The sequence below is a fragment of the Dactylosporangium sp. NBC_01737 genome, from assembly GCF_035963215.1.
GTDB lineage: Bacteria > Actinomycetota > Actinomycetes > Mycobacteriales > Micromonosporaceae > Dactylosporangium.
The window spans coordinates 8997868-9053964 of record NZ_CP109153.1; the positions used below are offsets into that span (position 1 = coordinate 8997868).

General features: G+C 72.0%; 57 protein-coding genes and 1 pseudogene (2 of these 58 cut by a window edge). 28 read left to right on the plus strand and 30 right to left on the minus strand.

The genetic code is table 11. The annotated features are described in order from the left end of the window. On the minus strand, positions 1-138 hold the start of the coding sequence (locus tag OHA72_RS40975) for a M15 family metallopeptidase (protein WP_327001464.1). 606 nt of this gene lie to the left of the window's left edge; only the first 138 of its 744 coding nucleotides appear in the window; its start codon is at positions 136-138; its stop codon lies off the left edge, out of view. A 19-nt stretch (positions 139-157) separates the two neighbouring features. Between OHA72_RS40975 and OHA72_RS40980 the strand changes: the two genes are divergently transcribed. Beyond that, complete coding sequence (locus OHA72_RS40980) at positions 158-1018, plus strand: L,D-transpeptidase family protein (RefSeq protein WP_327001465.1); 861 nt, start codon at positions 158-160, stop codon at positions 1016-1018. Positions 1019-1031: 13 nt separating this feature from the next. Here OHA72_RS40980 and OHA72_RS40985 read toward each other — a convergent pair whose 3' ends face one another. Further along, positions 1032-1844 (minus strand): hypothetical protein, encoded by an 813-nt coding sequence (locus OHA72_RS40985; RefSeq protein WP_327001466.1) that lies wholly within the window; start codon positions 1842-1844, stop codon positions 1032-1034. A gap of 316 nt (positions 1845-2160) precedes the next feature. Here OHA72_RS40985 and OHA72_RS40990 point away from each other — a divergent pair, with 316 nt between their 5' ends. From OHA72_RS40990 to OHA72_RS41020, 8 genes and pseudogenes are all read left to right on the plus strand, one after another. Beyond that, positions 2161-3261, plus strand: coding sequence for a sugar ABC transporter substrate-binding protein (locus tag OHA72_RS40990; RefSeq protein ID WP_327001467.1), 1101 nt, complete (start codon positions 2161-2163; stop codon positions 3259-3261). A 102-nt stretch (positions 3262-3363) separates the two neighbouring features. Continuing rightward, positions 3364-4137: an ATP-binding cassette domain-containing protein gene (locus tag OHA72_RS40995; protein WP_327001468.1), complete on the plus strand. Its 774-nt coding sequence runs from the start codon at positions 3364-3366 to the stop codon at positions 4135-4137. Further along, complete coding sequence (locus OHA72_RS41000; protein ID WP_327001469.1) at positions 4134-5393, plus strand: sugar ABC transporter permease; 1260 nt, start codon at positions 4134-4136, stop codon at positions 5391-5393. The genes OHA72_RS40995 and OHA72_RS41000 overlap by 4 nt, the downstream gene beginning before the upstream one ends. Positions 5394-5496: 103 nt before the next feature. Then, positions 5497-5691, plus strand: a pseudogene (locus tag OHA72_RS65105) (sugar kinase); the annotation flags it as partial. A 207-nt stretch (positions 5692-5898) separates the two neighbouring features. Continuing rightward, a complete protein-coding gene (locus OHA72_RS41005; RefSeq protein ID WP_442788765.1) occupies positions 5899-6972 on the plus strand; it encodes an ROK family protein in 1074 nt (357 codons plus the stop codon). Between the two features lie 110 nt (positions 6973-7082). Beyond that, the gene (locus OHA72_RS41010; RefSeq protein WP_327001471.1) at positions 7083-9806 is read left to right on the plus strand and encodes a putative bifunctional diguanylate cyclase/phosphodiesterase; all 2724 of its coding nucleotides are present in this window, start codon (positions 7083-7085) and stop codon (positions 9804-9806) included. A 143-nt stretch (positions 9807-9949) separates the two neighbouring features. Continuing rightward, complete coding sequence (locus OHA72_RS41015; protein WP_327001472.1) at positions 9950-11197, plus strand: type III PLP-dependent enzyme; 1248 nt, start codon at positions 9950-9952, stop codon at positions 11195-11197. Between the two features lie 107 nt (positions 11198-11304). Further along, the gene (locus tag OHA72_RS41020; protein ID WP_327001473.1) at positions 11305-12504 is read left to right on the plus strand and encodes a hypothetical protein; all 1200 of its coding nucleotides are present in this window, start codon (positions 11305-11307) and stop codon (positions 12502-12504) included. On the opposite strand, the gene OHA72_RS41025 is transcribed toward OHA72_RS41020, so the two are convergent. Both OHA72_RS41025 and OHA72_RS41030 read right to left on the minus strand, forming a co-directional pair. After that, positions 12476-13054: a hypothetical protein gene (locus OHA72_RS41025; RefSeq protein WP_327001474.1), complete on the minus strand. Its 579-nt coding sequence runs from the start codon at positions 13052-13054 to the stop codon at positions 12476-12478. The two genes, OHA72_RS41020 and OHA72_RS41025, sit on opposite strands and share 29 nt — an antisense overlap. A gap of 59 nt (positions 13055-13113) precedes the next feature. Next, positions 13114-13530 carry an SHOCT domain-containing protein gene (locus tag OHA72_RS41030; RefSeq protein WP_327001475.1) on the minus strand — a complete coding sequence of 139 codons (417 nt, stop codon included), beginning with the start codon at positions 13528-13530 and terminating at the stop codon, positions 13114-13116. 166 nt (positions 13531-13696) lie between these two features. On the opposite strand from OHA72_RS41030, the gene OHA72_RS41035 reads away from it, so the two are divergent. Genes OHA72_RS41035 through OHA72_RS41045 form a run of 3 tightly spaced genes read left to right on the plus strand, consistent with a single transcriptional unit; the run spans position 13697 to position 16164 of the window. After that, a complete protein-coding gene (locus OHA72_RS41035) occupies positions 13697-14821 on the plus strand; it encodes an ABC transporter permease (RefSeq protein ID WP_327001476.1) in 1125 nt (374 codons plus the stop codon). Beyond that, positions 14818-15549, plus strand: coding sequence for an ABC transporter ATP-binding protein (locus OHA72_RS41040; protein ID WP_327001477.1), 732 nt, complete (start codon positions 14818-14820; stop codon positions 15547-15549). Before OHA72_RS41035 ends, OHA72_RS41040 begins: the two co-directional genes overlap by 4 nt. 15 nt (positions 15550-15564) lie before the next feature. Next, complete coding sequence (locus OHA72_RS41045) at positions 15565-16164, plus strand: TetR/AcrR family transcriptional regulator (RefSeq protein ID WP_327001478.1); 600 nt, start codon at positions 15565-15567, stop codon at positions 16162-16164. A gap of 127 nt (positions 16165-16291) precedes the next feature. On the opposite strand, the gene OHA72_RS41050 is transcribed toward OHA72_RS41045, so the two are convergent. The 3 genes from OHA72_RS41050 to OHA72_RS41060 all read right to left on the minus strand — a co-directional run bounded on the left by OHA72_RS41050 (position 16292) and on the right by OHA72_RS41060 (position 18504). After that, positions 16292-16657, minus strand: a complete 366-nt coding sequence (locus OHA72_RS41050; protein ID WP_327001479.1) for a histone-like nucleoid-structuring protein Lsr2 — start codon at positions 16655-16657, stop codon at positions 16292-16294. 132 nt (positions 16658-16789) lie between these two features. Then, the gene (locus OHA72_RS41055) at positions 16790-17734 is read right to left on the minus strand and encodes an acyl-ACP desaturase (RefSeq protein ID WP_327001480.1); all 945 of its coding nucleotides are present in this window, start codon (positions 17732-17734) and stop codon (positions 16790-16792) included. A 56-nt stretch (positions 17735-17790) separates the two neighbouring features. Beyond that, positions 17791-18504 (minus strand): lysophospholipid acyltransferase family protein, encoded by a 714-nt coding sequence (locus OHA72_RS41060; protein ID WP_327001481.1) that lies wholly within the window; start codon positions 18502-18504, stop codon positions 17791-17793. A gap of 141 nt (positions 18505-18645) precedes the next feature. Here OHA72_RS41060 and OHA72_RS41065 point away from each other — a divergent pair, with 141 nt between their 5' ends. Further along, positions 18646-19710 carry an AI-2E family transporter gene (locus OHA72_RS41065; RefSeq protein ID WP_327011765.1) on the plus strand — a complete coding sequence of 355 codons (1065 nt, stop codon included), beginning with the start codon at positions 18646-18648 and terminating at the stop codon, positions 19708-19710. Here OHA72_RS41065 and OHA72_RS41070 read toward each other — a convergent pair. Next, positions 19707-21599: a hypothetical protein gene (locus OHA72_RS41070; protein ID WP_327001482.1), complete on the minus strand. Its 1893-nt coding sequence runs from the start codon at positions 21597-21599 to the stop codon at positions 19707-19709. The two genes, OHA72_RS41065 and OHA72_RS41070, sit on opposite strands and share 4 nt — an antisense overlap. 22 nt (positions 21600-21621) lie before the next feature. Beyond that, on the minus strand, positions 21622-22140 hold the full coding sequence (locus tag OHA72_RS41075) for a YflT domain-containing protein (protein WP_327001483.1): 519 nt from the start codon (positions 22138-22140) through the stop codon (positions 21622-21624). Between the two features lie 119 nt (positions 22141-22259). Here OHA72_RS41075 and OHA72_RS41080 point away from each other — a divergent pair, with 119 nt between their 5' ends. The 3 genes from OHA72_RS41080 to OHA72_RS41090 are packed head-to-tail and all read left to right on the plus strand — an operon-like array spanning position 22260 to position 24375. Next, positions 22260-22532 carry a PspC domain-containing protein gene (locus tag OHA72_RS41080; protein WP_327001484.1) on the plus strand — a complete coding sequence of 91 codons (273 nt, stop codon included), beginning with the start codon at positions 22260-22262 and terminating at the stop codon, positions 22530-22532. After that, the gene (locus tag OHA72_RS41085; protein WP_327001485.1) at positions 22533-23243 is read left to right on the plus strand and encodes an alpha/beta hydrolase; all 711 of its coding nucleotides are present in this window, start codon (positions 22533-22535) and stop codon (positions 23241-23243) included. Beyond that, the gene (locus OHA72_RS41090; RefSeq protein ID WP_327001486.1) at positions 23146-24375 is read left to right on the plus strand and encodes an ATP-grasp domain-containing protein; all 1230 of its coding nucleotides are present in this window, start codon (positions 23146-23148) and stop codon (positions 24373-24375) included. Before OHA72_RS41085 ends, OHA72_RS41090 begins: the two co-directional genes overlap by 98 nt. Here the strand turns inward: OHA72_RS41090 and OHA72_RS41095 are convergent. Next, positions 24368-26497, minus strand: coding sequence for an acyltransferase family protein (locus tag OHA72_RS41095; protein WP_327001487.1), 2130 nt, complete (start codon positions 26495-26497; stop codon positions 24368-24370). The two genes, OHA72_RS41090 and OHA72_RS41095, sit on opposite strands and share 8 nt — an antisense overlap. Positions 26498-26695: 198 nt before the next feature. On the opposite strand from OHA72_RS41095, the gene OHA72_RS41100 reads away from it, so the two are divergent. Beyond that, the gene (locus tag OHA72_RS41100) at positions 26696-26998 is read left to right on the plus strand and encodes a hypothetical protein (protein ID WP_327001488.1); all 303 of its coding nucleotides are present in this window, start codon (positions 26696-26698) and stop codon (positions 26996-26998) included. Here the strand turns inward: OHA72_RS41100 and OHA72_RS41105 are convergent. Beyond that, positions 26958-27632: a nucleotidyl transferase AbiEii/AbiGii toxin family protein gene (locus tag OHA72_RS41105; protein ID WP_327001489.1), complete on the minus strand. Its 675-nt coding sequence runs from the start codon at positions 27630-27632 to the stop codon at positions 26958-26960. The genes OHA72_RS41100 and OHA72_RS41105 overlap by 41 nt on opposite strands. After that, positions 27629-27967, minus strand: a complete 339-nt coding sequence (locus tag OHA72_RS41110; RefSeq protein ID WP_327001490.1) for a hypothetical protein — start codon at positions 27965-27967, stop codon at positions 27629-27631. The genes OHA72_RS41105 and OHA72_RS41110 overlap by 4 nt, the downstream gene beginning before the upstream one ends. 180 nt (positions 27968-28147) lie before the next feature. Between OHA72_RS41110 and OHA72_RS41115 the strand changes: the two genes are divergently transcribed. Next, complete coding sequence (locus OHA72_RS41115; RefSeq protein ID WP_327001491.1) at positions 28148-28588, plus strand: hypothetical protein; 441 nt, start codon at positions 28148-28150, stop codon at positions 28586-28588. A 77-nt stretch (positions 28589-28665) separates the two neighbouring features. Here OHA72_RS41115 and OHA72_RS41120 read toward each other — a convergent pair whose 3' ends face one another. From OHA72_RS41120 to OHA72_RS41130, 3 genes are all read right to left on the minus strand, one after another. Continuing rightward, entirely contained in the window at positions 28666-29577 is a 912-nt protein-coding gene (locus tag OHA72_RS41120) for a class I SAM-dependent methyltransferase (protein ID WP_327001492.1), read from the minus strand. Positions 29578-29597: 20 nt separating this feature from the next. After that, on the minus strand, positions 29598-29852 hold the full coding sequence (locus OHA72_RS41125; RefSeq protein ID WP_327001493.1) for a hypothetical protein: 255 nt from the start codon (positions 29850-29852) through the stop codon (positions 29598-29600). A 440-nt stretch (positions 29853-30292) separates the two neighbouring features. After that, positions 30293-32353, minus strand: coding sequence for an MDR family MFS transporter (locus tag OHA72_RS41130; protein ID WP_327001494.1), 2061 nt, complete (start codon positions 32351-32353; stop codon positions 30293-30295). Between the two features lie 117 nt (positions 32354-32470). On the opposite strand from OHA72_RS41130, the gene OHA72_RS41135 reads away from it, so the two are divergent. The 4 genes from OHA72_RS41135 to OHA72_RS41150 all read left to right on the plus strand — a co-directional run bounded on the left by OHA72_RS41135 (position 32471) and on the right by OHA72_RS41150 (position 38334). Next, positions 32471-34096, plus strand: a complete 1626-nt coding sequence (locus OHA72_RS41135; protein WP_327001495.1) for an ABC-F family ATP-binding cassette domain-containing protein — start codon at positions 32471-32473, stop codon at positions 34094-34096. Next, positions 34093-34491, plus strand: coding sequence for a PPOX class F420-dependent oxidoreductase (locus tag OHA72_RS41140; protein ID WP_327001496.1), 399 nt, complete (start codon positions 34093-34095; stop codon positions 34489-34491). Before OHA72_RS41135 ends, OHA72_RS41140 begins: the two co-directional genes overlap by 4 nt. Before the next feature lie 13 nt (positions 34492-34504). Then, positions 34505-34984: an NUDIX hydrolase gene (locus tag OHA72_RS41145; protein WP_327001497.1), complete on the plus strand. Its 480-nt coding sequence runs from the start codon at positions 34505-34507 to the stop codon at positions 34982-34984. Between the two features lie 1526 nt (positions 34985-36510). Further along, positions 36511-38334 (plus strand): tetratricopeptide repeat protein, encoded by a 1824-nt coding sequence (locus OHA72_RS41150; RefSeq protein ID WP_327001498.1) that lies wholly within the window; start codon positions 36511-36513, stop codon positions 38332-38334. On the opposite strand, the gene OHA72_RS41155 is transcribed toward OHA72_RS41150, so the two are convergent. The 7 genes from OHA72_RS41155 to OHA72_RS41185 form a co-directional block, all read right to left on the minus strand. Then, positions 38325-38798, minus strand: a complete 474-nt coding sequence (locus OHA72_RS41155; RefSeq protein ID WP_327001499.1) for a peptidase inhibitor family I36 protein — start codon at positions 38796-38798, stop codon at positions 38325-38327. The genes OHA72_RS41150 and OHA72_RS41155 overlap by 10 nt on opposite strands. 308 nt (positions 38799-39106) lie before the next feature. Continuing rightward, on the minus strand, positions 39107-40750 hold the full coding sequence (locus OHA72_RS41160) for a hypothetical protein (protein WP_327001500.1): 1644 nt from the start codon (positions 40748-40750) through the stop codon (positions 39107-39109). Positions 40751-41015: 265 nt separating this feature from the next. Continuing rightward, on the minus strand, positions 41016-41570 hold the full coding sequence (locus OHA72_RS41165) for a hypothetical protein (protein ID WP_327001501.1): 555 nt from the start codon (positions 41568-41570) through the stop codon (positions 41016-41018). Positions 41571-41779: 209 nt separating this feature from the next. Continuing rightward, positions 41780-41935 (minus strand): DUF6131 family protein, encoded by a 156-nt coding sequence (locus OHA72_RS41170; protein WP_203853177.1) that lies wholly within the window; start codon positions 41933-41935, stop codon positions 41780-41782. A gap of 76 nt (positions 41936-42011) precedes the next feature. Next, a complete protein-coding gene (locus OHA72_RS41175) occupies positions 42012-43964 on the minus strand; it encodes a vWA domain-containing protein (protein ID WP_327001502.1) in 1953 nt (650 codons plus the stop codon). A 4-nt stretch (positions 43965-43968) separates the two neighbouring features. Further along, positions 43969-45366, minus strand: coding sequence for a sigma 54-interacting transcriptional regulator (locus OHA72_RS41180; RefSeq protein ID WP_327001503.1), 1398 nt, complete (start codon positions 45364-45366; stop codon positions 43969-43971). Between the two features lie 18 nt (positions 45367-45384). Then, positions 45385-46248: a LysR family transcriptional regulator gene (locus OHA72_RS41185; protein ID WP_327001504.1), complete on the minus strand. Its 864-nt coding sequence runs from the start codon at positions 46246-46248 to the stop codon at positions 45385-45387. Between the two features lie 70 nt (positions 46249-46318). Between OHA72_RS41185 and OHA72_RS41190 the strand changes: the two genes are divergently transcribed. Further along, positions 46319-46969: a type 1 glutamine amidotransferase domain-containing protein gene (locus OHA72_RS41190; protein ID WP_327001505.1), complete on the plus strand. Its 651-nt coding sequence runs from the start codon at positions 46319-46321 to the stop codon at positions 46967-46969. A 4-nt stretch (positions 46970-46973) separates the two neighbouring features. On the opposite strand, the gene OHA72_RS41195 is transcribed toward OHA72_RS41190, so the two are convergent. Both OHA72_RS41195 and OHA72_RS41200 read right to left on the minus strand, forming a co-directional pair. After that, positions 46974-47549, minus strand: a complete 576-nt coding sequence (locus OHA72_RS41195; RefSeq protein ID WP_327001506.1) for a hypothetical protein — start codon at positions 47547-47549, stop codon at positions 46974-46976. A gap of 10 nt (positions 47550-47559) precedes the next feature. Then, positions 47560-48135 (minus strand): hypothetical protein, encoded by a 576-nt coding sequence (locus tag OHA72_RS41200; protein ID WP_327001507.1) that lies wholly within the window; start codon positions 48133-48135, stop codon positions 47560-47562. Between the two features lie 148 nt (positions 48136-48283). Here OHA72_RS41200 and OHA72_RS41205 point away from each other — a divergent pair, with 148 nt between their 5' ends. Together OHA72_RS41205 and OHA72_RS41210 are read left to right on the plus strand one after the other, a co-directional pair. After that, positions 48284-48661 (plus strand): FKBP-type peptidyl-prolyl cis-trans isomerase, encoded by a 378-nt coding sequence (locus tag OHA72_RS41205; RefSeq protein WP_327001508.1) that lies wholly within the window; start codon positions 48284-48286, stop codon positions 48659-48661. A gap of 171 nt (positions 48662-48832) precedes the next feature. Further along, positions 48833-49477, plus strand: a complete 645-nt coding sequence (locus OHA72_RS41210; RefSeq protein WP_327001509.1) for an adenylate kinase — start codon at positions 48833-48835, stop codon at positions 49475-49477. Positions 49478-49529: 52 nt separating this feature from the next. On the opposite strand, the gene pgm is transcribed toward OHA72_RS41210, so the two are convergent. Beyond that, positions 49530-51161, minus strand: a complete 1632-nt coding sequence (gene pgm / locus OHA72_RS41215) for a phosphoglucomutase (alpha-D-glucose-1,6-bisphosphate-dependent) (RefSeq protein ID WP_327001510.1) — start codon at positions 51159-51161, stop codon at positions 49530-49532. A gap of 115 nt (positions 51162-51276) precedes the next feature. Here pgm and OHA72_RS41220 point away from each other — a divergent pair, with 115 nt between their 5' ends. Both OHA72_RS41220 and OHA72_RS41225 read left to right on the plus strand, forming a co-directional pair. Further along, positions 51277-51645: a group I truncated hemoglobin gene (locus tag OHA72_RS41220; RefSeq protein ID WP_327001511.1), complete on the plus strand. Its 369-nt coding sequence runs from the start codon at positions 51277-51279 to the stop codon at positions 51643-51645. Positions 51646-51672: 27 nt separating this feature from the next. Then, positions 51673-52188: a DinB family protein gene (locus OHA72_RS41225; protein WP_327001512.1), complete on the plus strand. Its 516-nt coding sequence runs from the start codon at positions 51673-51675 to the stop codon at positions 52186-52188. Between the two features lie 21 nt (positions 52189-52209). On the opposite strand, the gene OHA72_RS41230 is transcribed toward OHA72_RS41225, so the two are convergent. The 5 genes from OHA72_RS41230 to OHA72_RS41250 form a co-directional block, all read right to left on the minus strand. Further along, positions 52210-52833 (minus strand): dihydrofolate reductase family protein, encoded by a 624-nt coding sequence (locus OHA72_RS41230; RefSeq protein ID WP_327001513.1) that lies wholly within the window; start codon positions 52831-52833, stop codon positions 52210-52212. Continuing rightward, entirely contained in the window at positions 52830-53306 is a 477-nt protein-coding gene (locus OHA72_RS41235; RefSeq protein WP_327001514.1) for an SRPBCC domain-containing protein, read from the minus strand. The genes OHA72_RS41230 and OHA72_RS41235 overlap by 4 nt, the downstream gene beginning before the upstream one ends. After that, positions 53303-53641 carry an ArsR/SmtB family transcription factor gene (locus OHA72_RS41240; RefSeq protein WP_327001515.1) on the minus strand — a complete coding sequence of 113 codons (339 nt, stop codon included), beginning with the start codon at positions 53639-53641 and terminating at the stop codon, positions 53303-53305. The genes OHA72_RS41235 and OHA72_RS41240 overlap by 4 nt, the downstream gene beginning before the upstream one ends. Positions 53642-53696: 55 nt before the next feature. Further along, a complete protein-coding gene (locus tag OHA72_RS41245) occupies positions 53697-54809 on the minus strand; it encodes an acyltransferase family protein (RefSeq protein WP_327001516.1) in 1113 nt (370 codons plus the stop codon). A gap of 94 nt (positions 54810-54903) precedes the next feature. After that, entirely contained in the window at positions 54904-55371 is a 468-nt protein-coding gene (locus tag OHA72_RS41250; RefSeq protein WP_327001517.1) for an SPW repeat protein, read from the minus strand. Positions 55372-55719: 348 nt separating this feature from the next. On the opposite strand from OHA72_RS41250, the gene OHA72_RS41255 reads away from it, so the two are divergent. Then, positions 55720-56097: the start of a glycoside hydrolase family 48 protein gene (locus OHA72_RS41255; RefSeq protein ID WP_327001518.1), read on the plus strand. Its footprint extends 2547 nt past the window's final position; 378 of the gene's 2925 nt are visible here — the first part of the coding sequence; the start codon lies at positions 55720-55722; its stop codon lies beyond the right edge, outside the window.

A 56097-nucleotide genomic window follows, 5' to 3' on the forward strand; every position in this document is an offset into this window, starting at 1 on the left:
GGCCGACGAGGCGATGACCGTCGGTGACGGGGGTGCGCCGCTGGCCGGGGTGCCGCCGGTCCCGCCGCCGCAGCCCGCGAGCACGAGCACGAGCAGCACGAATGCGGGTATCGGGCGGGTCCGGGTGCGGATCGACATAGGATCGATACTATGGGTCGTGCCGGTTGACCAGCGCAGACGACGCGCCCCGCAGGTCCTGCCCGCGATCGCCGCTCTTCTGGCCGTGCTGACGGCGTGCGGCGGGAAGCCTTCCGCCTCGGCGCAGCCGGTCGCGTCCGCCTCGCCGGAGGTGTCCGCCGAGGCGTCACCATCGGTTGATGCGTCACCGTCAGTCTCGCCGTCAGCGTCCAAGGCGTCCCCGTCGCCGTCCGCGTCGAAGAAGTCGGCCGCCGCCGCCGGGACCACGGCCGCGGCGAACGACGCCTCCCGGCTCAAGACCTTGCCCGGCAACACCACGCAGGTCGTCATCGTGCAGGCGGCGAGCGCGTCTGCGACGACCGCGAGCCTGCGGGCGTATGCGAAGACCGGCGGGGTCTGGCAGCCGGCCCTGTCGGCGATGACCGCCCGGATCGGTGGCAACGGCTTCAGCGGCGACAAGCACGAGGGCGACAAGACGACCCCGACCGGCGTGTACTCCTTCGACGGCACCATGTACGGCATCGCCGCCAATCCCGGCGTGAGGTACAGCTACCACAAGCTGGTCCAGGACGACTGGTGGGACGAGAACAGCTCGTCGCCGGGGTACAACACGTTCCACCACGGCGCGAACCCGGGCGGGCCGAGCGAGCCACTGTGGCAGATCAGCCCGCAGTACACGTACTTCGCGGTGATCCGCTACAACATACCGGCGACGCCGGGGCGCGGGTCCGGCATCTTCCTGCACCAGGCCACCGCCGGAGCCACGCTCGGCTGCGTGAGCCTGCCGCAGGCGGACCTGGTGGCGTTGCTGCGGTGGCTGAACCCGGCGGCGAACCCGCGCATCGTGCTGTCGCCGACCTCGCAGCTGTCGCGCTACTGACGCGGCGGCAGCGTCACGCGACGTGCACGGTGCCGCAGTCGGGGCAGGCGAAGACGTGCAGGTCGCCGTCGAGGCGCAGGCCGGTCGGGCGCTCGTAGGCGTCGCCGTGCGGCGCGGACCAGTCCAGGTCCTGTTCCTCGACGGGGATCCAGTGGTACGTCTCGGCGTCGTACTCGCGGTCGGCGACGACCAGCAGCAGCTCGGCCCGTGTGCCGCACTGCGGGCACGGCATCGCGCCGGGGCGGCGCGGGTGGCCGCCGACCTTCCAGCCGGGGGCGACGAACCCGGCCGCCACGCCGGGCGGCATGCGGTCGCGCAAGGCCGCCGGAAGCGCGTCGGCGCACGGGTGGTCCATGATCTGCTCCGGGTGCAGCACGCACGGCGTGGGGATCCACTCGGCGCGCTCGATGTCGCCCTGCGGCGGGTCGGTGAGCAGGTCGGGCGGGAGGTCCGCGGAGCGGCGCCGGTGCACCTGCACGGCGGGTCCGTGCGGCTCGCGCAGGTGCTCGACCGGGCACCACAGCACCTGCAGCAGGTCGGGTTCGGAGCCGCCGGGGACGGCGCGTGGCAGGTCGGGGATGTCCGAGGCCCACAGCTGCGCCAGCGGCACGAGCGGGTTGGGGCGGGCGTGGCGGCGGCCGTCGCGCAGTTCGCGGGTGCACACCGGCCACGGCTCGTCGGCGGGCCACGCGAGCGGGCCGCCGACGTGGCTGTCGCCGACGCCCGGCGTCCCGCCCCGCGGGTGCAGGCGGGTCGCGGTCCTGCCGAGGGCGGTGAGCTCCGGGAACTCGGCGAGGATCTCCGGCGCGAACGGCGGAGTGATCATGACGTGAGGATAGCCACCACGAAAGTCGCGAAGCGGAAAGATCGCGCAGGTTTCTCCGTTCTACGCAACCGTCTGGCAACCGAACCGCGAGATGATCATGGCGGGACCCACCGGCGGGCGTGGTTGCGGGCGCGTTGCGCAATTGTTACCGCCAACAACAATTTCGAAATCGTGTCGGCCTTGTGCCCACGGGCCGTTGGGGAATACGTTGCCGGACACAACAATCACCGTCGTCCCGAAGACACACCCTGACGGTGGACTCCCGCCCCGAACCCCCTAGCGCCCGCAAGGCGCATATTTGAAAGGACCCGTGCAAATGCGCAAAGGGATCCTCTCCCTGTTGGCGGTAGGCGTCCTCGCCACCGGCGGGCTCACCGCCTGTGGCGACGACGACAAGGCCTCCGACCCCGGCACCGGCAGCAACACCAAGAAGGCGAAGATCGGCGTCATCCTGCCTGACAGCAAGTCTTCCGCCCGCTGGGAGACCGCGGACCGCAAATACCTCGAGCAGGCGTTCAAGACCGCCGGCGTCGACTACGACATCCAGAACGCGCAGAACGACAAGGCCGCGTTCCAGACCATCGCCGAGCAGATGATCACGGGCGGCGTCAACGTCCTCATGATCGTCAACCTGGACTCCGGCACCGGCAAGGCCGTGCTCGACAAGGCCAAGTCCGCCGGCGTCGCGACCATCGACTACGACCGGCTGACCCTCGGCGGCTCCGCCGCCTACTACGTCAGCTTCGACAACGTCGCGGTGGGCAAGCTGCAGGGTGAGGGCCTGGTCAAGTGCCTCACCGACGCGAAGGCCACCAAGCCGGTCATCGCCGAGCTCAACGGCTCGCAGACCGACAACAACGCCACGCTGTTCAAGCAGGGCTACGACGGCGTGCTCAAGGCCAAGTACGACAGCGGCGAATACGTCAAGGGCCCGGACCAGTGGGTCGCCGAGTGGGACAACACCACGGCCGGCACCACCTTCGAGCAGATGCTGACCTCGACCCCGAACATCGCGGGCGTCCTGGCCGCCAACGACGGTCTCGGCAACGCCGCGATCAACATCCTCAAGAAGCAGAAGCTCAACGGCAAGGTCCCGGTCACCGGCCAGGACGCGACCGTCCAGGGCCTGCAGAACATCCTCAACGGTGACCAGTGCATGACCGTCTACAAGGCCGTCAAGCAGGAGGCCGACGCGGCCGCCAAGCTCGCCATCGGCCTGGCCAAGGGTGAGAAGGGCGCCACCTCCCAGAAGGTGACCGACCCGGAGGGCAAGCGTGAGGTCGACGCCGTCCTGCTGACCCCGAAGTCGATCACCAAGGACAACGTGAAGGACGTCATCGACGACGGCTACGTCACGGTCGCCGAACTGTGCACCGGCGACTTCGCCGCCAAGTGCGCCACGGCGGGCATCAAGTAAGGAACGACCCATAGCGCGCCCGGTGTCCGCAGTCCCTGCTGCGGGCACCGGGTGCGTGGGTGTGATCGGACAACCCCCGTCGGACATGCAAGAAGGAGCATCGTGACCGACACACCTCTGCTGGAGGTCCGTGGGCTCAACAAGAGCTTCGGACCCGTCCAGGTCCTGCGCGACGTGGACTTCTCCGCGCACGCCGGCCAGGTCACCGCCCTCGTCGGCGACAATGGCGCCGGCAAGTCCACCCTGGTCAAGTGCCTCGGCGGGATCTACTCCATCGACTCGGGCGAGTACCTGTTCGACGGCAAGCCGGTCAGCGTCCATGGGCCGCGCGACGCCGCCGCGCTCGGGGTCGAGATCGTCTACCAGGACCTCGCGCTCTGCGACAACCTTGACATCGTCCAGAACATGTTCCTCGGCCGCGAGATCAAGAGCGGCATCGTCCTGGACGACATCACGATGGAGCAGAAGGCCGCGGAGACCCTCGCGGGGCTGTCGGTGCGCACCGTCAGATCGGTCCGTCAGCACGTGTCGAGCCTGTCCGGCGGGCAGCGGCAGACGGTCGCGATCGCGAAGGCCGTGCTGTGGAACAACCGCCTGGTCGTGCTCGACGAGCCCACCGCCGCGCTCGGCGTCGCGCAGACCGCCCAGGTGCTGGAGCTGGTGCGCCGCCTCGCCGACAACGGCCTCGCCGTCGTGCTGATCTCGCACAACATGAACGACGTGTTCGCGGTCGCAGACCGGATCGCCGCGCTGTTCCTCGGCCAGATGTGTGCCCAGGTCAGCGCCACGGACGTGACCCATTCGCAGATCGTGGAGCTCATCACCTCCGGTCGCAGCGGCGACCTCGGGCTTCGCCAGAACGGAGCGACGGTATGACTATCTCCACCGTGCCGCCGGAGGAGAAGGCGCCCGCCGGCCAGCCGGTGACCCTCGGCCTCTACGTGAGCAACTACTTCGCGAAGGTCCGCGGCGGGGACATGGGCGCCCTGCCCGCGATCCTCGGCCTGATCACGCTGACGATCATCTTCTCCTCGGCCCGACCGGTGTTCTTCAGCGCGGCCAACTTCGCCAACCTGCTCTCCCAGGGCGCGGCCGTCACCGTCATCGCCATGGGCCTGGTGTTCGTGCTGCTGCTCGGCGAGATCGACCTGTCCGCGGGCTACGCCAGCGGCGTCTGCGCAGCGGTCCTGGCGACCCTGCTCACCACCCACGGCTTCCCCTGGTACGTGGCGATCCTCGGCGCGGTCGTCACCGGCGTCGTGATCGGTGTCGTCATCGGTCTGCTCGTGGCGAAGATCGGCATCCCGTCCTTCGTGGTGACGCTCGCCGCGTTCCTCGCCTTCCAGGGCACGGTGCTGCTGCTCATCAAGGGCGGCACGATCATCTCCGTCGACGACCCGACGATCAAGAAGATCAACTTCGACGGCCGGTTCACCCCGCTGCAGGGCTGGATCCTGTACGGCGTCACCATCGCCGCGATCGCCGCCCTGCACCTGTGGAAGCGGACCAGCCGTGCCCGCCGGGGCCTCGCCGTCGAGCCGATGACGGTCATCGCGCTGCGGGTCGGCTCGATCGCCGCGCTCATGGGCGTCGCCGTGTACGTGCTCAACCTCGAGCGGGGCCGCAACATCCTGTTCTCGCAGAAGGGCGTCCCGATGGTCGTCCTGCTCATCGGCATCCTGCTGGTGATCTGGACGTTCGTGCTGGGCCGCACCGGCTACGGGCGGCACCTGTACGCCGTCGGCGGCAACAAGGAGGCCGCCCGCCGGGCCGGTATCAACGTCGACGGGATCCGCATCTCCGTCTTCGTCATCTGCTCGGCCATGGCGGCGGTCGGCGGCATCATCGCCGCCTCCCGGCAGGCGTCGGTCGACCCGAACACCGGCGGCAGCAACGTGCTGCTCTACGCCGTCGGCGCGGCCGTCATCGGCGGCACCAGCCTCTTCGGCGGCAAGGGCAGGGTCCTCGACGCGGTCCTCGGTGGCGCGGTCGTCGCCGTCATCGAGAACGGCATGGGCCTCATGCAGTACAGCGCCGGGCAGAAGTTCATCGTCACCGGTGTCGTCCTCCTCGCCGCCGCCGGCATCGACGCCCTGTCGCGCCGCCGGGCCGCGTCCACCGGGCTGAGATAGCCGCGCCGTCCCGCCGGCCGGAGCAGGCGCCACAACGGCCCTGTTCCGGCCAGCAGGACGGTCGTACGGTAAGCGGCAGGCACCACCAACGAGAAAGACGAGCATGCGCGTCGGCCCCAGCCAGGAGGAGATCCGCAGGAGCAACCTCGGTGCTCTCCTGCGTTCCGTGCACCTCCATGGCGCCATGTCCCGCGCCGACCTCACCACCAGCCTGGGGCTCAACCGCAGCACCATCGGCGCGCTGACCGCCGATCTGGCCGCCGCCGGTCTGGTCAGCGAGGGCGTGCCCCGCGAGCAGCGGGGCAAGGCGGGTCGCCCGTCACTGGTCGTGCGCCCCGAGTCCGAGCAGGTGTACGTCTTCGCGTTCGCCGTCGAGGTCGACCGCATCGTCGCCGCCCGCGTCGGCCTCGGCGGCGTCGTGCTCGACCGGCACGCCGCCGTGCGGGAGCGCGGCGACCGCAGCGCGGCGCAGGTCGTCGCGCCGATCGCCGACTTCGTCCGCAAGATGCAGAAGGCCGCCCCACCCGGCGCCCGGCTCGTCGGCAGCGCCGCGGCGGTGTCCGCCATGGTGCGCCGCGAGGACGGCTTCGTCCGGCTCGGCCCCGAGCTCGGCTGGGTCGACCAGCCGCTCGGCGAGGCCCTCGCCGACGTCATCATCAGCACCGGCGTCGACCTGTTCCCGGCCACCCGGCTGCGCGCACCCGGCGCCGTGCCCGCGCAGCGGCAGGCGCCCGACGACGACCTGGTGGACGCCGTCAACGGCCGGACCATGCCGGCGCGGCGCGGACCCGCCGGCGGGGGGCCGGGTGTGCCCGCCGGGGCCGGCCAGGGCGACCTGCTCGACGACGAGGTCCCCGACACCGACGACACCGGCGACACCGGCGGCGACGCGACCGGGGGCAGTGACACCGGTCATGACACCGGCAGTGACACCGGCAGTGACGCGACACGGCCCCTGGTGCAGGTGCGCAACAACGCCGACCTCGCCGCGCTCGCCGAACACGCCCGCGGCGCCGCCGTCGGCTGCGACAACGTCGTCTACCTCTACGGCGACGCCGGCGTCGGCGGTGGCATCATCGCCGCAGGGCGGCCCGTCACCGGCCACGGCGGCTACGGCGGCGAGGTCGGCCACATGGTCGTCAACCCCGCCGGCAAGCCGTGCAGCTGCGGCTCCCACGGCTGCTGGGAGACCGAGATCGGCGAGCACGCCCTGCTCACCGCCGCCGGCCGCGACCCGTCGTCGGGCCGCGAGGGCATCCTCGCCGTCGTGGACGCCGCCGGGCGCGGCGACGCCTCCGCGCAGGCGGCGGTCCGGCAGGTCGGCGACTGGCTCGGCTTCGGCGTGGCGAACCTGGTCAACATCTTCAACCCCGAGATGGTCATCTTCGGCGGCACCCTGCGGGAGGTGTACCTGGCCTCCGCCGCACAGGTGCGCAGCCGCCTCAACCGCAACGCGCTGCCCGCCTGCCGCGAGCACGTGCGGCTGCGCACCCCCGTCCTCGGCGAGGACGCCGCCCTGCTCGGCGCCGCGGAGCTCGCGTTCGAGCCGCTGTTCGCCGACCCCCTCGACTTCGCGTAAGCGGCGGCCGCAGGGTGCGGTGAGGTTGCCGCGCAACCCGACGCCTCAGTTCTGCCGTCCGTCACCCGATCTTGCCGGTCACTGGACGGGAACGGCTACGGGGAGGCGACATGTTGGGCAGGCTGCTGCACGCCGTGGCCCCGACCCGGGGCTACGCGGTCCTCTGCGGCGCCGCGGCAGCCGTCACCGCGGTCCTGTTCGTCGCGCTCGTCACCGGCGCCGGCGGGCCGATCGCGGCGCAGAACACCTCAAACGTCGCCCTGTTCGGCGCCGCCCTCGCCGCCGCCTGGGGCTGCCTGTCCAAGGCGCTGCGCCCCGCCGGCCGCCGGGTGCGCTCGTCGTGGACGCTGACCGGGCTGGGCGCCCTTTCCTGGGCCGTCGGACAGATGTTCTGCATCTGGTACGAGACCATCCTGGGCACCGAGGTGCCGTTCCCGTCCCTCGCCGACGCGGGCTACTTCTGGATGATGCCGCTCACCGCCGCCGGGCTGCTGCTGCTGCCGGTGAGCCGGCAGAGCGTCGCGCAGCAGGCCCGCAGCATCCTCGACGGCCTCATGATCGCCGCGTCGCTGCTGCTCATCACCTGGAACCTGATTCTCGGGCCGCTCGCGCGGCAGGGCGCGGACAGCTTCCTCGCGCTGCTCGTCACGCTCTGGTACCCCGGCGGCGACGTCGTCGTGCTCACCGTCGTGCTGTTCACCCTCGCCCGGCTGCGCAGCGGCGGGCAGCGGCCCATGTCGATGCCGCTGGTCGGCACCGGACTGGCCACGTTCACCGTGTCCGACAGCGGCTACGCGTACCTGACCCTCATCGACAACTACGGCTCCGGCGCGGTGCTCGACCTCGGGTGGTTCGTCGGGTTCATCTTGATCCTGCTCGCCTCCCGCAAGCCCGACGCCCCGCATGAGGCCGAGAACTCCGCCGCGCCGACCCGCCCCCTCGGCGTGATGCTGCCCTACATCGCCGTCCTCGGCGCCCTCGTCACCAGCACCTTCGAGGTCCTGCGGCACGGCGCCCACGACCCGGTCGTGTCGTGGACCCGCTCCGCGATCATCCTGCTCATCGTCGGCCGGCAGCTGCTCACGCTGCTGGAGAACCGCAACCTGACCCGCGACCTCGAGGACCGCGTCGAGGCCCGCACCGCCGAGCTGCGCGCCAGCGAGCAGCGCTTCCAGGCCCTCGTGCAGCACAGCTCCGACGTCGTCACCGTCGTGTCGCTCGACGGCGTCGTCACCTACCAGTCCGAGTCGGTCGCGCGGGTCTTCGGCTACGACCGCGAGCAGGTCACCGGGCAGCGGCTGACCGGGTTCCTGCCCGACGAGGCCCGCGACCGGCTCGAGGAGGCGTTCGGCGCGGTCGCCGACACCCCGTACGCCAGCCGCGTCGTGGAGATCCCGATGCGCCACGCCGACGGCCAGAACCGTCTCGCCGAGGTGACCGTCACCAACCTGCTCGGCGACGTCAACGTGCAGGGCCTGGTGCTCAACTCCCGTGACATCTCCGAGCGCAAGGAGCTCGAGGACCAGCTCGTCCACGAGGCGTTCCACGACGGCCTCACGAAGCTGGCGAACCGGGCCCTGTTCAAGGACCGGGTCGAGCTGGCGCTGCGCCGCCGCGGCGACGCCGACATCGCCGTGCTGTTCCTGGACCTCGACGGGTTCAAGGAGGTCAACGACAGCCTCGGGCACGCCGCCGGCGACCAGCTCCTCGTCCAGGTCGCCGACCGGCTCGCCGCCGCGGTGCGCCCCGGCGACACCGTGGCCCGCTTCGGCGGCGACGAGTTCGCGGTCCTCATCGACCTGGTCGGCGACGAGGGCGACGCCGACGACCTCGCCACGCGGATCATCGACGCCCTGGACCGGCAGTTCGACATCGACAACACCGAGATCCACGTCCAGGGCTCCATCGGCATCGCGCTGACCGGCCCGGACGCCTCCGACGCCGACCAGCTGATGCGCAACGCCGACCTGGCCATGTACCGGGCCAAGGCCGCCGGCGAGGGCACCTTCACCCGCTACGACCCCGCCATGCACTCCGGCCTCGTCGACCGGCTCCAGCTCGCCGCCGACCTGCGCCGCGCGCTGGAGACCACCGGCGAGCTGGTGCTGTACTACCAGCCGACGATCGAGCTGCGCTCCGGCACCATCACCGGCTTCGAGGCCCTCGTGCGCTGGCAGCACCCAGTGCGCGGCATGATCTCCCCCGCCGACTTCATCCCCCTGGCCGAGTCCACCGGGCTCATCCGCCCCCTCGGCCAGTGGGTCCTCGCCGAGGCCTGCCGCCAGGGCGTCGAATGGGGCACGCACGACCCGGACCGGGTCCTGACCATGGCCGTCAACGTGTCCGGCCGCCAGTTCGACCAGCCCGACCTGCCCGCGATCGTCGCCGGCGTCCTCGCCGACACCGGGCTGCCCGCGGAGCGGCTGTGCCTGGAGATGACCGAGAGCGTCCTGATGACGGACACCGAGGAGAACCTCGCCGTCCTGCTCAGCCTCAAGGAGATCGGCGTCAAGCTCGCCATCGACGACTTCGGCACCGGGTACTCGTCGCTGGCGTACCTGCGCCGCTTCCCCGTGGACACGCTGAAGATCGACCGGTCGTTCGTGGAACGCATCGGCGGCGCCACCCCCGACGCGGCCCTGGCCCGCACGATCGTGCAGCTCGGGCAGAGCCTCGGGATGGCCACGGTCGCGGAGGGCATCGAGCAGTACGCCCAGTTCCTCGCGCTGCGCCGGATGGGCTGCGACCTCGCCCAGGGCTACTACTTCTCCCGGCCGCTACCGGCCGAGGAGGCCGGTGCCCTGCTCCGCGACCCGGCGGCGCTCGCCGCCTGACGCCGGTTGCCGGCCCGTTGCGGACCGGCGGGCTCCGCCCCCGACCCGCAACGCCCACCCCGTGAGGATCCGCCGCCGCGTGCCGATCTCGGTACGACGGCACCACCACATTCCTGACCTGTCACGAGAATGGAGCGCACTACATGACGGCTGCCCTCACCGACCAGGCGCGACTCGACCTCCCCGGCCACTGGCCGGCCGCCCTCGGCCCGCGGGCCCTGGCCGAGTTCGACGTGCCCACGCCGTTCCTGGCAGTCGACCTGAACACCGTCGTGGACCGCTACACCGCCTTCACCGCCGCGATCCCCGGCGTCTCCACGTTCTACGCGATGAAGTGCAACCCCAGCACCGACATCCTGGGCACCCTCGCGGCGCTCGGCTCCAGCTTCGAGGTCGCCTCCATCGGCGAGCTGCGGATGCTGCAGGAGATCGGCGTCGACCCCGCCGAGGTGCTCTACAGCAACCCGATCAAGCCGCCCGCCGCGATCGTCGAGGCCCACAAGGCCGGCCTGTGGCGCTTCAGCTTCGACTCCGAGGGCGAGCTGCACAAGCTGGCCCAGCTCGCGCCCGGCGCGGCCGTGTACATGCGCCTGCGCGTCGACGACTCGACCAGCAGCTTCCCGCTGTCACGCAAGTTCGGCGCCGAGGCGCACGAGGCCCGGGCCCTGCTGCTGCTCGCCCGGGAGCTGGGGCTGCGGCCGTACGGCGTCACCTTCCACGTCGGCTCCCAGTGCGGCACCACCAGCGCGTGGCGCCAGGCGATCGCGGCCGCCGGCCGGCTGATGGCGGTCCTGGCCACCGACGGCATCCACCTGGAGATGCTCGACCTCGGCGGCGGCTTCCCGGCCCGCTACGTGGAGCGCGTCCCGTCCATCGGCCAGATCGCCGAGGCCATCGTGCCGGCCCTCGGCGAGCTGCTGCCGTACCGGCCGAACCTGCTCGCCGCCGAGCCGGGCCGGCACCTCGTCGCGGAGAGCTCCGTCATGGTGTCCTCCGTGCTCGGCCGCGAGGTCCGCGCCGGGGAGAACTGGCTCTACCTCGACATCGGCGCCTACCACGGCATGATGGAGACCCAGCAGACGGTGCAGCAGTGGCGCTTCCCGCTGTGGACGTCGCGCACCGACCACGCGCTGGTGCCACACCTGCCGTTCACCGTCACCGGCCCGTCGTGCGACAGCTCCGACACGATGTTCTACGGCGTCAACCTGCCCTCGACCATCGACGTCGGCGACAAGCTGTACATCGGCTCCGCCGGCGCGTACACGCTGAGCTACGCCTCGCACTTCAACGGCTTCCCGCCGCCGGAGCCCGTGTTCGTCGGCGGCGTTGCCCCGACGGTCCCGGCCGCCCACCTGCCCCACCTTCCCACGGCCCGGGTCGGCGGCGCCTGATGCCGACTGCCGTTGCGCCCCCTCGGACGCACCGGCCCGCGCGCCCGTCCCGCCATCGCAGTGTGACCCCCGGCGGGCGTCGGCGCGCCGGGCGGTTGCGCGAGCTGATGGTGTCCGGACTGGTCGACTCGTTCGGCCTGTCCCTGGGCTGGACGATCTTCAACCTCGTCGCCGTCGACCGCGGTGGCCTGGCCCTCGCCGGGCTGTTCAACGCCGCCATGCTCGTCGGTGTCGTGCTGTCCGCGCCCGTCACCGGCCGGCTCGCCCGGTACCTGCACGGCCGCACCCTGCTGCTGCTCGCCGGCGGCACCGAGGCAATCCTGCGGGTGGCGACCCTGGCCGCGCTGCTCGCCGGCTACGACGGCAAGCTGATCGCGGCCGGGATCGTCCTCATGCATGTCGCCGCCTACGCCGGGTTCGCCGCCATGCGCGCCGAGGTCGCCGCCGTCGACGCCCGCCCGCAGACCATGACCCGCTACGCCCTGTCCATCGCCGCCGTCGAGGCCGCCGGCGCAGGGGTCGCGGCGTTGCTGCCCCTGCACGGCGCCTGTCTGATCGCCGTTTTCCTGGTGTACGGCATGAGCCTCGTCCCGACCATCCTGACTGCCAGGCGGGCCCGGGTACGCGACGCCGCCACCGCCGGACCGTCGATGCCCGCCGCCGGCGTCGACGGGCAGGTGACCCGCACCGCCCGGCGCGAGCACGACCGGGCCCGCACCGGGCGCCCCCGGCTGCCGTGGCCCGTCCTCGCCGGCGGCGGCGTCGTCACGCTCCTCGCGGCCGGCCCGACCCTGCTGTCCGTCGCCCTCGCCAGCGAGCTGCACGGCCACAAGGCGGTGGCGGGCGCGGCGATCGCGTTCAGCGCCGGCTGCCTGCTGTCGTCCTCCGCGGTCGCCGTCGTCGACCGGCTCCGCCTCCCCACGCAGGTCACCTGGCCGCTGTGGGGCGTCGGCATGCTGGTCGGGTGGCTGCTCGCACCCGCCCACCTGGTCGGCCTGTTCGTCGCACAGTTCCTGTCCGGGCTGAGCATGACCGCGTTCGAGGGTGGCATGGACGCCCGGATCGCCCGCGACGCGGCCCCGGGCACGGTGACCACGGTGCTCGCCTGGAGCGCCTCGACCCGCGCCCTCGGCGGGGCCGTCGCGGTCCGGCTGCTGCCGGCGCTGGTCGCGGCACCCGCGATCGGCCTGACCAGCGGCGTGGCGGCGGCAACCCTGGGGGCGGCAGCGCTGTCGGCCCTCGTCCGCCTGCGCCTCCCCCGCCGCCGCGCCGCGGCCGCTACGGGTCCTGCAGTCCTCGGCCCGTGAACCACGTCCAGGCCGCCGCGGCGCCACCGGCGAGGCTCACCGACGCCAGCGTGCACGCCACGACCCGCTGACCGGCCGAGAAGCCTCCCGCGACCAGCGAGTCCACGGCGACGAAGAGCTGCACCCCGACGGCCACCACCGCCGACGTGCCGACGATGACCTCCGCCGCGACCTGCGGGTCGAACACCCGGTGCAGCATCAGTGGCCGCATCCGCATCGCGATCGTGCCCGGCTCGGACACCAGATGGGTCCGGGCCGGCTCGACCCGTTCGAAGAGCGACTCCCTGATGCGGGCGATGTCCCGGTCGTACACCCGCAGCGCCGCGCCGAACTTCCGCACGCTCGCGAAGATCAGCAGGCTGATCGTGCCCAGCACGGCGGCTATGGCCGTCAGCCCCATCGCCAGCTCAGGCCAGGTCGGCGAGCGGGCGCTGATCGCCACCAAGAACCCCACGATCGCGACCAGCAGCGTGAAGAAGAAGCCCAGGAACTGGTTGCGTTCCTGCTCGATGTGCCGGTAGTGCAGCCAGTGCTGCTGACCTTCGTACACCAGCGCATCCGTCAGCAGGCGTTGCCGTTCGAACTCGCTCAGGGCCTCGGCGTCAGCGCTCAGCGTCGCGCCCCGGCGCCGTTCTGGCTCTGCTCCAGCAGCGCAGACTTGGCACGCGCGTACTCGGCCTCGGTCAGGATCCCTCTGCGCTGCAGTTCCGCGAGCTTGCCCAGCTCGTCGGCGGGGCTCGGGGCACCCGCGGCGCTGCGCACGTACTCGCGGACCTCGGCGTCCTGCGCCCGCGCCCGCTCACGGTGCCGCGCGTTCATCGACGACCCGCGGGTGACGAGGTACACCAGCGCGCCCAGCCATGGGAACACGATCAGGAACAACGTCCAGCCGGCCTTGCCCCAGCCGCTCACCTCCGGATCGCGGAACACGTCGGTCAGGATACTGATCAGCAGCCAGATCCACGCGAAAACCAGCATGAACCACAGCGTTCCGAGCACCACGTCACCGAACGAGTAATCCTCCATACTCTCAGCGTTGAACGCCTCCCCCGCCCGATCATCACCTCGGGCGGGTGAGCCACCGCATTGACCACAGGCGGCGGCCCGCACCGGTCAGCACCACCCACCGGTCCAAGTTACTGACATCGTGTCGGTAAGATGCCGACATGATGTCAGTAACATACGTGGGAGCGTGCCTGTGTTCCTAGCCCTCCGCGAGCTCCGCTTCGCCGGTGCCCGTTTCGCGCTGATGGGAGCGGTCATCGCGCTCATCGCCGTGCTCATGGTTCTCCTCTCCGGCCTGTCCCAGGGCCTGGTCCGCGACGGCGTGTCCGGGTTGCAGCAACTGCCGGTCACCTCGCTCGCCTTCAGCCACGGCGTCGCGCGCGACGCCGCGTTCACCCGCAGCGTCGTCGGCCTCGACGCGGTGGACACCTGGTCCCGCCAGCCCGGGGTGACCCAGGCCGCCGCGTTCGGCAGCACCCTCATCAACGCCCGCAGCAGCTCGGGCGTCGAGATCGACCTCGCGTTGTTCGGGGTCGAGCCCGGCTCGTTCCTCGCGCCGAAGGTCGCCGCCGGGTCGCCGCTGTCCGCCCCGGACGGCATCGTGGTCAGCAGCACCGCCACCGACGCGGGCCTGCGCCTCGGTGACACCGTGACCGTGGACCGGCTCGGCACCCGGCTCACCGTCGTCGGCGTGCTGGCCGCACAGCACACCTTCGGCCACGTCGACGTCGCGTATCTGCCGCTGGCCGCGTGGCAGGCGATCCACGCCGGCGCCGGGCCGGGCGAGCCCGTCCCCGATCGCGCCCGCCAGGAGATCACCGCCGTCGCGGTGCGCGGCACCGACGTCGACCTCGCCGCGGGCGACGCCGCCGCCGGCACCGAAAGCATGACGCTGTCCGAGTCGTACGGCGCCTCTCCCGGCTACACCGCCGAAACGTCGACGCTCACCCTCATCCAGGTGTTCCTGTACCTGATCTGCGCACTCGTCGCAGGCGCGTTCTTCACCGTCTGGACCATCCAGCGCAAGCACGAACTCGCCGTGCTCCGCGCGCTCGGCGCGCCCACCGGCTATCTGCTGCGCGACGGGCTGGCGCAGGCACTGGTGCTGCTGCTGGCCGCGGCCGCCGCCGGCATCGGCGCCGGCGCCGGGCTGGGCTCCCTGGTGGGCGGCGGCGTGCCGTTCGCGCTGGACGTGCAGGCCGTGGCGCTGGCCGCCGCGCTGCTGGTGGGCCTGGGCCTGACCGGAGCGGCGGTGGCCATCGCCCGCATCGCCGCCGTCGACCCGGCGACCGCACTGGGAGGAAACCGATGAACGCACACCCCGGGACCAGCCGGAAGGCCTCCACGAACGGCACCCACGACCCCGTACAGCAGGACGGCTTCTTCATGCGGGACGTGACCATGCTGCTCGGCGACGGCGACGACACCGTGCGCGCGCTCGACGGCGTGCACCTCACCGTGACCCCGGGTGAGTTCGCCGCCATCGTCGGCCCCTCGGGATCCGGCAAGTCCAGCCTCCTGGCGGTAGCCGGTGGGCTGGCAGTGCCGGACTCGGGGACGGTGACCATCGCCGGGCGGCCGATGACGACGGCTTCCCGCCGGGCCCGGACCGCGCTGCGGCGGGACCTGGTCGGCTTCGTCTTCCAGTCCGGCAACCTGCTGCCCGCGCTGACCGCCATCGACCAGCTGCGCCTGCTGGCCCGGTTCGCGTCACCGGGCGCGGTCCACCGCGATCCGATGGAGCTGCTGACCGAGGTCGGCATGGAGGGCAAGGCCGGCCGGCGGCCCCACCAGCTCTCCGGCGGCGAGCGCCAGCGGGTCGGAATAGCCCGCGCGCTGGTCACCTCCCCGCGCCTGCTGCTGGTCGACGAGCCCACCGCCGCCCTCGACCAGGCGCGCAGCCGCGACATCGTGCAGATGCTCGCGCGGGAGACCAGCCGGCACGGGGTCGCCACGGTGATGGTCACCCACGACACCGAGGTGCTGCAGTACTGCGACTCGGTCTACGAGATGATGGACGGCGCGCTGAGCAAGCAATGACCGCCGGGAGGGTGCGTGCCGAAGATTCAGGCGGCCACGGTCGCCGAGCACCGCTCGCTGCAGCGCCGGGCCCTGCTCGACGCCGCCCGTGACATCCTGGCCTCCGGAGCACCCGAATCGCCGAGCCTGTCCGCTGTCGCGCAGCGGGCAGGCCTGGCGCGTTCCAGCGTCTACCAGTACTTCAGATCACGCGAAGACCTGCTCGGAGCCGTCATCGCGGACATGTTCCCCCGATGGTCGGGCTTCGTCGCCCAGCGCATGGATGCTGCGGCGACCGCCGCCGAGCAGGTCCTGGCATACGCGGACGCCAACCTGGAGCTGGTCGCCCAAGGCGAGCACGCCGTCATGCGCGGCCTGGCCATGGCGGCACCAGGGGCCGCCCTGGCCGAATCCAGCAAGGAGCTGCACGAGCAGTTGCGCGTGCCGCTCGTCGACGCGCTCACCCGGTCGGGAGCGTCGCAGCCGCAGCACACGGCCGAGCTGATCCAGGCCGTGGTGCGGGCCGGATCCCAGATGATCGAAAACGGAGTCCCGCAGCACGGCGTCCGAGACCTCGTCAAGCAGATGCTCGAGCCGTACCTGCAAGCCGCGGGCAGGTCCCGGCCCGAACGGTAGCCCCGGCGTTGCGCCCGGATCCTGGGTCTGCGGGTGCCCGCCGCGGCCGCCGCCGGGGACATGGCCCGGAACGGCACTGAGGGCACCCCGTGAACGGGATGCCCTCAGTGGGTGTGGCGACGAACCTTCAATGTCCTGCCTCGGCGTGGAACCGCTCGACAAGATCCGAACGGATCCGGCCGCGGTCGGACACCTCGATGCCCTTGGACAGGGCCCATTCACGGATGGCCCGGTTCTGCTCCCGCTCGGCGCGGGCGGACAGGACCGGCCGGACCCGACCACCCGGACGAACCGGTGCGGCGGGTGCCGGGGTGAGACGACCGACCTTCGTCGCTGCGCCGAGGAACGGCGCGAGGGCGTCGCGCAGTTCAGCGGCGTGCTTGGCGGACAGGTCGATCGTGTACTGCACGCCGTCGAGGCCGAAGCTGACACTCTCGTCGGCGAGTTCGCCGTCGAGGTCGTCGATCAGCTCATGGATCACGCGTCTGGCCATGGCGATGCTGCCTTCCGGTACGGGGAGTTACTTCCGAACCCGTCAGTAGCCTGAATTCCGCGTAAAAAACGGTCAGACGGGCAGTGACGGGCACGGAACGGTCGTTGGAGCGTACCCGAAGAGTAACCGACTTCAGACGGCGGCCCGGGCGGACTGACGGGCCCTGGTGACCTCGCGCCGCTCCACGAACCGGCTCGCCTGAGCGTCCAGGTCGGTGAGGTACGCCGACAGTTCCTCGCGGGCGGCCTCGCCGTCGCCGGACAGCTCCGGCCGCTCGAACGCCTTCACCTGGCGCAGCACCGGGATGAGCACGTCGTCGTGGTGCAGTCGCAGATCGTAGATGCCGGCCATGGCGATCTGGACCGACTTGCGGCCGAAGTTCTCGATGGTGTGGCCGGGCATCTGGAAGGACTTCGCAACCTTCGTCACGGCCCGCATCGTCGCGTTCGGCGCGACGTCGAAGGCGCCGTTGAGCAGGTTGCGGTAGAAGATCATGTGGAGGTTCTCGTCGTTGGCGACCTTCGCGAGAAGCTGCTCGCAGAGGGGGTCGCCGCTGGCGATGCCGGTGTTGCGGTGCGACACGCGGGTCGCCAGCTCCTGGAACGACACGTAGGCCACGGACTCGATCAGGCCCTCGTAGGCGTTGCTGAAGCCGACCTCCATGTGCGTCATCCGGGCCCGCTCCAGGGCGACCGGGTCGACGGCGCGGGTCGCGAGCAGGTAGTCACGGATGGCGATGCCGTGCCGGCCCTCCTCCGCGGTCCAGCGGTGCACCCAGGTGCCCCAGGCGCCGTCCCGGCCGAAGATCGTGGCGATCTCGTGGTGGTAGCTGGGCAGGTTGTCCTCGGTGAGCAGGTTCACGATGAGTGAGGTGCGCGCCACCTCGGACAGCTTCGACTGGCCGGGCTCCCACGCCTCACCACCGAGCACCCCGTCGAAGTCGCGACCCTGGCTCCACGGCACGTACTCGTGCGGGAACCACTCCTTGGCCGTGGCCAGGTGACGGTTGAGATTGGCCTCGACCACCGGCTCCAGCTCGTTGAGCAGGGCCAGGGTGGCGGTGGGCTCGGTCGTCACGGAACCTCCGTTGAAAATCAAATCGGCGTGGACGGTGTTGAGTGAAACATGCTCAGCTAGTCGGCGGCCAGCAGGGACTCCGGCGTCGGCGCGGTGCCGCCGAGGTGCGCAGGCTGCCAGAACACGCCGTCGGGCTGATGCGGGTACTCCTTCTGGGCGCGGTCCAGCATCGTGGTCATTCGGGTCCGAAGCTCCGCGGTGACCGCGTCGGCGTTGTCCTTGCGGGTCGGGTGCAGCGGCTCCCCCGCGATGATCGTGATCGGCACGCCCCGCTGGGTGAGGTCCTTCGGGTGGCCCTTGGTCCAGAAGCGCTGCGTGCCCCACAGCACCATCGGCACCAGCGGCGTGCCGGTGGCGGCGGCGAGCCGGGCAGCGCCGGACTTCATGTCCTTCACGGTGAACGACTGGCTGATCGTCGCCTCCGGGAAGACCCCGACGACCTCACCGGCCTTGAGGTTCTCCAGTGCCGACTTGTAGGAGGCCATGCCCGCCTCCCGGTCGACGGGAATGTGCTTCATCCCGCGCATCAGCGGCCCGCCGATGCGGTGGCGGAAAATGGAGTCCTTGGCCATGAACCGCACCAGCCGCTTGGAGCGGTTGGCGCCGAGGCCGCAGAAGATGAAGTCGAGATACGACACGTGGTTGCAGGCGATGACCGCACCGCCCGTGGTCGGCACGTGCTCGGCCCCCTCGACGGTGATGCGCATGTTGAGCAGCCGGAACATCGTCTTCGCAAGCGCGATGACCGGGGGGTACACGAGATCAGCCATGGCATAACGCTACCGACCTTTACTGGAGGCCACCCGGTACCCTGCCCCAAGGTCTTCTTTCTTCTTCGCGGTGGGAGTTTCGGGGTGTCGGTCGACCAGGACCTGGAGAACGACGAGCACGAAGAGAACGACGATGAGGTCATCATCGTGGTGCCGCCGCCGCGGTTCGGCACGCCGGGCCCGCCGATGCGGCGTTCACCGCTGCTCATCGGGCTGTTCGGCGGCCTCGGGCTCCTGCTGGCGTACAGCCTGTATCAGGCCGTCGACCAGGTCCGCTCGATCCTGTTGCTGATCTTCATCGCGTTGTTCCTGGCGGTCGGCCTCAACCCGGCCGTGGTGCGGCTCACCCGGTGGGGTGTGCCGCGGGTCCTCGCCGTCGCCGCCGTCGGGCTCGGCGCGATGCTGCTGCTGTGCGGCGGCCTGCTCGCGCTCATCCCGCCGCTGGTGACGCAGACCGGGGCGCTGGTGGAGAACCTGCCGAGCTACATCGACAACCTGCGCCACCAGGACCAGCTCAACAAGCTCAACGAGGACTACAAGCTGCTCGACCAGCTCAAGGCCGTGGCCACCGCCGGCAACGTCACCAAGGCCCTCGGCGGCGTGTGGGGCGGCGCGCAGGTCGTGTTCAGCGCCCTGTTCAACATCGTGACCGTGGTCGTGCTGACCCTCTACTTCATGGCCGCGTTCGACCGGTTGAAGGAGGGCGGCTACAAGCTCGTCCCCGCCTCCCGCCGCGACCGGGTCAGGCTGCTCGGCGACGAGATCCTCACGAAGGTCGGCGCCTACCTCGGCGGCGCGCTCGCGATCGCGGTCATCGCCGGCCTCTCGTCGTTCGTGTTCCTGCTCATCCTCGAAATCAAGTACTCCTACGCCCTGGCGGTCCTGGTCGCGATCACCGACCTGATCCCGCAGATCGGGGCGACCCTGGGCGCGATCGTGGTCAGCATCGTCGGGTTCGCCACCAGCATCCCGGCGGGCATCGCCTGCGTCATCTTCTTCGTCATCTACCAGCAGGTCGAGAACTACCTGATCTACCCGACGGTGATGCGCCGGGCGGTCAAGGTCAGCGACCTGGCCGCGATCCTGTCGGTGCTGCTCGGCGTGGCCCTCATGGGCGTCGTCGGCGCGCTGATCGCGATCCCCGTCGTCGCCGCGGTCCAGCTGATCATCCGCGAGGTCGTCCTGCCCAGGCAGGACGCCCGCTAGCCGCGGCTCAGGACCCTGGTGAAACCGGCGGCGACGGTGGTGGCCAGGGTCCAGCCGGCGGCGATGAACAGGAACGCCACCCACTGCCCCGCGCCGGTCGGGCGGTAGGCGGGCTCCTGACCGAAATCGATGATCGGCAGCAGCAGATCCAGGGTGTAGATCGCCGGGTACAGCTCCGGCGGCTGACCGGGATTGACCGGCGCCGGCCGCCACGCGGTGAACACGGCCGTGCCCACGACGAGCAGCGCCAGCAGCCACAGGGCGGCGCGCTGCGGGCGGTACCCGTAGCCGACGGTCACGTCCTGCAGCCAGCTCCACGGCCACGTCCACCACGGGCGGGTGGACCGGCGGCGGCGCTGCTTGGCGAGCAGGACGGTCCGGGCGTCCTCGTCGTGACCCAGCTGCCGGTAGACGGCGGCGAGCTGCTCGTAGGGCTGCGGCGGCAGGCCGTCGGAGGTCCTGGCCAGCCACTCCAGCCGCTGCGACGGCGCCAGCAGCGGCGTCAGCGTCTGGTACGTGAGACCGTCCAGCCGCAGGTCGGCGGGCCAGGTCGCGGGGTCGTCGCGCAGCAGCGCCGCCCGCAGGTACCGCAGGTCGAGCCGGCCGGCGGGGCGTTCGGCGAAGCGCAGGTCCACTTCGGCCGCCTCCGCGCCGGTGCACCACACGCCCTGCAGGTGCGCGTCGTGGAAGGAGAGCCGGCCGCCGATCCTCGCCGCGCGCATGGTGACCCGCCCGGTCGCGGTGAACCCGTCGCCGCAGTGCAGCAGCGAGCCGGTGACGATCCCGGTCGCGCGCAGCGAGGTGCCGTCGGGGTTGTCCAGGTGGGCGCCCTCGAAGAAGACGGGCCCGGCGACCCGCGCCTCGAGCAGTGACACCTCACCGACGGCGGTGAACCCGTCGCGGCAGTCGACAGGCCCGTCGACGGTGCAGTTGTCGGCGCGCAGGGCGTGACCGCCGGGGTTGGCGAGGGCCGCGCCGGCCAGCCGCAGGATCCGCCCGACGCGGGTGCCGACGAGCCGCAGCTCACCCTCAACCCGGCAGCCGCCGAGGAGATGGACGCCGCCGCCGACGTCGGCGCGGTCCAGGCGCAGCGCGACGGCGCCCGGGTTGCGCAGCGTCGCGCCGGTGAAGGTGGCGACGCCGCCGACGGTGCCGTGCCGCAGGCTGACCTCGCCGTCGATGGTGGCGCGGCGCACGAACACGCCGCCGTGGACGGTGGCGCTGTCCAGGTCGATGCCCTGCGCGTCGCCGGGGCGCGGGGTGACCGTCTCCCCGTCGCCGAGGTCGTGGAAGGTCTCCGGCGGGGCGTCCGGCACCGCGGGCGGGGCGAGGACGGTGGCGTCGTCGAGGTGGATGCCGCCGGTGATGCTCGCCTGGAACAGCCGCAGCGTGCCCTCGGCGCGGAACCCGTGCTCGGCGACGAGGTCACCGCCGAGCTCCAGGCGCTCCGCCAGCAGGGCGGTGCCGCCGGGCCGCAGCAGGTGCGCCCGGTCCAGCAGGAGCCCGCCGGAGATCTTGGCACCGCGGAGGTTGACGACACCCGTACACCGGACCCCCGACATGCGCAGGTGCCCGGCGATGGTCACGCCCGCCGCGTGCAGCCCCGGCAGGCGGGTGCTGCGGAATCCGGTGAAGGCCAGGCGCGCCCAGTACAGGTCCGGCGCCTCGAGGAACTCGCTCTCCTGCACGAGCAGGGGGCAGGTCACCTCGGCGAACGACAGGACGAGCTTGCCGGTGACCCGGGCCTCGTGCAGCCGCAGCGCCGCGCGGCGGGTCGGCAGCTCCCCCGTGAGCAGCTCCATGAGCAGGGCGGCCGGCACGTCGGCGCCGCCGAGGTTCAGTGGCCGGCCGACCGCGAACGCCTGCCGCACCCGCTCATCGACATCCACGACGGTGATCGTAACGGGGGCGTCACCCGTTCGCGGCCCGCCAGGTGGCCCGGGTGATCAGGACGCGGGCCTCGTCGGCGACCTCGGCCTCCACCGTCACCGCGTACTGGCCGGCCTGCAGCGAGCTGCGGGACGTGAAGTCGCGCCGGCCGCCGGTCGCGGCGTGCGCTAGGGCGCCGAAGATGCCGCCCCACAGGCCGCCGACGAGGACCGCGGCGAGCATGATGCCGACCCACGACGACGTGCTGAACAGGGTGAACAGGAAGCCGAGGAAGAGACCGAACCAGATGCCGCTCAGCGCGCCGGCCATGGCGGCCCGCCCGATGGTGAGGCGGCCCAGCACGTTCTCGACCAGGCGCAGGTCGGTACCGATGATCGCGGTCCGCTCGACCGGGAACCCGTTGTCGGAGAGGTAGTCCACGGCCCGCTGCGCCGAGGCGTAGTCGGAGTACCGGGCGACGGTGACCGTGCTGCGTTCGAGTTCCACGAGGTCGTCGGAAGGGGACGGGACGTTCGATTCGGGCTGTGGAGGGGTCGTCATGGCCGAAATCGTAAGGCCACCTGGATCCTGTCGCCCTGGGGCGTACGGGTGAGGACTCAGGGATCGTTCAGGGCCTCACCCGAGGTCGTCAGGCACTTCCAGCGGGCAACCTTGGGGACATGACCGAGATCAAGCGCCTGCGCCGCTCCCGCGCCGACCGCACCGTCGCCGGTGTGATCGGCGGGCTCGCCGAGTACTTCGGCGTCGACCCGACCATGGCACGTGCCGCGTTCCTACTCGCCGTGCTGCTCACCGGTGGGACCGCCGTCCTGGCCTACCCCATCCTCTGGATCGTCATGCCCGACACGCAGTCCGGCATGCCTGCCGACACCGAGGCGGACGTCAAGCCGGTGAGCCCTGCGTCCGGCGATCATCTGCCCTATGGTGCGTGAGTGACCGCGTTGTGCGTGCCGGTGCTGGGCGGCACCCTGGAGGTCCGGGTGGTGTCGCCCGCCGGCGGCTCGCACGTGGTCCTCGTCGCGCACGACGGACCCGCCTATGAGGACGGCGCCGCGCTGACCCGCGTCGCGAGCGGCGCGCACGTGGCGCTGCTGTCCCCCGGCGACCGCAACGAGTGGTATTCGGCGAACCCCGCCTACGCCGACGCCCTCGTCGACCGGGTGCTGCCGCGCCTGCCGCCCGGCCGCCTGGTCGGGCTCGGCGCGAGCCTCGGCGCCCTGGCCCTGCTGCACGCCGAGCACCGCCGGCCCGGCACCTTCGACGGGTTGTTCCTGCAGTCGGGGAGCTTCTTCACCGCCGAGCTGGACCCTCAGGAGTCGGGGTTCTTCCGGTACCGGCGGATCCTGGACTTCGTCGACGTCGCCGCCCCCACGGCGGCCCGCACGGTGTTGACGTGCGGGCAGGACGAGGAGAACCTGCACAACAACCGGGCGATGGCGCGGCGGCTCGGTGTGCCGCTCGTCGAGGTGCCCGGCGGCCACACAATGACGACCTGGCGCGACGCACTCCGCCCGCACCTGCCACCGCTGCTCCGGGAGTTCACGGATGGACCATCTCATCGGCCTGCTGCTCGGCACGGAGCAGGACTGGCCACGGGCGTTCGAGACGTTGGTCGGCCGGATCGGTCCGATCCGCGGCCTTGACGGCACGTCGCACACCCTGCGCACCGCGAGGGTGAGCATCGAGCCGTTCAACCTGCGCGACAAGCCGTCCCATGAGCTGGTCATCGACCGGCTTGCCTACTGGTACTACCACCCGCGCGAGTGGCTGAAGAAGATCGCGCTGATGGACGACGTGTACCTGCTCAACAGCCCGTTCACGTTCCAGTCGATGGAGAAGCACGCCGCGTACTGCGCGATGATGCGCCTCGGGCTGCACGTGCCGGAGACGGTGCTGGTGCCGTACAAGAACCCCGTCGACCACGCGAAGTGGGCGTACACCGCGGAGCGGTACAACCAGCCGTTCGACCTCGACGCGGTCGCCGAGGAGCTCGGGTACCCGCTGTTCATGAAGCCGTACGACGGTGGCGCGTGGGTCGGGGTGTCCCGGATCGCGGACTCGACCGCGCTGCACGCCGCCTACGACCAGTCCGGTGAGCGACTTATGCACCTGCAGCAGTCGGTCGAGGGCTACGACGTGTTCACCCGGTCCCTGACGATCGGGCCCGAGACGATGGTCATGAAGTTCCGCCCCGAGCTGCCGATGCACGAGCGCTACGCGGTGGAGCACGACTTCCTCGACGCAGGAGTCGGTGACGAGGTCGTCACCATCTCCCGCCTGGTGAACGCGTTCTTCCGGTGGGAGTTCAACTCGTGCGAGACCCTGGTCCGTGACGGGATCGTCCACCCGATCGACTACGCCAACGCGTGTCCCGACGTCGCCCTCACCAGCCTGCACTACTACTTCCCGTGGGCGATGACGGCGCTGGTGCGCTGGTCCGCGTTCTGCGTCGTGACCGGGCGGCGGCCGAGCCTGGACCTGGACACCGCGCGCTACTTCGCCGTCGCCGACGATCCCGATCTGGATTACCGGGGCAAGCTCGCCGCGTACCGCCGCATCGCCGACGACTACCTCGCCGTCGAGGAATACCGCGAGTTCTGCGACACGGCGCTGCCGCACGTGCCGTCGATCGTCGCGGAATGGGTGGCCTCGCAGAACTTCGACGACCTGCTGGTGGACACGGTACGGGGCACCTACCCGCCGCACGAGCACGACCGGTTCATCGCGCACTTCCGCGGCCTGATCGACCTGTGGAAGCGCGACTCGCTCAGTTGAGCAGCTCCGCCTGCAGCAGCGGGGTGAGCAGCTTGACGTAGCTGGTCGTGACGTGGCTGCCGTCGCGGTACACCAGCGCGTTGCCGATGATGACGGGGCAGACCGTGGCGGTGCAGAACCACTCGGTGGGGTCGATGACGGTGTAGCCCGCCGCCTTGGCCGCCTCGGCGTTCGCGGTCACGCGGGTGGCGAAGACGGCGGTGGCGACCTTCAGCGCGCACTGCTGCACCGCTTCTGGATGCGCGGCGACGCAGTCCGGGACGCTGGTGCCGCGCGGGTCCGGGGTGTCCTGCATGACGACCGGCCGCGCGCCGAGCTGCTCGATCCGCTTCGCGGAGCGGATCAGGGCCTTCGACCACGCGTCGTCAGCCTCTGCCTTGCCGACCGTCACCGCGCCGGCCTTGTCGACGGGCGGGTCCGTGTAGGTGCGGGTCGACAGCAGTACCAGCGCGGGCTTGAGCTCTTTGATCTTCGCGAACGCCTCTTCGCGCCAGGTCGCGCACTCCGTGAACGCACGGCGGGCGTTGACCTTGATCGTGTACGCGTCGGCGGGCGTGCACCCGGACTTCGTGAGCACGACGAGGCGCCAGTGCCGGCGTTTCGCCACCGCGTCCACGGCGTCGAACCACTGCTCCGTGTGCGAGTCGCCGAACAGCACCATCGTCGTGGTGGCCTGCGGGTCGCCGTGCCGGTCGCAGCCCTGGCCCATCGCCGGCTTGATCGACGTCTCGTCGAGGGAGGCGAGGCAGCCCTTCGACGCCTGCGGCCGGTCGTTGGTCGCGGCAGTGACCGGCGGCGTCAGGTTCTGCGGCATCGCGGACAGCGACGCGCTGGAGGCGATCAGGTCCAGCAGCTGCTTACGGGCGTCGGCGAGCTGCTGCGACTCCGAGATGACCGTGGCGGTGTCCTGGGCGGTGCCCTTGCCCTCGACCTCGTTCGGCAACCCGAGGAAGATCGCCGCGGCGCCGCAGGCGAGTGCGGTGAGGGTCGCGCCGAGGCCGAGCCCGCGGCGGGGGCGGCGCTTGAACACCGGGTTGAACCGGACCCGGTTCTCCACCAGCCGCAGCGACAGCCAGGCCGGGATCAGGCTTGCCGTCGCGACCGCCGCCAGGGTCCAGGTGTTGAGCTCATGGCCGGCGATGTGCGGGGCGAGCATGAGTGCCGGCCAGTGCCACAGGTACCAGCTGTACGACAGCTTCCCGATCGCCTGCATCGGCCTGGTGCCCAGCAGTTTGACCGCGCCCCAGCCGGCCTTCGCGCAGCCACCGGCGATGACGAGGACCGCGCCGGCGACCGGGAGCAGCGCGGCCATGCCGGGGAAGCGGGTCGTCTCGTCGAACAGCAGGGCCGACGCCACGATGGCGGCGAGGCCGAGCCAGGTGGCCGCCGCTCCTATGCGTATGTGTTTCAGGCGTTCCGCGGCGAGGGCCACCAGGGCTCCGGCGGCCAGTTCCCAGGCGCGCGCCTGGATGCCGAAGTAGGCCCACGGCTGCGAGTGCCCGGTCTGCCACACGCACACCGCGAACGACACCACGCCCAGCAGGGTCAGGGCGATCGCGGCACTCTTGCGGCTGGCTCTGCGGGTGGCGGCCACGACGAGCAGCAGCGGCCAGATGAAGTAGAACTGCTCCTCGACCGCGAGGGACCAGAAGTGCTGCAGCGGCGACGGCTCCAGCTCCGCGGACAGGTAGTCGGTGCCGAGCGCGGCGAGCCGGACGTTGATCCCGTATGCGGAGGCGGCCAGCGCGTCGTACACCACCGCCTTCGCCTGGACCGGTGACATCCACGTCCACGCGGCCGCGACGGTCGCGATGACGACCACGGTCGAGGCGGGCAGCAGGCGCACGATCCGGCGCCCGTAGAACGCGCCGAACCCGATCCTGCCGGTGCGCTGCAGCTCCCGGAACAGGTGCAGGGTGATGAGGAACCCGGAGATGACGAAGAAGACGTCGACGCCGACGTAGCCGCCGTGGACGAGGCCGAGCCCGGCGTGGTTGGCGACCACGAGCAGCACCGCGACGGCGCGAAGCCCCTCGATGTCCGGCCGGAACCGGCCCTCGCTCTGCCGCGGCGGGGGTGTCCTGACCTGTGGTGCCGTCCGGTAGGGCTGATAGGTGGTCACGCACCCCTCCTCCGGCTCGGCACCGGGACACGGTAGCGGGTGCCTCGGGGCCACCTGATCCCAGGTGACGCGGCTCACCGGGACGGGTCCCTCGCAGGTGTGACGCTGCGGTAGTCCACGTCACAATCCGTAGTCGCTGCTGGGCCCTCGTAGCGTCAGTGGTGTTGGTAGATGCGTTAGCTATTGGAGGTTTGCCCTATGCGTCCGTACGACCACCCCGAATGGTGCGCCCGTGGTCACCGGTGCGGTCTCGGCGAGCACCGCGCCCACCCGGTCGTCATGGAGGTCGACGGCGTGGGCCAGGTGCTGCTGACCCGGGTCCTCGGCACCAACGGCCGTGAGCGGATGGAGCTGACCGGCTCCGCGTACGTGACCGGGAAGGGCCCCGCGGCCCGCCGCCAGGTCGACCGCGCCTTGCGCGGCTTCGCCGGCGTGCTGTCCAACGAGGCGTCGCTCGCGTCTACCGGGGCCAGGCTTGCAGGCGCTGGCGCAGCTCGCTGACCCGCTCCGGGGTCAGCCCGTAATAGGCGAACCGGCCGTCGTCGAGGCGGTCCAGGTAGCGACCCGCGGCGTGCACGTCGTCGTCCTCGAGGGCCGGGTCCTGCCGCCGGGCAAGCTCCAGCAGCTGCCCCACGTCATAGTGCTGCAGCGCCGCGGCGACGTCGATGTAGTCGCGGACCTCCCGCCGGTTGACCAGCGCCGCGACCTTCGTGGCGATCAGGTCGTCACGGTGCATGACCGGCCCGACGTCCATCATCACCGGGCTCTCCGTCCGGTCCAGCCGGCTCAGTGTCAACCGCACGGTCCTGCTGCCGTCACCGACGGTGAACTCCCGCTGGTCGAAGCCCGCGAACAGCTCCAGCAGGTCGTCGGCTTCCTCCTCCTCGACCGTGTACCCGGCCGCCCGCAGGGCCTGGCAGACGGCGTCGGCGGCCCGGCCCGCCCCGCCGTCGGTGTCGGTGAACAGGTCGACGTCCTCGGTGGGCCGGCTGACGAGCCCGCTCATCAGCCACGCGAACCCGCCGCCGAGCACGAACCCGTGCCGCTCCCCCACCGCAAGGGCGATCCTGGCGACCTCGGTGTAGAACGGATCGGTGCCGTTGCGGCCTGGTTGAACGGGACCGGACGCGCTCACCGCAGGCGAAGCTGCTGGTGGCGGGCCTCCCATGCCAGGCGGACCCCGCGGGGCAGATTCAGCTCCGGCCACACCCTGACCAGTGCTTTTCCGTTGACCCAGCGGCGCAGCTCCTCGAGGCGGATCGCCTCGCGCAGCACGTTTTCATACATCCACAGCAGCAGGTCGGGATTGTCCAGGTCGAAGTCACGCCGCGGATTCCACATCAGCCGCTGCGGCAGCTCGACCACACCCCGCACGGGCCCGCGCAGCTCGGTCAGCGTCCGCGGGACGAGCGCGGGACGATGCGGCCGCGCAAGAAACGCGACGCGTCCCGGATCCGTCTCGTCCTGCATGCGCGGCCCTCTCGTGGTGCCCGTTTCGGCGTAGTGTACCGCCGGTCACCACCCAGAGCCCCCGCGTGCACTCCGGCGTGCCACACGGCCTCCCGCCGCCGGGCTATTCTGGCCCGATGCCGACCCTCGTGCTCGACCCCTTTTGACGGGCCGCACCCTGCGGCCCCGATCGGGGTCACCATGTCACGCACCGACCGCGACGCTCCCTATTGGACGCGCGCAGTGTGGTGGGCACCGCTGCACCGCTGCGCGGGGCTCTACTCCACCCAGCACCCGGGCCACGCCCGGCTCCGGCCGACCTCCAAGCCGGTCGCCTCGTCCACCGCCGGCCCGTGGGTCCAGCGGGCCTTCGCCCCGCGGCGCGCGCAGTGCGACCTGCCCGCCGGTCCGCACCTGCGACACCTCCCCACCCACTGCGCGTGGCAGCCGCTCGGCGAGCGACTGCCGTGGTCCCAGGACGGCCCACCCCGCTGGTACGTCCTGGCGACATGGACGAGACCCCAGCGCGCCCGCGTCCGCGACGAGTGCCGCCGTGCCCTCCAGCACCACCGCGCCACCGGCACCGTCGACATCCACCCCACCACCACCGACCACCACCACACCGCCCGCTGGGACTGGTGACCCCCGCCGTCGCCGCTCCAGACGGCGATCTTCGCCGCAGGGTCGCGCCCGCGCGGGCCGGGTTCGGGACCTTCCGTTCAGTCGCGCTTGCGGGCCAGCACCACCTCGGTGTCTCCTGGCCAGTCCCAGAAGATCCCGTCGGGCGAACGGCTCGCGAGCAGCGCCCGCACCTCTGCGGTGAAGTCGTCAAGACGGTCACCGAACAGGTGGGGCGCCGACCAGGAGAGGGACAGGTAGCCGGACAGAACGCTCTCGCTGTCTCGCAGGAGGTCCGGGATACCAGGGACGAAGCACTGCCGCGGCACACCGAAGCGGGTCCGGGTCAGCACATCCTCGAAGCGGTGAGTTCGCTCCGCGGCGGTGCCCTGGCCGGCCCGCCGGGTAGACCCGAGATACTTCCCCACCAGCGCCGTGATCTCCTCGTGCGGGATCGTCGGCACCCCTGGGTCTGGTGGCCGGGTCCGTCCTGCCACCGTGTGGACGATGAGTGCCAGCGCACCGCCGGGCTCCAGCATGTCGTACACGATCTCCGCCACCGAGCGTTCGTCGGTCCAGTGGAAAGACTGGCCGAATGTCACCAGCCGGTACGGCCCCGCCGCGATCGAGGGAAGGTCCTCGGCCAGACCCTGGACCCACCGGACGTTCGTGATGTTCTGTTCCTCGGCCGCGCGACGGCCCTCCGCGAGCATGCCGGCGTCCGGGTCCAGGCCGACTGCCTGCTGGAACAGGTGAGCGAGGCGGACGGTGAGCACGCCTGGGCCGCAGCCGACATCCAGCAGCCGACCCTCTCCGTTCAGACCCGTCTCCTGCGCAAGGACGGCCTCAAGCTCCGGTGAGTATGCGGGGCGGCCGTAACGGTAGTGAGCAGCCGAGCCGAGGTAGATGGTGGGGTCATACGGCACCGGGCCAGTATCCCGCACCGGCAACCACTCCGGGTGGCGGACGTCCTCGCCGGCACGGCGATTCAGGTGCATGGTCGCGAGCCCCATCGTCCTGATGAGGTGAGCACTCACGCGATCCTCAGCGGTGCGCCGGCGCGGATCAGCACCGTGTTCATCGCAGGGCTGGATCGATCCGAAGCGACACGGCTCGGCGGGCACGGCGCCTGGGTGGTGGTGCTGGCGATGCGGGAACGCTCCCTCGACACCTCCAGCGCGGCCTGCTGGCAATTGCCGTTGGTGCCGCCGTCGACACCGCCGACGAACGGGAACTCATGAACGATCCGGCGTTGCCACACGTGGCCGCCAACCGACTCGGCGCTCACCGCCGCGGGTGTCGTAGTGGTCGGGGCCCGCGTCAGACGGCGACCTTCGCCGCGAGGCCGTGCCCGTTTCGCCGATGGGCCGAGGTGCGACCGGGTGACGGCGCGGGACGCCTTCGCGGTCGGCGCCCGTGTTGATCGCTCTGCGGTGATGCGTGGACGCCGTCGGACATCCGTGATCACTCGGGCGTCGTGAGGACGGTGTCGGGAGAGCGAGAGCTTCACGGGTCGTTCGGCCTGCGCCTGCGACACGACTTTGGAGGGCGTGCGCACACCGACGAAGCGCTCAGCGCGGCAGACCCACCGGACCCGCCCTCACAAGCCGGCTTCCCGGCAGCCCCCGCAGTCCCGGTTTGTGGACGAGGTCGACCGTGCCGGCCGCCGCGGACGCCACGGCGCGGCGAGGTGCGGGCGGAAGCAGAGGCCGCCGGGAGGTGGGCGCGTCAACGGGAGTGGCGGGGCTCCACGTCGTCGTGGGCGGTGGCCTCGCCGCTGGCCTCGTGGGCGCCGGCCGCGTGGTGGGGAATGTGGCCGGCATGGGGCTCGGCGACGCTGTCTGCGGCGTGGGCACCGGCGTTCGGCGCACCTTCGCCTGAGACGGCCGGCTCCAGGTCGTGCCTGTTGCGGGCGTCGTCGCCCGCGCCGTCGCCCCGAAGTTCGGCGGTGGCCGAGGCGGCGCGCGAAGCCGACCCGTTGCCAGCGGCGCTGTCCGGCCGGGCCGCAGCGGACGATGCCGCGGCGCCGTCGCCGACGGGACCAGACGCGAGGGGACCAGACGCGACGGGAGCCGACGCAAGAGGAGCCGAGGCGCCAGCGGGCGCGGCGGCTGCGGGCGCGGCGGCCGGCACCGCGGCGGAAGTGGCGGACCTGGCGTCGTCGTGGGCGTCCTCTTGGGCGCGCTGCTGGGCGGCGGACAGGGAGCGGAGGGGGACCTCGGGCAGGAAGAGGATGACGATGAAGCCGACGACCATGATGCCGGCGGCGACCATGAAGACGATGCTCATGGAGTCGGAGAAGCCGACCTTGAACGGGTGGGACAGGGCGTCGGCGAGGCGGTTGACGAAGGAGGTGTCGTTGAGGGCGCTGGCGCTGCCTGAGGTGCCGGCCTTCTGGATGAGTTGGAGCTGGTCGGGGTTGGCGCGGGCGGCGGCCTGGAAGTCGGGGGTGGACTGGGCGGCGGTGAAGGCACCCTTGATCTTCTCGGGCAGGAGGCTGAACAGGACCGAGAGGAAGACGGCGGCGCCGACGGTGCCGCCCATCGAGCGGAAGAACGTGACCGTGGAGGTGGCGACGCCGATCTCGCGGGGGTTTGCCGCATTCTGCGCGGCGGTGATGACCGGCTGCATGTTGCCGCCCAGGCCGAGGCCCATGAGGGCCATGACCAGCATTGTCTGCCAGAGCGGGGTGTCGGCGCCGATGCGGGAGAACAGGGCGAGCGCGGCGACCATCAGCAGCGAGCCGATGATGGGGAACTTGCGGTACTTGCCGGTGCGGGCGATGACCTGGCCGGACACGATCGAGCCGGTCATGATGCCCAGGACCAGCGGCAGCAGCATCAGGCCGGCCTTGGTGGGGCTGGCGCCCTTCACGATCTGCAGGTAGAGCGGCAGCGTGAGCAGACCGCCGAACATCGCGATGCCCAGGATGAAGCTGCTGGTCGAGGCGACGGAGAAGGTGCGGCCCCGGAACAGGCGCAGCGGCAGCAGCGCCTCGTCCTGGTAGCGCCACTCGGCGAGCAGGAACAGGATCAGGCCGACGACGCCGATGCCGTAGCACAGCAGGGAGCGGCCGGAGCCCCAGCCCCACTCGCGGCCCTGCTCGGCGACGGTCAGCAGCGGCACGAGGCAGATGACCAGCGCGACCGCGCCCGGCCAGTCGATGCGGTGCTCCTGACGGCGGTGCGGGATGTGCAGCACGCGCATGACGACCAGGAATGCGGCCAGGGCGATCGGCACGTTGATGTAGAAGATCCAGCGCCAGCCGGTGACGCCGAGGATCTTGTCGGTGCCGGCGAAGAAGCCGCCGAGGACGGGGCCCAGGACGCTGGAGGTGCCGAACACGGCGAGGAAATAGCCCTGATACTTGGCCCGCTCGCGGGGCGGGACGACGTCGCCGATGATCGCGAACGCCAGGGAGAACAGGCCGCCGGCGCCGATGCCCTGCACGGCGCGGTAGGCGGCCAGCTGGTAGACGGACCCGGCGAGGCCGCACAGGACGGAGCCGAGGATGAAGATGCCGATCGCGAACAGGATGAACGGCTTACGGCCGTAGATGTCCGACAACTTGCCATACAGCGGGGTCGCGATCGTCGACGTGATGAGGAACGCCGTGGTCGCCCACGCCTGGATGGAGAAGCCGCCCAGGTCGTCGGCGATCGTCCGCATGGCCGTCGACACGATGGTCTGGTCGAGGGCGGCGAGGAACATCGCCATCATGAGACCGCCGAGGATCGCGAGGATCTGGCGGTGGGTCAGGGTCGTGTCGTCGGCGGTCGCTGTGCTCAAGGCGTCTCTCCCGTTACGAGCCGATCGCGTTTCATAAAGCACGCTACTCCCGGCGGAGAAGCTCAGCGCGCTCAGACACAATATGCCTGGGGTACGACAAGACTGCGGAGGTAACTGGTGAGCGCCACGCTCGTGGTGAAGGAGCTCGCGGCCGGTCACGGCGATCGGGCGTTGTTCTCCGGACTGGACCTGGTCGTCGCGCCGGGCGACGTGATCGGCCTGGTCGGCGCCAACGGGGCGGGCAAGTCGACGCTGCTGCGCACCCTCGCGGGGCTGCTGCCGACGGAGGCCGGAGGGTTCGGGCTCAACCCGCCCAGCGCGATCATCGGGTACCTGCCGCAGGAGCCCGACCGCCGCGAAGGCGAGACACTGCTGCAGTTCCTGGCCCGCCGCACCGGGGTCGCCGATGCGCAGCAGCGGATGGACACGGCCGCGGAGCGGATCGAACAGGACCCGGACGAATACGGCGACGCCCTGGAGCGCTGGCTGGCCCTCGGCGGCGCCGACCTGGACGAGCGCGCCGCCGCCGTCGCCGCCGACCTGGGACTCACGGTTGACCTGGACCTGCCGATGACCGCGCTGTCCGGCGGGCAGGCCGCCAGGGCCGGGATGGCGTCGCTGCTGCTGTCGCGGTACGACGTGTTCCTGCTCGACGAGCCGACCAACGACCTGGACCTGGACGGCCTGGAGCGGCTCGAGCGGTTCGTGCAGGGCCTCAAGGCCGGCGCCGTGATCGTCAGCCACGACCGGGAGTTCCTGGCCCGCACCGCGACGGGCGTGCTGGAGCTGGACCTCGCCCAGCAGCAGGTGAACTTCTTCGGCGGCGGCTACGGCGCGTACCTGGAGGAGAAGGCGATCGCGAAGCGGCGGGCCCGGGAGGCGTACGAGGACTACGACGACAAGAAGTCCGACCTCGAGGCGCGGGCGCGGATGCAGCGCGCATGGATGGAGAAGGGCGTGAAGAACGCCCGGCGCAAGCAGCCCGACAACGACAAGATCGGCAAGGGCAAGAAGATCGAGGGGACGGAGAAGCAGGCGGCGAAGGCCCGCCAGACCGACCGGATGATCGAGCGCCTCGAGGTGGTGGAGGAGCCGCGCAAGGAGTGGCAGCTGCGGATGGAGATCGCCGCCGCGCCGCGGGCCGGCGCGATCGTGGCGACGCTCAACCGGGCGGTGGTGACCCGGGGCTCGTTCACGCTCGGGCCGGTCGATTTGCAGGTCGACTGGGCCGACCGGGTCGCGATCACGGGCGCGAACGGCTCCGGCAAGTCGACGCTGCTCGGCGCGCTCCTGCGACGCATCCCGCTGACCAGTGGCACCGCCGCGCTCGGGCCCGGGGTCGTGGTCGGCGAGGTCGACCAGGCCCGCGGGCTGTTCCTCGGCGAAGGCCCGCTGCTGGACGCGTTCTGCGCCGCCGTGCCGGACCAGCAGCCGGCGGACGTACGCACCCTGCTGGCGAAGTTCGGCCTGAAGTCGCACCACGTGCTGCGCCCCGCGGCGAGCCTGTCGCCCGGCGAACGGACCCGGGCGGCCCTCGCGCTGCTGCAGGGCCGCGGGGTCAACCTCCTCGTGCTCGACGAGCCGACGAACCACCTGGACCTGCCCGCGATCGAGCAGCTGGAGACGGCGCTGGATGGATACCCGGGCACGCTGCTGCTGGTCACCCACGACCGGCGGATGCTGGAGGCGGTCCGCACGACCCGCCACTTCGACGTGCGCGACGGCAAGGTCACCGTCCGGTGAGCGACGACTTCTGGACCGAGCGGCACCTGTGCACGATCACCACGATCCGCGCCGACGGGACCCCGCACGTGGCACCGGTCGGCGTCACGTACGACGCGGCGACCGGCACCGCACGGGTGATCACGTCCGGCACCTCGCAGAAGGTCCGCAACGTGCGGGGCAACCCTCGGGTGGCGGTCTGCCAGGTCGACGGCCGCCGCTGGACGACCCTGGAGGGCACCGCCGTCATCGACGCGGCCCCCGGCGTCGTCGCGGACGCGGAGCGCCGGTACGCGCAGCGGTACAGGACCCCACGCCCCAACCCGGCCCGGGTCGTCATCCTGATCACGGTGACGAGGGTGCTGGGCACCGAGCGGCCTGTCGTGCCGGTACGTTCGCCGGATGGGGACTCCTGAGTACATCCGGTCCATGCGCACACACATCGGCCATGACCTGCTGCTCCTGCCCGGCGTCGGCGCGATCGTCGTCGACGGGCAGGGCCGGCTGCTGTTCGGGCGCCGCAGCGACACCGGCCGCTGGTCCGTGGTCGCGGGGATGGTCGAGCCCGGTGAGCAGCCCGCCGACACCGTCGTGCGGGAGGTACTGGAGGAGACCGGCGTCGACGTGGTCGTCGAGCGGATCCTCGGCGTGGCCACCCACCCGGTGGACTATCCCAACGGCGACCGCTGCAACTACCTCAGCGTGACCTTCCTGTGCCGGGCGGTCGGCGGCACCGCCCGGGTCAACGACGACGAGTCCTTCGAGGTCGGCTGGTTCGAGCCGACCGACCTGCCCGACCTGGAGCCGTATTCGCGGCTGCGCGTCGAGCTGGCGTTTCGCGACGCGAAGGAGGCGTGGTTCGCCCCCGCGGGAACCCACCACCCCGCGCTGGTCGAATCCTCCATGTGACGGTCAGTTCTGCGGGGGCCAGCTCGGCGGCGGGGTCTGCGGGTGGCTGGGCGGCGGGTCGGAGCTCGGCGGCCCGCTGACCGGCGGCGACACCGGCTGCGACGGGACCTGCGGCGCGGCGCCGGCGCCCGGCACGTCCACGGCTGCGGGATCATCGCCCCAGGCGGATACCCGGGACCACCCGCCGGCGGCGGGGCCGGATACGTGGGCTGGCCGAACGCCGGTCCGCCCGAGGTCGGCGGTGGCGGCGGCGGGTAGCCCCCGGGCGGCGCCGACGTGGGCCCGGGGAACTGCGACGGGATCCCCGACGGCGAGCCGGGCGGGTAGACCGGCTGCCCCGACGGGACCGGCGAGGACGTCCCGGCGGGCAGGAACCCCGGCGCCCCCGAGGTCGGCGGCACGAACACCGGCGGTCCGGAATGCGGGAACCCACCAGGCACCGGGAACGGTACCGAGAGTCCGCCCACGGGCACGGCGGCCGGGCCGGCGGCCGACAGCGGGGCGAAGCGGCGGCCGAGCAGCTCCAGCAGCCACACCGCAAGCAGTCCGACGACCGCGAGGACCCCGGTCGTGAGCATGGTCGTGGCCGCGTCCGCTCCCTCGAGCAACTGCCAGCGGCGTACCCCGTCGATGATCACGACACCGAGGACGACACCGAACACGCCGGCGCGGCGACCGAAGACGCTGACGCCGCCGAGGAGGACCGCGGCGAGCGCGAACGGCAGCTGGCCGCTGTCGGTGAACGCGGCGGCGCTGGTGAGGCGGACCGACAGGACCCCGGACACGCCGGCGAGGACCGCGGAGCCGGTGACGCCGACGAGGGCGCCGACGAGCTTCGCGGGCCGCCAGGCGGCCGGGTCGTCGCCGCCGGCGAGCGGGCGGTTCGCGGACAGCAGCCGGCGGACGGCGGGCAGCGCGAACAGCACCGCGCCGACGATGGAGGCGACGATGAACACCGCGGCCCACACGCCGAAGCCCGTCGAGGCACGGGCGGCGCCGGTCACCGGCACGAGCCGGCCCCCGGTGGCCTTGAGCAGCGCGGCCGAGACGATGAAGCCGCCGCCGAGGGTCACCGCCCAGGCGGGCAGCGCGGTGAGCCCGACCACCAGGGCGAGCAGCACGCCGACACCGGCGGCCGCGAGGACCGCGACGATGAACGCGACGGCGACGGACGTGCCGTTGTTGACCTGCTCGGCGAACGCCCAGCCGGCCAGCACGGCGGTCGACCCGATCGCCAGGTTGGGCGTCGCGGTGCGCAGCGACAGGGCCAGGCCGCAGGCGGCGAAGCCCAGGATCGCGATCCCGGCCCACACCTGCCCCCGGCTGAACACGGCGGAGTTGGCGTTGTACTGGCCGGCGACGACGGCACCGGCGGCGAGCAGGAGCACCGCCTCCCAGACCAGGTGCGGTGCGAGCTCGCGCAAAGGACGGACCTCGGTCATGCGGCGACGCTACCGTGCATCGACGGGGAGCGCTGCACACACGCCGCCCGACACCACCCCTTCGGTGTGCTCTACTCTCCGCGGGTGGCCGACGATGTCGAAGACCCGGTGGCGCAGGCGCACGGTGAGCTGTCCCTGGCGCGGGTGGCGCTCGCCGAGGACGACCTCGAGCACGCCGCCGACCACCTCGCCGGCGCGATCGCCTGGGCGCCGGGGCTGCCGGAGGTGCACGAACTGCTCGCGGCGCTGACCGCGCGGGCCGGCGGCGACGTGGCGGACCTGTTCCCGCTGCGCGAGCCGGCGTTCATCGGCACGGTCGTCGCGCGGGCGCACGTGACGGCGCAGGCCGATCCGCTCGGGTCGCTGCGGATGCTGGCGCAGGCGACCGGGTTCGATCCGGAGCAGCCGTGGGCCGACGTGAGCTGGGTGCGGGCCGTCGACCCCGCCGGGCTGGACCCCGACGAGCTGGCCAGGCTGTTCGTCGGGGTCATGCAGCGGCTCGGCGATCCGGCGCCGGCCGCGGTCGCGAAGGCCAACGAGGTGTACCTGGACCTGGCCCGCCGCTCGCTGCGCGCGCACCCGGACCATGCGCTGCTGCACGGCGCCGCCGCCGGGCTCGGCCGCCGGTTCGGTGACACCGCGGAAGCGGTGCGGTGGGGTGCCCGCGGTCACCGGCTGCACCCCGACAAGCTCACGGCCGTCTGGTACGCGTACGCCCTGCGCGCCGACGGCCGCCTCGACGCGGCGTTGAAGGTGATGCGGGCGGCGTGGCGGGCCGCGCCGCAGGAGATGGACCTGTGCGCCGACATGGCCAACTGGCTCGCCGACTCCGGCCGGGTCGACGAGGCGATCGCGCTGCTGGAGGAGGGCATGCACCGCCAGTCGGACTACGACTGCGCGGTCCACACGGCGCAGCGGCTGCGGTTCCAGCGCGACGGCGACGTGCAGCACCTGGTGGCACTGGTCGACTTCATCCGCGAGCACCCGGCCGTCAGTCACGAGCACTCCGACCTGGCCCAGGCGTGCGAGCGCCGCACCTGGCTCGGCCGGGTCGCCGGGCCGACCGAGGCGTGCGTCAACACGCTGCACCGGGTGCCCCTGGAGGAGCGCGGCACGATGGACGGCGGCATGGCGCTGTCGGCGCTGGAGGTGCCCAGCGCCCTGGCCCTGCTGCGCCGCGAGGTGCCGCGGGTGACCGTGGAGGTCGCCGGGCCGCCGCCGCAGGACCTGGTGCAGCCGCTGAAGCCGGTGCGGGTGTTGTGGCGGTACGACGGCACGACCGCCTACCCGACGGTCGAACCGGCCGCCGCGGCGAGCCAGGCGCTGCTGGCGGGCCTGGCCGGTCCGGCGTGGCCGCACCCGGTCGCCGCCTACGACCACGCGCTGCCCCTCGGGGAGCTGCCGGTCGAGCAGCTGTTGTCGCTGCTGGTGCACCCCCCGGCCCGCCCGCAGCGGTACGCGCAGCTGCCCGACGGCTGGTGGGAGCGCTCGGCGCAGGTGTTCGCGTGCCTGGGCCTGCTGCACTGCGGCGAGCTGCGCAACCCGGCCGACCCGGGCGACACGACCGCGCAGCGGCAGCTGCTCACCGACATCGCGTGGGGTGTCGAGGACTGGACGACGGAGGCGGCGCTGTTCGCGTTGACGGTCGCGGCGTGGCTCGACCCGGCGTGCCGGGTCGAGGTCCGCGACACCGTCGGCCGCCGGTTCCTTGCCGCCGTGCAGGCGTCGCGGAGCCGGGCGGTCACGATCCGGGACTCCCTGGCCGACCTGGTGCGCATCGTGCCGGGCATGGTCGACGACGTGCTCGCCCTCGCCGACGAGGTGACCGCCGCCGGCGCCGCGCCCGCCGCGGCGAAGCCGGCCGCCCCGTCGCGGTTCGGCCGGCTCTTCCGGCGCCGTCAGCAGTAGCGGTACACGTCGGTGGCGCGGTTCATGGCGCTGCCGACGTAGTCGATCGAGCGGTAGCCGACGCCGACGGTGAACAGGCCGGTGCCGTAGTCGAAGAACTGCACCGCGCCGCGGCTGAGGTTGTAGTACGCCGACTCGACGCGGTCCTGCCAGCCGTACGGGGACAGGCTCTGCCAGCCGCAGGACGACAGCTTGCCGCGCGGATAGCCGAAGTCGGGCCGGTCGTAGAAGCAGAACCAGCCCGAGGGGCAGTCGACGTAGGCCGTGGTGTGCTCCGGCGGCTCGACGGTGACGATGAACCGGCCACCGTCGTAGCTGATCTCGTTGGCGCCGACGAGGGTCCCGCCGGGGTGTTCGGCGAGGTACGCGGCGGCGCCGGCCCGCACGGGTGCCGCCGCTGCGGGTGCGGCGGCGACGGCGATCGCGGCGATGACGACAGAGGCGACTGTCAGAGCACGAATCATGGCTGAACCCCCACGCTGCAGCGGACCGGGACGCGGTGCGACGACCGTAGGCGGCGACGCTGCGTGGTCACCAGGACCGCGTGCAGACTGCGTCATGAGTGAATGTCCGCGTGGGTCCGGCCTGCTCATCACGGGTGCGGAATTGTCAGCGACTTATAAATCGGTCGTACGGACCGTAATGGCCTGGCGCGGACCGGCCGACCTGCGCGGGGACGGCGGTGCGGGCGCCCGGTGGTGACGGACGGTCATGAACGACCCGGCCGGGCGCGGCACGGACCCGGATCTGCAAGTTGCAGATCCGGGCCGGCTCAGGCCGGCTGGTCGTCGTAGTGCGCTTCGAGGAACACGACGTCCTCGGTGACGTCGCCACCGCCGCTGGGCAGGGGCACCGAGGTCTCGTGCGCGAGGAGCCGGCCATCGAGCAGGCCGAAGATGAGGGTCTCGCGCCGCCCGCCGGCGTGGTCGGCGCTGACCGCGAGACCGGGCCGGCCGGTCCGGTCGGCGGCCTGCCCGCGCACGGTGATGCCGGCGACCCTGGCCAGCAGGCGCAGCACGGTTGCCCGTTCGGCGGGGTTCAGCGGGTACGTCTCGCACAGGTCGGCGACGCCGAGCAGCATCCGCGGCGGGCCGACCCGCGCCGGCCGGCGGGCGCCGAGGACCTGCTCGAGCAGCACCGGGTCGGTGCTCGGCGGGCCGGCGGCGCCGCGGGGCGGTCCGGGCGGGAGCGGCTCGGGGCTCGGGGTCGTGGTGACGCCGTCGACGGTGACCTTGACGATCCGGCGGCCCGGGGCGGTGGCGGACCAGGTCAGCCACTCCTCCGTGATCTTGCCGGCGGTGTCGAAGCCGGTGGTGCCCGTGCCGTCCGAGCCGGTGGTGTCGACGCTGCGGAGACTGCGGTGCAGGTGTGCGTAGGTGCCGGTGGGTGCCGCGGGGGTCCGCGCGACCCGGTCCGCGAGGTCGTTGAGCACTCCGGCCGCCGCGTCGCCGGTCGCGCCGGTCGGCTCCCCTGGCGCGACCGGGGACGTCACACCCGGCGGGCTCGAGGTGGCACGCGGCGCGGTGCCCTCGGCGTCGCGTTTGCGGCCGTTCGCCGCGACCGCGTACCCGACGCCGAGCACCAGGACCAGGACCGCCCCGGCGCCGATCAGCACCGCTCGCCGCCACCGGGCAGAGTCCGGCGGCGGCGCTGCGGCCGGGGCGGACGGCGGCACGGACGCGGCCCCGGCGTCCGACGCCGCGGCGCCCGCCGCGTCGGGCCCATGCCCCGGCACCGTGTCCGGCGCAGGCGAAGGCGAAGGCGAAGGCCCGGGCTCCGGCGACGGTGGGAGCCGGGCCAGTTGCTGCTGCCAGTGCGCGACGTCCGCGGCGGTCCCGCCGCCGAGATAGACGGTCCACAACAGGATCCGGTCACCGGCCGGTTCGGCGACCAGCTCTTCGACCGTGGGCACGGCCTCCCCCACCGGCAGGTTGACCGCAACGCCGTCGCGCTCGGCGTCGGCGCGGCGGCGCAGGAGCTCCGGGCGGTCGACACCTTCCGCGGCGAGCAGGTCGCCGACCGCCGCCCGCAGCGCGGCACGGTCCGCGGCGGACAGGTCGGGGCGGAACCGCGCGGCGCGGCGGGCGTGCTGCTCGTAGTCGTTCCTCCACCCGGCGATCGCGGCGGCGTCCTGGCCGCAGCCGCGCAGGTAGTCCGCGACGTTGTCCCACGTGGGCAGCTCGCGCCCGCTGTCCACCTTGGACATCGTGGTCGGGTTGCTGCGGCCGAAGGCCAGGTCGACGCGGCGGGGCCGGCCGGCGGCCGCCAGCAGAGCGCGCAGCTTACGGGCGAACTGCGCGGCGGGCCCGTATCCCTTGACCGCGTTGAGCGGCCTGCCGCGGTTGCCGCCGGAGGGTTTCGGCGGGCGGGTGGGCCTGGACGCCGGGCGGTCGCCGCCGGTCTGCGGCTCGGGCATCGTTCCGGCTCGCTTTCGTGTCCGGTCGTTGCGGCCATGGGTGTGCATCGAGGAGGCGCCCTGCCGGGTTTCGCCAGGGCGCCGCCTCACCGGGTTCAGCGGTCTGTGCGGGCGGGGTGAGCACCGGAATGCCTGACGGTTGCAGCCGTCCTGAGCGCATCCCGACATGCGGCATATTGCCACCAGGGTCCAGAAGTCCGCCAGTCGTGTGCGGCGCGCATTGTCGACACATCAGCGCCGGTGCACGCCGGCCGACGATCGACGATCATTCCCCGGTGCCGGGCCGGGTGGTGGAGTGACCGGCACCGACCGGCCCATCAACGGTCACCGTATCGGCGTGCGTCACTGGCTTCACCAGTGACGGAACTGCGCCGCCGGGCCTTGGTCGGGCAGACAACAATGCGGTAACGTCGCCGCATCCGGTAACGCCGCGGTCACGCGGGCCGACATGCTCCCGGTCCGGCCTACTCAAGGGTTCAGCGGTCTGGGGACGGGGGTCTTCCGTTGCAGCGGGAGACCCCCACTGCGTCGCCGCCCTGCGGATGCGGTGCAGCAGCCGCCCGGCCGCGGTGGCCACGACCAGCACCATCGCCCCGATCTGTGCCGGGCCGGCGCCCCGTGTCAGGGCGAGCGCCGCCAACCCGAACACCGCCGCCAGCACCGCCACGACGGTCACCGCGTCGGCGATCCCGACCGGCCGCCACCGGCCGCCGCCGCGATCGTCCGGTGTCCTGTTCCTGCGATCGTCCATATGATCCTCCTCGATCTCGTGGGTCCGTGCGGTGCTCCGCACGATCGACCCAGCGATGATCGAGGTCACGATCCGTAGACCGCAAGCGATCAAATATCAGAGAATTCGGCGACCACGGCGACCTTTCGCATCCGAATGATCCGGGGACGGACGCGCAGGCCGCAACGGCATTGCCGGGACGCCTGAGAAACAATTCCCGGGCGGCTGTTTATAAACCGCCGGAAATGCCGCTGGCCGGCGGGGGTCCGCCGGCCAGTGCGAGTTACGCGCGGGGAGGGCTACCAGTAGTGACGTCGCCCGGCGAGCGGGCGGCCGACGGCGCCCAGGATCCACAGCACCGCGCCCACGATCAGCAGCACGATGCCGATCGTCTCCAGGATGCCGACGTGCAGGAAGAGCCCGAGCAGGAACAGGATCAGGCCAAGGACGATCATCTTCAGCTCCCGGGGAGGAGGGGTGTTGCGTGGACATTCTTCAGGTACCCCTCCCCCGCCTGATCTGAAACACGGATCACCCGCGGCGCCCCCGGCGGGCGCGGATGTAGTCGGACACAACGTATCGGCCCAGGTCACCGGCCTCGGGCGTGAAGACCCGCCCGCCGCTGCGCCGGGCGACGGCGTCGACGAAGCGGCGCAGGCCGGGATCCTCGCCGAGCATGAACACGTTGAGCACGGCGCCGTAGCGGGTGAGCTGGTCGACCTCGTGCACCGTGGAGGTCACCGTCTCGCGGGTCGACGGCCAGTGGAAGTAGGAGGTGCCGTCGTCGAGCAGGTGGGCGGTCGGCTCGCCGTCGGTGACGACGAGGACGACGGGGTCGGAGCCCGGGTGCCGGCGCAGGTGCCGGCCCGCGAGCATGAGGGCGTGCTGCAGGTTGGTCCCCTGCACGTAGTCGGGTTCGACCGCGGCGAGTTCCTCGACGGACAGCTTCGTGGCGTACCGGCCGAATCCGATGATCTGCAGGGCGTCCTGCGGGAACCGGGTCGCGACGAGGTGCGACAGGGCGAGCGCGGCCTGTTTCATCGGGCCCCACCGGCCGTCGGCCATCATCGAGAAGGACAGGTCGACGCAGAGCGCGACGGCGGCGGAGACCCGCCGCTCGGTCTCGGCGATCTCGAAGTCCTCGACGTCCAGCCCGATGGGCAGGACCGCGGTGCCGCCGGTGGCCTGGCGGCGCACCGCGTTGCCGATGGTGCGCACCACGTCGATGGGCTGTTCGTCACCGTACTGCCAGCGCCGCGACGCCCCGGTCAGCTCGCCCGCGGCGCCGGCGTCGCGCAGGTCGTGCTGGCCCTTGCGGCCCGCGGCGAGGTCCGCGAAGACGGTGCGCAACGCGGTGCCGCCGAGCCGGCGCAGCGCCTTGGGGCTCAGCGTGAGCCCGTCGGCGCCGCGGGTGACCCAACCCTGCCGGCGCAGCTGCTGCTCCAGCTCCCGCAGCCGGCGCAGGTCGTCGGCGGCGGACCGGCCGAGCTGCCGCTCGACCGCCTCGACGTCCACGTCGTCGAGGGTGGCGCCGGGGTGCTCCTGGCCGAGCTGGTCGAGGAGGTCGTCGAGGTCGCCGATCTCCTCCAGAGCGCCGGCCGCCTCGCCGTAGCCGAGGTCACGCTGCCCGCGGACCCGCTCGCCGCGACCCCAGTTGAGGTCGGGGCGCAGGGCGCGCAGGTTGTCGGTGAGGGCGGCCATCTCCCCGGCGAGGCTGCCGAGGGACTGCTCCATCAGCGCCTGCAGCTCCTCGCGCTGCTGCGGGCTCAGGGAGCGCAGGAGCCGCTCCCCGGCGGCGGCGCGGCGGGCGAGGGCGTCGATGAGCTCCTCGACGGTGCCGGGCTGCTCCGGGAAGAAGTCGCCGTGCTGGGCCATGAACTGCGCGAACGCGTCGTCGGTGTTCTCGCCGCGGGCGTGCTTGCCGAGCAGGGCGTTGAGGTCCTGCAGCATCTCCCGCATGCGTTCCTGCATGGCCGGGTCCTGCAGGGCTTCCTTCATCCCCTGGAACCGCTGCCCGAGCACCTCGTTGCGCAGCTGCTCGAGGATCTGCTCGTACAGCGCCCGCGCCTCCGGCGACGTCCAGTTGTATTCGGACAACTCCGAGACGGCCTTGGACGTCGACCGTGGCAGATTCGCCAGCTGCGCCTCGGCGAAGCGGGCGTCGTCGCCGTCGATCGCCGCCAGCGCGTCGCGTTCGGTGGCGACGGCCTGGTCGAGCAGCTGCTGGGCGCGGGTCACGGCACCGTCGAGGTCGCCACGGCGCATCGCCTCGCGGCGCAGCCGCCGCGCCCTGGCGAGCAGGTCGTCCAGGCCGCGGCCGCCGTCGGGGCCGTTGCGCAGCAGGTTGCGCAGCGCCTCCCGGAGGCTGCCGCCGTCGAGGACCTCGGCGCCGACCTGGTCGACGGCGGCGCGCACGTCATAGGGCGGCGCGAGCGGGTCGGGCCCGCCGCGCCACGCCCCGTAGCGGAACCTGTTGTGGCGCACGTGCTCAGCCTCCGTAGACGGTGCGGCCGTCCTCGGTGAGATCCTTGGACAGCCGTCTGGTGAGGTGCAGTCCCTCGAGGACGAACTCGATGCCGGCGGCGGCCTCGCCGCGGCTGGGCGCGTCGCCGAGGCCGAGCCGTTCGAGGACCTTGGCCAGGCCCGGGACGGTGCCGACCTGCTGGAGGATGTCGTCGGCGCCGGCGAGTTCGCCGGTCTCGATGACCTGGCCCTCGGCGACGAGGTCGGTGAAGCCGGACAGGTCCAGCCCTGCGAGCCGGGACCGGAACGTGTCGGCGGTCGCGGTGCGCAGCAGGTGGGCGAGGATCTCGATCTCGCGGCCCTCCTCGCCGCTGTCGAACTCGACCTTGCCGCGCAGGGTGCTGGTGACCGACACGGTGTCGCCGACCCGGGCGACGGGCTTGTCGTCGCCGAGCAGCCCGCCGCGGCGCAGCGCGGACGCGGCGACGGTCTCGGCGGCGGCGATCGCGAACCGGGCGGACACACCGGAGCGCGAGTCGACCGCGGGCGACTCCCGCACGGCGCGGGTGAACCGGGCCAGGACCTCGATGACGTGCCCGGGGACCTGCGCGACCAGCTGCGCCTCCTGCTCGATCAGGTCGGTCTCCAGCTCCAGGTCGAGGGGGTAGTGGGTGCGGATCTCCGCGCCGAAGCGGTCCTTGAGCGGTGTGATGATCCGGCCGCGGTTGGTGTAGTCCTCGGGGTTGGCGCTGGCGACGAGCAGCACGTCCAGGGGCAGCCGCAGCTGGTAGCCGCGGACCTGGATGTCGCGCTCCTCCAGGACGTTGAGCAGCGACACCTGGATGCGCTCGGCCAGGTCGGGCAGCTCGTTGACGGCGAAAATGCCGCGGTTGGTGCGCGGGACGAGTCCGAAGTGGATGGTCTCCGGGTCGCCGAGGGTGCGGCCCTGCGCGACCCGGATCGGGTCGACGTCGCCGATGAGGTCGCCGACGGACGTGTCGGGGGTGGCGAGCTTCTCCCCGTAGCGCTTCGAGCGGTGCAGCCAGTCCACCGGCAGCGCGTCGCCGGCTTCGAGGGCCAGGCGCCGGGACGCGGGCGTGATCGGCTCATACGGGTGCTCGTTGAGCTCGGATCCGGCGATGACCGGGGTCCACTCGTCCAGCAGCGACACGAGGCCGCGGATGACGCGGGTCTTGCCCTGGCCGCGCTCGCCGAGCAGGACCAGGTCGTGTCCGGCCAGGATGGCCCGCTCGAGCTCGGGCAGGACGGTGTCTTCGTAGCCGACGATCCCGGGGAAGCGGGGCTCGCCGGAGCGGAGCTTGGCCAGGAGGTTTTCGCGCAGCTCCTGTTTGACGGTGCGGAACCGGTGGCCGCTCGATCGCAGCTCGCCCACGGTGCGGGGCAGGTCCAAAGGCTGGGTCACTGGTCGAACCTAGCGCGCTCAAGTTTCCAGCGGCGAAACCGGACGATCTCCGGTGCGGAAGCGGGCCAGCAGCGCGGACCGCACCGCGGCGACGGCGGGAGCGACCGGCCCGGCGCGGTGCGCGAGGAACAGCGTGTTGAGCGGCGGCACCGGCGGGTCGTGCAGCAGCACGAGGCGGCCGGCGTCGAGGTCGGCGCGGACCAGGTATTCGGGCAGGACGCTGCACCCCGCGCCGGCGAGCACCAGCGCGCGGACCGCGTGCAGGCTCGGCACCACCACGTCCGCGGTGCGGTGCTGACGCTGGTCGAACACGCTGCGCCAGTACCGCCGGATGATCGGCAACTCCTCGGCGTAGCTGACGAGCGGGGTCGTGGCGACGTCGCAGGCCCGCGCGGCGACCAGGACGAACTCCTCGTCGTAGAGCGGCTCGGCGGCGAGCTGGCGGCGGCGTGGGCGGCTGGTGAGCACGGCGAGGTCGAGGGCGCCGTCGCTCAGCGCGTCGGCGAGGTCGTCGGACAGCCCGAGCGTGACCCGCAGCTTCAGCCCGGCGGCGACGAGGCCGGCGAGCGCGGGCAGCACCAGGTCGGTGAGGAACTCCGCGGCGCCGCCGAGCCGCACGGTGCCCTCCTCGGGCCGCTCGGCGACGCCGGCGAGGTCGTCCAGCGGCCCCGCGACCTGCCGGGCCAGCAGGTCGGCGGCCGGGGTGGGCGCGACGCCGCGGGGCCGGCGGATGAACAGCGGCCGGCCCAGCGCCGCCTCCAGGGCCTGCAGCTGGGCGGTGACGGTCGGCTGGGACAGCGAAAGCCGCCGGGCGGCGCCGGTGACGGAGCCCTCGCGGTGCACGGCGAGGAAGGTGCGCAGCAGATCGAGGGAGATTGCCATAGGATTTCCTATGGTACGACCACTGTTCGGCTATTGGTGCCGATGGCACCCAGCGCGCGAAACTGCCTGCATGACAGCGATCCTGATCGTCCTGACCAGCCACGCGACCCTCGGCGACACCGGCCGCGGCACCGGCTTCTACGTCTCCGAGGCGGCCCACCCGTGGGAGGTGTTCACCAAGGCCGGGCACGACGTGACGGTGGCGTCGGTCCTCGGCGGCGACCCGCCCCGCGACGGCGACACCGCCGGCCACGAGGACTTCCTGGCGTTCCTCGGCCACGACACCCCGGCCGTCGCCGACGTCGACCCCGCCCGCTTCGACGCGGTGCTCCTGGCCGGCGGCCACGGCACCATGTGGGACTTCCCGGACAGCACGGCGCTGCAGTCCTTGGTGCGGCAGGTGTACGAGCAGGGCGGCGTCGTCGGTGCCGTCTGCCACGGTCCGGCCGGGCTGGTCGGCGTCACGCTCACCGGCGGCGGCGCGCTGGTCGCGGGGCGGGACGTCGCCGGCTTCACCGACGAGGAGGAGCGCCTGGTCGGGCTGAGCGACGTGGTGCCGTTCGCGCTGCAGCGACGCCTGGAGGACCTCGGCGCGCGGCACACCGGCGCGGCGCCGTGGCAGCCGTGGGTGGTCCGCGACGGGCGCCTGGTCACCGGCCAGAACCCGGCCAGCGCCACCGGCGTCGCCGAGGCGATGCTCGACGCCCTGCAGACCCGCTGACGGTTCACCGGTCGCGGGCGATCTCCCGCCAGGAGTCGAAGCCGGTCCAGCCCAAGGCCGGGTCACGGTACTGGTAGTACTCGTACGCCGCCTCGCGGCCCAGCGCGACGAACGCGGCGGCCAGGGCGAACAGCGCGCCGGTGACGGCGGTCGAGGACAGCACGGAGAACCAGAAGGGCAGCACCCGGTACAGATGTGCCTCCTCGGCCGCGCCGTAGGCCAGCAGCGCGTTGTCGGGGTTGATCACCACGCCGAGGAGCAGCCCGACCGCGGTGAGCAGCGCCGCCAGGCCGACGACCGTGCGGGTGCCGACGGACCTGCGCAGGACCGCCATCGCGACCCCGGTGAGCAGGCCCACCAGGCCGGCGCCGAGCACGGCGGTGAGCGCCAGGCGGGTGTGCATGCTGTCGAGCTGGAGCTGCTCGCGGACGCTCCAAGGGGCGTGCGCGGTGCGGGCGGTGTCGAAGCGGGCGTACAGCACCGCGGCCGCGATCGTCTCGGCCGAGATCAGCGTGATGGCGGCGATGATCAGCCGGTACGCCTGCCGGACAGGGTGCGGCGCCGCAGCGGTCCTGCTCAACGGCGCGCCGTCAGGTCCGGCTCGCGATGTCGAGCCAGGACGTGAAGCCGCGCCACGTGGCGGTCGGGTCGTGGTGCTGGTAGTAGTGCAGCGCCGCGTCCCGGCCCAGCCGGGCGAAGGCGGTGCCCAGCAGCACGACAACCCCGGTGACCGTCGCCGCCGTGACGGCGGTGAACCACACCGGCAGCAGCTTCTCCAGGTGGGCGAGCTCCTCGGCGTTGCCGGCCAGCACCGCGCCGTCGGGGCCGAGCACGATGCCGAGCAGCAGCGCGATCGCCACGACCAGCCCGGCGAAGCCGACGACGGTGCGGGTGCTGGTCGAGCGGCGCGGGACCGCGAGGGCCGCGCCGGCCAGCAGCAGCGACATGCCGGCGCCCAGCACGGCCGCGCCGACCAGCCGGGTGTGCACGCCGTCGACCTGCACCTGCTCGCTGAAGGTCCACGGCGCGTGGGCGTCATACGCCGCGCCGAACCGCAGGAGCAGGGCCACCGCCGCGACGGTCTGTGCGGCGACCAGGATGAGACCACCGGTGACCAGCCAGTAGGCCTGCCGCACCGGTCTGCTCGGAGGCGTGCCGTGTGCCATCGGCTTCAGCGTACGACCGGCAACCGAGCGTGGTCCATATCACCTCAGGGCCAGATGCCGGGTGGTTGGAAGCCGGGCCGCTGCGCATACGGCAGGATGGACGCCGACACGTACCGCAGCAACCGACATCCCGCCGAGGAGTTTTCGCATGGCGCTCAGCAAGCCCGACGTGACCCTGCCCGACGGCCCGCCGCCGGCCGACCTGGTGATCGACGACATCACCGTCGGCGACGGAGCGGAGGCCCAGCCCGGTCAGCGGGTCAGCGTCCACTACGTGGGTGTGTCGCTGTCGACGGGCAAAGAGTTCGACGCCTCGTGGAATCGTGGCGGCACCTTCGACTTCGGGCTCGGCCAGGGCGAGGTCATCGCCGGCTGGGACCAGGGCGTGGCCGGCATGAAGGTCGGCGGCCGGCGCAAGCTGGTCATCCCGCCGCACCTGGGCTACGGCAGCCGGGGCGCCGGCGGCGGCCTGATCAAGCCGGGCGAGACGCTCGTCTTCGTCGTGGACCTGGTCGGCACCCGGTAGATCCTCAAGTCCGTCTGTGGGTCCGGTATTCCCTACCGGACCCACAGATAGGAATGCGGTAATTCACAGCTGACACCCAGCCCCGCTCGGACATCGAGGTGGGATGCTGGACCATCGGCGTCGGCCGGCACTCTTTTTCACCATGTCACAACGCCATAAAGGGGTGTGCAGATGACAATGCAGTCGGCGACACCGCGCGCGAAACGGATCCTCATGATCGGCGCACCGGGTGCGGGCAAGGGCACCCAGGCGCAGCTCATCGCGCAGCAGTTCGGCATCACCCACATCGCCAGCGGCGACCTCCTGCGCAGGAACATCGCCGAGAGCACGACGATCGGCCGCACGGTCGAGGAACTCGTCAACAAGGGTGAGCTCGTCCCCGACCAGATCATCATGGACATGCTCCGCAAGCCCGTCCTCGCCGCGAACGCCGACGGCGGCTACGTCCTGGACGGGTTCCCGCGCACCGTCGAGCAGGCCGAGGCGGCCTACCGCACCGCCGGCGACCTCGGCGTCGGCGTGCAGATCGCGATCCACCTCGAGGTGCCCGAGGACGAGCTGATCCGCCGGATGCTGGCGCGCGCCCGCGGCGCGGACGACACCGTCGACGTGATCAAGCACCGCATCAAGGTGTACGAGGAGAAGACCCGCCCCCTGCTGGACTACTACCAGCAGCGCGAGCTGCTCATCCAGGTCAACGGCGCCCGCCCGGTCGGCGAGGTCACCTGGTCGATCGTCGTGCAGCTGCAGCGGGCCTTCAAGCAGCGCCCGACCGCCGGTCGCACCGCCGCGGCACCGGACCGCGCGGTCGCCTGACCCGCCCGCTCCGCGCTGCGAAAGCCCGGCCCTGGGGCCGGGCTTTCGTGCGTCAGGCCGACAGTGCCGCCGACACGACCCCGCGGGCCTCCTGCTGGATGCGTTCCAGGTGCTCCGGGCCCTGGAACGACTCGGCGTAGACCTTGTAGACGTCCTCGGTGCCGGACGGCCGCGCCGCGAACCACCCGGACGCGGTGACGACCTTCAGCCCTCCGAGGGCGGCGCCGTTGCCGGGTGCGGCGGTCAGCTTCGCCGTGATCGGCTCCCCTGCCAGCTCCGTCGCCGTCACCTGCTCCGGCGCCAGCTTGCCCAGCACCGCCTTCTCCTCGCGGGTGGAGGCGACGTCGATCCGCGCGTACGCGGGGGCGCCGTGCCGTGCGACGAGGTCGGCGTAGTGCTCGCTGGGCGACCGGCCGGTCGTCGCGATGATCTCGGCGGCGAGCAGGCACAGCAGCAGGCCGTCCTTGTCCGTCGTCCAGACCTCGCCGTCGCGGCGCAGGAACGACGCTCCGGCGCTCTCCTCGCCGCCGAAGCCGACGGAGCCGTCCAGCAGGCCGGGCACGAACCACTTGAACCCGACCGGCACCTCGATGAGCGTGCGGCCGAGGTCGGTCGCGACCCGGTCGATCATCGAGGAGGAGACGAGGGTCTTGCCGATCGCGGCGCCCTGCGGCCAGCCGTCGCGGGCCTTGAACAGGTACTGGATGGCCACGGCGAGGAAATGGTTGGGGTTCATCAGGCCCGCGTCCGGGGTGACGATGCCGTGCCGGTCGGCGTCGGCGTCGTTGCCCGTGGCCACCTGGTAGTCGCCCCGCTTGCCGATCAGTGACGCCATCGCGTTCGGCGACGAGCAGTCCATCCGGATCTTGCCGTCCCAGTCCAGGGTCATGAACGCGAAGGTCGGATCGACGTCCGGGTTGACCACGGTCATGTCCAGCTTGTGCCGTTCGGCGATGGCGGCCCAGTACGCGACACTGGCGCCGCCGAGCGGGTCGGCGCCGATGCGGACCCCGGCGTTGGAGATGGCGGCGAGGTCGATCGCGGCCGGCAGGTCGTCGACGTAGGCGGCGAGGAAGTCGTACCGGCCGGTGGTGTCGGCGGTGCGTGCCCGCGCGTACGGGATCCGTTTGACGTCCTTGAGCCCGGCCGCCAGCAGGGCGTTGGCCCGGTCCTGGATCCACTTGGTGACGTCGGTGTCGGCGGGGCCGCCGTGCGGCGGGTTGTACTTGAAGCCGCCGTCCTCCGGCGGGTTGTGCGACGGCGTGACCACGACCCCGTCGGCGCCGAGGTGCCGGTGGGTGAGGATGGCGTGTGACAGCGCCGGCGTCGGCGTGTACCCGTCCCGGCTGTCGATGAGCACCTGGACCCCGTTGGCGGCGAACACCTCCAGGGCGCTCACCGTCGCCGGCTCCGACAGCGCGTGGGTGTCCTTGCCGACGAAGAGCGGCCCCGTGTACCCCTGGATCGCCCGGTATTCGCAGATGGCCTGGCTGGTCGCGACGATGTGGTCCTCGTTGAACGACCGGCGCAGGCTCGACCCGCGGTGCCCGGAGGTGCCGAACGCGACCTGCTGGGCGGGGTCGGCGACGTCGGGGTGCTCGGCGTAGTAGCTGGTGATGAGTCGCGGGACGTCGACGAGGTCGGAGCGCTGCGCCGGTAGCCCTGCACGGGGATGGACGGACATACGGCATACGTTGCCACGTCAGGCTGTGCGCTGCGACATGACCGGGGCATCAGCGGAAACAATCCGTGGCTAGAATGCCGCGCATCGATGCCCCCTTCACCCTCGTGAGGCGATGATGACCACCGCGGTTTCGATGTACTCCAGGGTCGGTGGCGGCCCCGCCGTCAAGCACGTCGTCGACCAGCTCTACACCTGGATCCTCTCCGACGAGGAGCTGTCCCCGTACTTCGCCACCGTGACCGTCGAGTCGCTGAAGCGGCACATGGCGGCGCTGCTCGCCCAGGTGCTCGGCGGCCCCGCGGAGTACGGCGGCCGCGAGCTCGGCGAGGCGCACCGCGGCCTGGGCATCACCGACGCCCATTACACCCGCGTGGTCGACCTGGCCCTGGCCGCCCTGTTCCTGGCCCACGCCCCCCGCGACATCGTCGCCGCCGTCGAGGACACCCTGTCCGCGGTGAAGGCCGACATCGTGGTGCCCGCTTAGCTCGGTTCCGCATGGGATGATCCGGGTATGACGTGGATCGCGCCCGCTGCGCCGCCGTTCGGGGGTTCGCTCGTCGCCGACGAGCGGACCCTGCTGGAAGGGTTCCTGGACTGGCAGCGGGCCGTGCTGGTCGGCAAGTGCACGGGGCTGACCGGTGAGGAGCTGGCGCAGCGCTCCGCTCCCCCGTCGACGTTGTCGCTGCTCGGGCTGCTGCGGCACGTCACCGACGTGGAGCGGGAGTGGTTCCATACCCGGTTCCGCCAGTCGCCGGTGCCGTTCCTGTACCGCCGCGACGATGCCAAGGACGCGGCCTTCGACGAGGTCGACCCCGCCGCTGCCGAAGCCGACTACGAGCGGCTGCTGGCGCAGTGGCAGGCGTCGCGGGTCGCGGTGGCCGCCGCGGCCCTGGACGACGCGTTCGAGGACGCCCAGCGCGGCCCGATGTCGCTGCGCGCCGTCTACCTGCACCTGATCCAGGAGTACGCCCGCCACAACGGCCACGCCGACCTGCTCCGCCAGCGCATCGACGGCGAGACCGGCTGAGCGGCTGAGTGGCCGGCCGCGTCACACGGCGGTGACGCCTTCGTAGGTGCCGACCGGGGCGGTGCCGGTGGTCTCGTATTCGAGCAGGAGCAGCCCGGTCGCGGTGACGTCGTGGCGGGCGAGCCGCAGGCCGACGGTGTCGGCCGGATGGGTGAGCAGCCGCCGCCCGGTCCCGATCACGGCAGGGGCCACGACGAGGCGGAGCGTGTCCACCAGGCCGGCCGACAGCAGCGCGCCGCCGAGGCGGGCGCTGCCGTGGATCTGCAGTTCCCGGCCGGGCTGTGCCTTGAGCGCGGCGACCGCGCCGGCCGGGTCGCCGCGCAGCACCGTCGCAGGTCTCCAGGTCGCGTCGGTGAGCGTGCTCGACACGACGTACTTGGACAGCGAGTTCATCCGCTCGGTGAAGGGATCGTCGGGGTCGGTGATCTGCGGCCAGTCGCGGGCGAAGGCCTCGTAGGTGCGGCGGCCGAGCAGGAGGCCGTCGGCGAGGTCGAGCCAGTCGGACGCCTGCTCGACGAACTGCGCGTCGATGTGTGGCACCAGCCAGCCGCCGCGGGTGAAGCCGTCGCTGGTGTCCTCGGTGGGCGAGCCGGGGCCCTGGCAGACGCCGTCCATGGTGACGAACTGGGTGAGGGTGATTTTCATCGGGCGGCGTCGCTCTCGGCGAGGGCGGCGAGCTGCTCGGTGACCGAGCCCCAGCCGTCGATGAAGCCCAGCTTCTCGTGCAGTGACCGGGCCGCCGGGTCGCCGTGCCGCACGACGACCCGGTAGTCCGTGCCGTCCGGGTGCGCACCGAACGTGATCTCGGCGGTCATGGCGATCGGGGCGGGGCTCGCGGGGCGCCAGGCGCTGTCGATCGCGTTGGTGAACACGATCCGTTCCAGGTCCTCGACGATGATGAAGCAGGCGTCCATGTGGGGTACGAACGAGACGCCGTCGTCGCTGAGCCGCGTGACGAACCCGCCGCCGGGGCGGACGTCCAAGCGGTCGACGCGGGACCGCGCGGGTGCCGGGACCCACCACTGCGCGAGGCGGGAGGGGTCGGTCCACGCGCTCCACACGCTTGCGCGGGGGGCACGGATGACCCGTGCCAGGGTGAGGTCGAGATCGGGGTTCACGGCTGGTCCTTCGCGGTGTCGGTGACGAACTGTTCGAGGCGGTCGGTGCGCTCCTGCCAGATCCGCCGCTGCTCGGCGAGCCAGTCGTCGACCAGGGCGAGGCGCTCGCGGTTGAGCGTGCAGGTGCGCACCCGGCCCGACTTGGCGGTGCGGATCAGGCCGCTGCCCTCCAGCGTGCGCACGTGCTTCATGAAGGAGGGCAGGGCCATCGGGAACTCCCGGGCCAGGTCGCCGACGCTCGCCGGTCCGCGGCCGAGGCGGCGGATCACGGCACGCCGGGTCTGGTCGGTGAGGGCGGCGAACACCTCGTCGAGTTGCGCCGGATACTGAGCCACAAGGCTTAGTATCCGCGGCGGTAACAGTTAGCGCAAGGGATAAGTGTCGGGCTGATCAGCGGACGGGCGCGGGCAGCGGGACCTCGACCGTGACGTCGCCGGAGGTGGGTGGCGCGACGGCACGGCGGCGGAGCAGGCGCAGGGCCGGCAGTTCGACGCAGTGGTAGACGGCCATCGCGCCGAGCAGGCTGATCGAGAACACCGAGACGGTGACCAGGGCGGCGACCAGCGGGTGGGCGTGGTGCGGCAGCAGGCCGAGGCGCTCGTAGGCAAGGTACGTCAGGTAGTGCACCAGGTAGAAGGCGAACGAGACCTCACCCAGGTAGCGCAGCAGCGGCCGGGTCCAGATCGTGGGCACGCCGGTCAGGTCGGCGCGGGCGGCCGCGGCCACGGCGAGGGTCACCGGCACCAGGGTCAGGGCGTGCTGGTTGAGCGGGTAGGGCGCCTTCAGCGCGGCGGCGGCGCCGAGGGCCACCAGGACGAAGGACCAGCGCAGGCCCGGCCCCCGCCACGCTCCGGCCCGGATGAGCAGCGCGACGACGATGCCGAGGGCGAATTCGGCCATGCGTACCGGTGGGAACATGTACCCGAACCACAGCGCGAACGGGCGCTGCGCGGTGGTGAGCAGGACCCCGGTCGCCAGCACGCCGGTGACGAGCAGGGCGGCGACCGTCCACAGGCCGCCGGGGCGCAGCCGGCGCAGAAAGGCCAGCAGCAGCGGGAAGCACAGGTAGAAGAACGCCTCGCAGGACAGCGACCAGCTGACGGGGTTGAGCGCGCCGAAGATCGAGGCGTGCGGGAACCAGGTCTGCGTCAGGGTGAGGTGGGCGGCGAGCTGCAAAGGACCGGCGCCGCCGACGACGAGCAGCGCGGCGAGGGTGGTGACCAGCGTCGCCGGGTAGATCTTGCTGAAGCGCCGCCACCAGAATCCCCGCACCCCGAACGCCGGCGGGGATGACCAGGTCAGGACGAAGCCGGAAAGCACGAAGAAGAACGACACGCCCATCGCGCCGCCGTTGACCAGCAGCGCCCACAGCGCGGCCCGGACCGGTCGCGGGGCGACCAGATCCGGGTCGTAGAACAGCTCCAGGGTGTGCTGGCCGAACACGACGAGCGCCGCCGCCCAGCGCAGGCCGGTGAGGGCCGGCAGCCGGCTGTCGCGGTTCACGCTTGATATCTAGTCAGTCTTCCCGGCCGGCGCACGCCGGGCCGGGAAGAATTCACCCCGATGTGACCAGTGGTGACGTTTCGCAGTCACCGCATCACCGATTGTTGCGACGCTCACCGCCTCGATTGTCCCGGTTCCGGTCGCGCAGGCCGGGCAGGCGCATCGTCATGAGACCGAGTCCGATGATGACCAGGCCGATGACGATGTTGTTCGCGATGGAGCCCCCGGACGGGTACGCGCCCTGGATGACCCATGGCGCGACGAACGTCCACACGCCGATGACCACCGGCACCCAGGTCAGGCCGTGGGTGCGGCCGTAGGCGGCGGTGAAGCCGGCGGCGAGCGCGACGACGACCGCACCGCAGATGAAGTTGTTGGCCGCGAGGTCGGTCTCGAAGCCCGCGAACCCGATGATCCACGGTGACAGGGCGAGGTAGAGCCCGGCGAGCAGCAGCCCACCGTCGGTGACGTGCGCGGTCGGCGTCTCCGCCGCGCGGTCGTAGCGGGCCCGCAGCTCGAGGATGTCCGGGTGCTGCTCGAGGTCCGCGATCGGACGGGTCATGACGGTCCCCTTTCCTTCGTCGGAGACGGCATCTCTAACCCGTTCAGGGCAGAACTAACACGATTCGGGTGGGCGCGGCGGCGGCGCTGCAGACGCCGTCCGCCGCACCCCGGTTCGCGATGGGAGCCGCGAAAAGGGTGGGCATCACCTCCAGGTGGATCGATAGCCGTCGCGACCATAGGGGAAATTGAGGGCGCTTGTCCCGGGAGCGCTCCCATGCCAGAATCAGCGCCACCTCGCGTCTGGGAGCCGACGGGGCACACGCAGCAATTGGCCTATGCCACACCGCCGCAGCGCTGTCGCGTGCCCGTTCCCCGCCCAGAAACTTTCACGAGGAGCACCCCACACATGACCACCCGAAATCAGCGCCGGCTGCGTGCCGCGGCCGTCGGCCTCCTGGCCACCGGCACGCTGTTCGCCCTGCCGGCCGGGATCGCACACGCCGCCACCGGCTGTTCGGTCGTCTATTCAGTCCGCAGCCAATGGAACACCGGGTTCACCGGCGACCTGGTGGTGAAGAACCTCGGCGACCCGCTGACGAGCTGGAACGTCACCTGGACCTTCGCCGGCAACCAGCAGTTGCAGCAGAGCTGGAACGGCGACTTCACCCAGTCCGGCAGTGCGGTCACCATCCGCAACGCCCCCTGGAACGGCAGCCTGCCGAGCAACGGGACCGTCAACCCGGGCTTCAACGCGGGCTACAGCGGCACCAACGTCAACCCGACC

Excerpts from the sequence above, each read along its gene's own strand:
- OHA72_RS41030 (WP_327001475.1), bottom strand. The coding sequence starts at position 13,530 with ATGGAGGATTACTCGTTCGGTGACGTGGTGCTCGGAACGCTGTGGTTC.
- OHA72_RS41190 (WP_327001505.1), top strand. The coding sequence starts at position 46,319 with ATGACAGCGATCCTGATCGTCCTGACCAGCCACGCGACCCTCGGCGAC.
- OHA72_RS41080 (WP_327001484.1), top strand. The coding sequence starts at position 22,260 with ATGACCGAGATCAAGCGCCTGCGCCGCTCCCGCGCCGACCGCACCGTC.
- OHA72_RS41250 (WP_327001517.1), bottom strand. The coding sequence starts at position 55,371 with ATGACCCGTCCGATCGCGGACCTCGAGCAGCACCCGGACATCCTCGAG.
- OHA72_RS41110 (WP_327001490.1), bottom strand. The coding sequence starts at position 27,967 with ATGCAGGACGAGACGGATCCGGGACGCGTCGCGTTTCTTGCGCGGCCG.
- OHA72_RS41205 (WP_327001508.1), top strand. The coding sequence starts at position 48,284 with ATGGCGCTCAGCAAGCCCGACGTGACCCTGCCCGACGGCCCGCCGCCG.
- OHA72_RS41210 (WP_327001509.1), top strand. The coding sequence starts at position 48,833 with ATGACAATGCAGTCGGCGACACCGCGCGCGAAACGGATCCTCATGATC.
- OHA72_RS41170 (WP_203853177.1), bottom strand. The coding sequence starts at position 41,935 with ATGATCGTCCTTGGCCTGATCCTGTTCCTGCTCGGGCTCTTCCTGCAC.
- OHA72_RS41020 (WP_327001473.1), top strand. The coding sequence starts at position 11,305 with ATGGTGTCCGGACTGGTCGACTCGTTCGGCCTGTCCCTGGGCTGGACG.
- OHA72_RS41005 (WP_442788765.1), top strand. The coding sequence starts at position 5,899 with ATGCAGAAGGCCGCCCCACCCGGCGCCCGGCTCGTCGGCAGCGCCGCG.
- OHA72_RS41155 (WP_327001499.1), bottom strand. The coding sequence starts at position 38,798 with ATGATTCGTGCTCTGACAGTCGCCTCTGTCGTCATCGCCGCGATCGCC.
- OHA72_RS41050 (WP_327001479.1), bottom strand. The coding sequence starts at position 16,657 with ATGGCCAGACGCGTGATCCATGAGCTGATCGACGACCTCGACGGCGAA.
- OHA72_RS41120 (WP_327001492.1), bottom strand. The coding sequence starts at position 29,577 with ATGGGGCTCGCGACCATGCACCTGAATCGCCGTGCCGGCGAGGACGTC.
- OHA72_RS41090 (WP_327001486.1), top strand. The coding sequence starts at position 23,146 with ATGGACCATCTCATCGGCCTGCTGCTCGGCACGGAGCAGGACTGGCCA.
- OHA72_RS41060 (WP_327001481.1), bottom strand. The coding sequence starts at position 18,504 with ATGGCTGATCTCGTGTACCCCCCGGTCATCGCGCTTGCGAAGACGATG.
- OHA72_RS41160 (WP_327001500.1), bottom strand. The coding sequence starts at position 40,750 with ATGCCCGAGCCGCAGACCGGCGGCGACCGCCCGGCGTCCAGGCCCACC.
- OHA72_RS41010 (WP_327001471.1), top strand. The coding sequence starts at position 7,083 with ATGTTGGGCAGGCTGCTGCACGCCGTGGCCCCGACCCGGGGCTACGCG.
- OHA72_RS41000 (WP_327001469.1), top strand. The coding sequence starts at position 4,134 with ATGACTATCTCCACCGTGCCGCCGGAGGAGAAGGCGCCCGCCGGCCAG.
- OHA72_RS41040 (WP_327001477.1), top strand. The coding sequence starts at position 14,818 with ATGAACGCACACCCCGGGACCAGCCGGAAGGCCTCCACGAACGGCACC.
- OHA72_RS41075 (WP_327001483.1), bottom strand. The coding sequence starts at position 22,140 with ATGACGACCCCTCCACAGCCCGAATCGAACGTCCCGTCCCCTTCCGAC.
- OHA72_RS41145 (WP_327001497.1), top strand. The coding sequence starts at position 34,505 with ATGCGCACACACATCGGCCATGACCTGCTGCTCCTGCCCGGCGTCGGC.
- OHA72_RS41220 (WP_327001511.1), top strand. The coding sequence starts at position 51,277 with ATGACCACCGCGGTTTCGATGTACTCCAGGGTCGGTGGCGGCCCCGCC.
- OHA72_RS41230 (WP_327001513.1), bottom strand. The coding sequence starts at position 52,833 with ATGAAAATCACCCTCACCCAGTTCGTCACCATGGACGGCGTCTGCCAG.
- OHA72_RS41225 (WP_327001512.1), top strand. The coding sequence starts at position 51,673 with ATGACGTGGATCGCGCCCGCTGCGCCGCCGTTCGGGGGTTCGCTCGTC.
- pgm (WP_327001510.1), bottom strand. The coding sequence starts at position 51,161 with ATGTCCGTCCATCCCCGTGCAGGGCTACCGGCGCAGCGCTCCGACCTC.
- OHA72_RS41115 (WP_327001491.1), top strand. The coding sequence starts at position 28,148 with ATGTCACGCACCGACCGCGACGCTCCCTATTGGACGCGCGCAGTGTGG.
- OHA72_RS41185 (WP_327001504.1), bottom strand. The coding sequence starts at position 46,248 with ATGGCAATCTCCCTCGATCTGCTGCGCACCTTCCTCGCCGTGCACCGC.
- OHA72_RS40990 (WP_327001467.1), top strand. The coding sequence starts at position 2,161 with ATGCGCAAAGGGATCCTCTCCCTGTTGGCGGTAGGCGTCCTCGCCACC.
- OHA72_RS41015 (WP_327001472.1), top strand. The coding sequence starts at position 9,950 with ATGACGGCTGCCCTCACCGACCAGGCGCGACTCGACCTCCCCGGCCAC.
- OHA72_RS41100 (WP_327001488.1), top strand. The coding sequence starts at position 26,696 with ATGCGTCCGTACGACCACCCCGAATGGTGCGCCCGTGGTCACCGGTGC.
- OHA72_RS41200 (WP_327001507.1), bottom strand. The coding sequence starts at position 48,135 with ATGGCACACGGCACGCCTCCGAGCAGACCGGTGCGGCAGGCCTACTGG.
- OHA72_RS40985 (WP_327001466.1), bottom strand. The coding sequence starts at position 1,844 with ATGATCACTCCGCCGTTCGCGCCGGAGATCCTCGCCGAGTTCCCGGAG.